We start from the raw sequence: 44,044 nt of genomic DNA, 5'->3' as shown, positions 1-44,044 counted from the left end.
CGATGACCTCAACCTTGGCAAGGTTGCGCTCTACCAACTGAGCTAGTATCGCATTATAAAAGGTCTTTCACCTTTCGATTACCGCTTTCGCCGTAACCTACAAATTGGAGCGATACATCGGGTTCGAACCGATGACCTCAACCTTGGCAAGGTTGCGCTCTACCAACTGAGCTAGTATCGCAATCTGAAAACGTCTTTCTCCGTTCAGGGCTGCGAATTATAAGAGCATTTTTTTGTGATGCAAGTCCTTAATGCAAAATTACGAAACTTTTTACTCAACTGCTGTAAAAGCACACAGATTTACAAAAAAAACGGCTCTTATGTCCCTGAAAAGTTAGATAAACGTGATCATTTTATTCGACTAGATGTTAATAATCGTTTTTCGGTAGTACTGCAGCTCGGCGATCGACTCTCGAATATCGTCTAACGCAAGGTGACTTCCCGACTTAGAAAAACCATCTAACACTTCAGGTTTCCAACGACGAGTCAGCTCTTTCAGAGTGCTTACGTCAACATAGCGGTAGTGGAAGTACTCTTCTAACTCTGGCATGTGCTTGTATAGGAAACGACGGTCTTGACCAATGCTGTTGCCACAAATTGGTGACTTACCTTTTGGTACCCATTTTTCAAGAAACTCAATGGTTTGTTGGATGGCATCTTGCTCTGAAACCGTGCTTTCTTGAATTCGCTTCACGAGGCCGCTGCCAGTGTGAGTCGTTGTACACCACTCGTCCATCTTGTCCAATTCACTCTGAGGTTGGTGAATAGCCAAAACAGGTCCTTCAGCCAGGATGTTAAGCTCACTATCAGTAACGATAGTAGCAATTTCAATGATTTTATGAGTTTCAGGATCAAGTCCTGTCATCTCTAGATCAACCCAAATAAGGTTCTGATCGCTAAAGGACATAAGGCGTCGCCTATTTGTTTATGTGTAAAAGAGGTACTATACCCAAATAACTATACTCAAACTAGCTTTAGGACCATCGAAATCACGTGGTACCAGCAACATCCTGTTTGAGTCCCCAATCATCAAGTTAGATGTGTTAAGTGAAAAATTGTGGCTAAAAAAAAGAAGTTAACCAAAGGTCAAGTACGTCGTGTACGTAGCAACCAGAACAAGCGACTCAAGAAAGAAGATTCTATCCAATGGGATGAGAACATGCTTGGCGGAACCAAAAGCGGACTCGTGATTACGCGCTTTGGCCAACATGCTGATATCGAAGATCTTGAAACTAACGAAGTTCATCGTTGTAACTTACGCCGTAGTATCGAGACTTTAGTTTCTGGTGACCGAGTGACTTGGCGCGCAGGCTTAGAATCAATGGCCGGTATTTCTGGCGTTGTGGAAGCGGTTGAGCCGAGAACTTCAATGCTGACTCGCCCTGATTACTACGATGGCCTAAAGCCAGTAGCTGCGAACGTCGACCAAATGGTTATCGTATCGGCTGTGCTACCAGAGCTATCACTTAATATTATCGACCGTTACCTAATTGCTTCAGAAACGGTAAACATCGCGCCGCTTGTTGTACTGAACAAGGTCGATCTACTGACTGATGAGCAGATTGCTGAATACCGTGAAACACTTAAAGAGTACGAGAAGATCGGCTATAAAGTGATGTTCGTGAGTAAAGAGTCTGGCTACGGCATCAAAGAGCTGGAAGCTGAACTCAAAGACCGTATCAACATCTTTGTTGGTCAATCGGGTGTGGGTAAATCAAGCCTAGTGAATGCATTAATGCCTACGCTAGACATTGAAGAAGGCGAAGTCTCTGAGAACTCAGGTCTTGGTCAGCACACAACCACGGCAGCTCGTTTATACCACTTCCCTTCTGGTGGTGATCTGATTGATTCACCAGGAGTGCGTGAATTCGGCCTATGGCACCTAGAGGCCGACGAAATCACTGAAGCCTTTATCGAGTTCAAGCCTTACCTTGGCGGTTGTAAGTTCCGTGACTGTAAACACATTGATGACCCAGGCTGCATCCTGCGCGAAGCGGTAGAAAACGGAAAGATCAGTCGATTACGTTTCGACAACTACCACCGCATCATTGAAAGCATGGCGAGTAACAAAGATAACCGTCAGTATTCACGCAACAAAAAAGCCGATCTCTAATCGCGTTTTTGTGAACAAATGTGTGCATTTACTGACAATTGGCGCGAATTTAAGTAACATCTCGCGCCCTAAACCGTCATCGACAGATTTAATTGAAAAACAATTAGCATTGGAAAATTAATACAATGGATAAGATTAAAGTTGGATTGCAGTACTGGATTCCACAACATGGATTAACTCGCCTAGTCGGCAAACTTGCGTCTGCTAAAGCGGGCGGCTTAACGACAGCGATCATCAACTGGTTCATCAAGCAATACAAAGTGAACATGGATGAAGCTCTGCATAGCGATCCAAAACACTTTAAAACATTCAATGAATTCTTCGTGCGTGAATTGAAAGAAGGCATGCGTCCTATCGCTGAAGGTGAGTCTGTTATTGTTCACCCTGCAGATGCACGTGTGAGCCAATTTGGCCCAATTACTGACGGTCAACTGATTCAAGCGAAAGGCCATAACTACTCAGCTCGCGAGCTATTGGGTGGTGATGCTGCGCTAGCGGATGAATTTAAAGACGGTGAATTCGCAACGCTTTACCTGTCTCCAAGTGATTACCACCGCGTGCACATGCCATGCGACGGCACACTGCGCCAGATGATCTACGTTCCAGGTGACCTTTTCTCAGTTAACCCGTTAACGGCAGAAAACGTTCCAAACCTATTCGCACGTAATGAGCGTGTCGTTTGTATCTTCGATACGGAATTTGGCCCAATGGCACAAGTGCTGGTTGGCGCAACGATCGTAGGTAGCATCGAGCAAGTATGGGCAGGTACCATCACCCCACCTCGTGGTAACTCGGTTTACAAATGGGATTACCCTGCACAAGGTGACAAAGCAATCATCTTGAAGAAAGGCGAAGAAATGGGCCGCTTTAAGCTTGGTTCAACCGTTATCAACCTATTCGCTAAAGATGCGATCAAGTTTGACGACACTATGCAAAATGGCGAGAAAACGGTTCTTGGTACACCTTTCGCGCACATTGCTGGCAAAGAAGCGCAAGCAAATGACGATGTTGTTACCGATTCTGCTGAGAACACTGACCAAGCTTAACAATTTGAGTTAACTCATTTAAGCTTTCAAGGCGCGTTACTTTTTCTATTTCAGAGAAGAACGCGCCTTTTTCTTAACTCTACCGATTCATTTGCTACTCAAGCTCTAACAACTCAATCTTTCAAACCCTGCCCAGCCACCTGATGCTTCTCACTCTTGTCTCTAATTGCCCAGATAAAAGATTGACCAAAAACAAAACAACTGTCGAAACCTTAAACAACTTTTTGATTTTCCAACCCGTCTCCAAGTACCAGAAATCCAGATAACTTACTCTATTTGAAGATATTTTATTTATAGGGTCTTTGTACATGCCTAAACTCAATGTTGGCGTTCTGGTCAAGCTGTTGATTTGTTTTGCGATTCCCTTAGGCGTGTTATTCATGCCGATAGATTCAATACCAATCGATGATCTCACGCTGATTCAACACCGCCTGTTGGCGATATTCTTATTAGCAGCCCTGCTGTGGGTGCTTGAACCTGTTCCGGTATTCGCCACTTCCATTTTGATCATTGCGCTTGAACTGGTGATGATATCTGACAAAGGTTTACACCTATTTAGAAATCCACCAGCGGGGCACGATCTCGGTAAGTTAATCAAATATACCGACATATTCGGTGCATTTTCGTCACCAATCATCATCCTCTTTATGGGTGGTTTCGCTCTCGCGATATCGGCATCTAAGTACGAACTCGACAACAACCTAGCGCGAGTATTACTCAAACCATTTGGTACAGAACCACGCTTCATTATGCTCGGCTTAATGCTGATCACCGCCGTGTTCTCAATGTTCATGTCAAATACCGCCACAACGGTAATGATGCTCGCGCTGCTAGGCCCAATCGTGGCGTCAGCACCAAAAGGCGATATGGGCATCAAGGCGTTGGTGTTGTGTATTCCAATTGCTGCTAACACCGGTGGTATCGCGACACCAATCGGTACACCGCCCAATGCCATCGCACTGCAATACCTGACGGGTGAGAACAGTATCGACTTCCTTAGCTGGATGATGATGGGCTTACCCTTTGTGATCATCCAACTCACCATCGCTTGGTTTCTTCTACAAAAACTCTTCCCTTCTAAAGAAAGAAACATGGTACTCAAGCTTGATGGCCAATTTAGAAAAAGTTGGCGAGCGATTGTGGTTTACATCACCTTCGCTGCGACAATCTTATTGTGGATGACCACCAAACTGCACGGCATGAACACTTATGTGGTCTCGATTATTCCATTGGCGGTGTTCACTCTCACCGGCATCATGGGCAAAGAAGAGCTCAAGCTGATTAACTGGGATGTATTGTGGCTAGTAGCCGGTGGTATTGCGATTGGTATAGGACTAGATAAAACAGGCTTAGCCGTGGCACTCGCACACGCGATTGATTATGAGTCGCTCTCACCAACGGCGGTAGTGCTAACGTTATCCATCGTATGTTGGTTAATGGCGAACTTCATGTCAAACACTGCGACGGCCAACTTGCTGATGCCGATAGCCGCTGCAATTGGTGCTTCCATGGAAAGCCTAGTTGCGATTGGTGGTCTGCAAGGCTTGCTGGTTGTGGTCGCCTTCTCTGCGTCACTTGGCATGATTCTGCCAGTATCGACACCACCAAACTCACTGGCCTACTCGACCGGGCTTATCGAAAGCAAAGACATGGCGAAGATGGGCATCATCTTAGGTATTGTGGGCTTGCTGATGGTTTACCTCGCCCTGTTTATCATCACCTAGTACGTTAATCCCTACTAATGCCCTTCCAGATAGTAATCACGTCTTTGCTATCTGGAAGGTTTAGTGCATATTGAATCCCCCACTTCTACATTTTGACACGGACGTACACTTCAATGGGATTCGAATGGCTGGCTCTTGCTGCCGCTTTTCTTTGGGCTATCGCGAGCCTGATGTCAGTAAAGCCTGCTCAACACTTAGGTTCTTTCGCCTATAGCCGTTGGCGCATGGGTTGCACTGCTATCATCTTATCGAGCATGGCTTGGTTTACTGGTGGCTGGTCAACGGTCGAAGCAGACCTAGTCACGCCGATGATGCTGTCTGGGCTAATTGGCATCTTCATTGGTGATACCGCCCTATTTGCTTGTTTGAACAGAATGGGACCGCGCCAAGCAGGTTTGCTGTTCTCTTGTCACGCCGTGTTCTCGGCAATTCTTGGTTACTTCCTATTTAGCGAAAGCATGACTTCGGTGGAGCTGATTGGCTCGGCTTTGGTGTTCAGTGGTGTATTAACCGCGATATTCTTTGGTCGTCGAGGACAAGCCAACAACCAACTCGAAACCATCAAGGGCACCGTGTGGATTGGTGTAGCTCTCGGAATCACAGCGGCTATCTGCCAAGCCTTGGGCGGTATTATTGCAAAACCCGTGATGCAAACCAGCATAGACCCTGTTGCCGCTTCAGCGATTCGTATGATCACCGCTTTTGTTGCTCACTCCGCATTTCGCTTAACGGGCGCTAAGCTCTCACGCGCAATCAACCCAATGAATGGTCAAATATTTGCGATTACCGCAGTTAACGGGTTTTTAGCGATGGCGGTGGGAATGACGCTGATTTTGTATGCGCTGCAGGAAGGTAATGTCGGCATGGTCGCTCTGTTATCTTCAACCACGCCAATCATGTTGTTACCGATACTCTGGCTGTACACCAAGCAGAGACCGAACGCCTACGCTTGGATCGGGGCTATTGTTGCCGTATTGGGTACAGGTATTCTAGTAAGATAGTGGTACTGGGATTCAAGTCAGTTAGTCAAACAGTAAGTAAGACTAACTGAACAGAGAGCTAAGAGCGCGGGAACGGAAAAGCGGTCACGTCATCGATGTGGTCATAACCTAACGCCAGCATGATCAGACGATCAATACCTAAAGCAACACCCGCACAGTCTGGTAAGCCCGCTTTTAATGCCTCAATCAAGTGATGGTCAATCGGTTGAGGCGATAAGCCCATCTCAATACGTTTGGCATTGTCATCTTCAAAGCGCTTGAGCTGCTCTTGTGGTTTATCTAGCTCATGGAAGCCGTTTGCTAACTCGATGCCTTTGAAATACACCTCAAAGCGATCCGCCACTCGCGAATCCTCAGGATTAATCTTAGCCAATGCCGCTTGTGAAGCCGGAAAGTCATAAACAAACGCAGGGACTTGTTGGCCTATTTTGGCTTCAACCCCAATACTAAACAGCAACTGCAGCAAGGTATCACGATCTTCTTCAGGGTCAGCTATATCGCTGAGCCCAAGTTTTGCTGCGGCTTGCTTTAGCGTAGCCATCGAATCTTCCAGGGGACACACACCTAACACGTCAATAAAGGCTTGTTGGTAAGTCATTCGCTCTGCTGAGCCCGATTTAAGTACCTGCTGTAACAGCAAATCCATTTCATCCATCAGGTCATGGTGATCAAAGCCAACGCGATACCACTCCAACATGGTGAACTCAGGGTTGTGGTAACGGCCATTTTCTTCATTCCGGAAAGACTTACAAATTTGATAAATACAGCCACTGCCGGCCGCTAATAGACGTTTCATATGAAACTCAGGGCTAGTCATAAAGAATAGAGGCTGACCGTGCGCATAACCCGGCCCTACGAATTCAGTTTTGAAAGTATGCAAATGCACGTCCGTCACCGTGGCGTGGCTCATCGCAGGCGTATCCACTTCCATCACGTTTCGCTCAGCAAAGAACTGACGGATTTGATTAAGGATATCAGCACGTTGCTTTAACTGCTTAATGGTTGCGGCTGGTTGCCATGTTGAGTGCATTATTAAGTTCCATATTACTGAATTCTAGGCGACGGAAATTACCACCTTTCGCCTCTTTTGTAAGCTTCTATCTTTCTATAGATGGAAGCAAAATGTTGCTTTAATGAAGCCAGAAAATTACGTTCTACAATACAATTATCAATACAGCTTTCACATCCACATTGATAACAAAAATCATACTCAACAAGCCGTTAACACAAGTCTTGTGGGTTAATCGTTATCAACAATTCATTGCCGTGATTGCAGTCACATAACCTATAATTTCTATGCCTCCATATGCACTACCGACCTAAAAACCCAAATGCATCAACTTTTCGAATACCTTCCTCTCTTACACTGAACCTACCACTTAAGGCTTAGGGGTGATAAACGGTTGATGCCGTTTAAGTACTCTCTAAATGCTTTTTATAATAACAAGCGGAATACTCCGCATCACACTGGAGAATAACTGTGAAGACAATTACCACAGATATCGCAGTCATCGGCGCAGGCGGCGCTGGTCTTCGTACAGCTATTGCTGCGGCTGAAGCTAATCCTGAACTGGAAGTAGCACTGATTTCTAAAGTTTACCCAATGCGTTCGCACACGGTAGCGGCAGAAGGCGGTTCAGCAGCAGTAATTAAAGACGAAGATAGCTTAGATAACCACTTCAACGATACTGTTGGTGGTGGCGACTGGCTATGTGAACAGGATGTTGTTGAATACTTTGTTGAAAACTCGACTCGCGAAATGATCCAAATGGAACAATGGGGCTGCCCATGGAGTCGTAAAGAAAACGGTGAAGTAAACGTACGCCGATTCGGCGGTATGAAGGTAGAGAGAACGTGGTTCGCAGCGGATAAAACCGGCTTCCACATGCTTCATACTCTGTTCCAGACTTCGATGAAGTACGACACAATCAAACGATTTGATGAGTACTTTGTGGTGGACCTTCTCGTAGAAAACCAGAGCGGCGTTGAAGATGGCGAAGTACAAGGCCTAATCGCGATTCACATGTCTGAAGGTGAGCTTGTTACGATCAAAGCAAAATCTGTTGTTCTAGCAACCGGCGGCGCAGGTCGTGTTTACCACTGTAATACCAACGGCGGCATCGTAACTGGCGACGGTATGGCAATGGCTTATCGCCACGGTGTACCACTGCGTGATATGGAGTTCGTTCAATACCACCCAACAGGCCTACCGGGCACTGGCATCTTGATGACCGAAGGTTGTCGTGGTGAAGGCGGTATCATCGTCAACAAGAACGGCTACCGTTACCTGCAAGATTACGGCATGGGCCCTGAAACTCCAGTGGGCGAGCCGAAAAACAAATACATGGAACTGGGTCCACGTGACAAAGTTTCTCAAGCATTCTGGCACGAGCAGCAGAAAGGCAACACCATCAAGCACCCACTTGGTGATGTCGTGCACCTTGACCTTCGCCACCTTGGTGAAGAGTACCTGCAAGAGCGTCTACCGTTCATCTGTGAGCTTGCAAAAGCGTACGTAAACGTAGACCCAGCAAAAGAGCCAATCCCAATTCGTCCAACCGTTCACTACACCATGGGTGGTATTGAAACTAACGGCACGTGTGAGACTCGCATTAAAGGCCTATTCGCTGTTGGTGAATGTGCTTCAGTTGGCCTACACGGTGCAAACCGCCTAGGTTCTAACTCTCTGGCTGAGTTCGTGGTATTTGGCCGCGTTGCTGGTGAAGAAGCAGTGAAACGCGCTGCTGAATTCAAAGGCTGGAACGAAGAGTCTATCGCTAAGCAAGTGAAAGCGGTTGAAGATCGCATCGCAGGCATCTTGGCTCAAGAAGGCGACGAGAACTGGGCTGATATCCGTACTGAAATGGGTCACACCATGGAAGCGGGTTGTGGTATCTACCGTCAAGAAGACTTGATGCAAAAGACCATCGACAAACTCACTGAACTGAAAGCTCGCTACAAGAAGATCAGCATTAAAGACAAAGGCAAAGTATTCAACACTGACCTACTTTACGCTATCGAAGTGGGTTACGGTCTTGAAGTTGCAGAAGCGATGGTTCACTCAGCGATCCTTCGTAAAGAGTCTCGCGGTGCACACCAACGTCTAGACGACAACTGCACAGAACGTGATGACGTGAACTTCCTGAAACACTCTCTATCTTTCTACAACGAAGATGCAGCACCAACCATCGACTACAGCGGCGTTAAGATCACCAAATCTCAACCTAAAGCTCGTCTGTACGGTGAAGCTGCAGAGAAAGCCGCTGCCGCTGAAAAAGCAGCAGAAGAGAATGCGAAGAAGAGCGAAGAGGAGCAAGCATAATGTCAGCGAATCGAATCCAAAAAATTGAAATCCTGCGTTATGACCCTGAGCACGACGCAGAACCTCACTTTCAAACCTTTGAAGTTCCGTTTGATGAAACCATGTCAGTACTTGATGCGATCGGTTACATCAAAGACAACCTAGATAAAGACCTGTCTTACCGTTGGTCTTGTCGTATGGCGATTTGTGGTTCTTGCGGCATCATGGTTGATGGCGTGCCAAAACTGGCGTGTAAGAGCTTCTTACGTGACTACCCGAATGGCTTCAAGATTGAGCCTTTAGCTAACTTCCCAATCGAAAAAGATTTGATTGTCGACATGACGCCGTTCATCGAGCGCCTTGAAGCGATCAAGCCTTACATCATTGGTAACGACCGTAAGCCAGAAGACGGCACGAACATCCAAACTCCAGAGCAAATGGCGAAATACAAACAGTTCGCTGGCTGCATCAACTGTGGTTTGTGTTACGCAGCATGTCCTCAGTTTGGTCTAAACCCTGAGTTCATCGGCCCTGCGGCACTTGCTCTTGCTCACCGATACAACCTAGATAGCCGTGACAATGGTAAAGCTGAACGTATGAAGCTTATCAATGGCGACAATGGCGCTTGGGGCTGTACGTTTGTAGGTTACTGTTCTGACGTATGTCCGAAGAAAGTAGACCCAGCGGCTGCAGTAAACCAAGGTAAAGTTGAGTCTTCAATGGACTTCGTTATCTCGATGTTCAAGCCAGACGGATCGCAAGTAAAAACAGCAGAGGAGGCATAATATGAGCAATCGTAAGCCTTATGTTCGTGAGATGAAGAGAACGTGGTGGAGCAACCATCCGTTCTACCGCTTCTACATGCTACGTGAAGCGACTGTACTGCCTTTGATTCTATTCACTCTGTTCCTAACCTTCGGTTTGGGTGCACTAGTGAAAGGGCCTGAAGCTTGGGCTGGTTGGTTGAGCTTTATGGCTAACCCTATCGTCGTTGGTATCAACATCGTGGCACTGCTAGGCAGCTTGCTGCACGCTCAAACCTTCTTCAGCATGATGCCTCAAGTAATGCCAATCCGTCTTAAAGGCAAATTGGTTGATAAAAAAATCATCGTACTGACCCAGTGGGCAGCGGTGGCTTTTATTTCTTTAATCGTTCTTGTTGTGGTGTAAGGAGCTTTCGTTATGAACACAAATTACAAAGTAAAACCTGTTAACCACAACCCACAACGCTCTGATGAGCCAATCTGGTGGGGCCTATTTGGCGCTGGCGGTACTTGGTTTGCGATGATCACACCAATCACGGTTCTAGTGTTAGGTATCTTAGTGCCAATGGGCATCATCGATGCGGACGCAATGAGCTACGAGCGTGTGTCTGAATTCGCCACCAGCATTATCGGTGCGCTATTCATCATCGGTACGCTAGCACTGCCAATGTGGCATGCAATGCACCGTCTTCACCACGGCATGCACGACCTTAAGTTCCACGTCGGCGTTGCGGGTAAAGTGGGTTGCTACTTCATTGCAGGCCTAATCAGCGCACTGTCTGTTATTTTCATCTTTATGATCTAAAAGCAGATACGGGATTCGAGTAATCGAGTATCGAAGAGCTTAAGAGCAGAAAAACGAAAGCAGAGCTAGGTTATCCAGCTCTGCTTTTTTGTTATTTGTTGAATATCTTATCTCTCTGACTCGGCTCTGATCTTCCTGCTTTTCGTATCTCGCATCTCGTTCACACATATCTGCTCTTCCAGCTCTTCGTATCTCGCATCCCGCATCCCGCATCTCGTTTACGCGAATCTGCCCCTCAAGCTCTTCGAATCCCGCATCTCGTTTACGCGAATCTGATCTTGGGATACAAAAAAAGGCCGCCTAAGCGACCTTTTTCAGATACTTGAAGTCAATTACTTCACACGACCAACGTATTCGCCAGTACGAGTATCAACTTTAACAACTTCACCGATAGCGATGAATAGAGGTACGCGAACTACCGCGCCTGTTGCTAGAGTTGCAGGCTTACCGCCAGTACCTTGTGTGTCGCCTTTAAGGCCAGGATCGGTTTCTGTTACTGCGATCTCAACAAAGTTTGGTGGAGTTACTGTGATAGGGTTATCATTCCACAACGTTAGAGTACATACGTCGTTTTCAACTAACCATTTAGAAGTCTCGCCTACTGCTTTTGCATCAGCAGCGATTTGCTCGAATGTTTCGTTGTTCATGAAGTGGTAGAATTCGCCATCGCTGTATAGGTAGCCTAGTTCAACGTCTACAACGTCCGCTAGTTCTACTGTATCGCCTGACTTAAATGTTTTCTCTAACACTTTGCCTGACAGCAGTTTACGAAGTTTAACACGGTTAAACGCTTGGCCTTTACCTGGCTTAACGTATTCATTTTCGATAATTGAGCAAGGCTCGTTATCCATCATGAATTTTAAACCGCCTTTGAATTCATTGGTGCTTACTGACGCCATGATTTTCTCTTCCACATCTTTGAGTTAATTTCAATGCCGCATATCATAACCCGAAAAGTCGAATCTGTTGAGCAAAACTGGCTCAAACAACTATCGAATGCGATCTCTGACCCGACAAAACTGCTTGAGGCATTGGAAATAGACCCAACACCATGGCAAGCAGGCTTCGCTGCTCGTGAGTTATTTGCACTTCGGGTACCTCTTAGCTTTGTCGAACGAATGGAAAAAGGCAACCCACACGATCCATTGCTACGACAGGTTTTACCGCTAAGCGAAGAGTTTGAGGTACACCAAGGCTATTCCGCTGATCCACTGGAAGAGCAAGACAACGCCATTCCTGGGCTACTGCACAAATACAAGAACCGTGCACTGATGATTGTGAAAGGCGGTTGTGCGATTAACTGCCGCTACTGCTTCCGTCGTCACTTCCCTTACCAAGATAACAAGGGCTCGAAGTCTGTTTGGCAAACCAGTCTCGACTATGTGGCTGCTCACCCAGAGATCAACGAAGTTATCTTGTCGGGTGGCGATCCACTGATGGCAAAAGACAGCGAACTAGAGTGGCTAATTCATGCTATCGCACAAATTCCACATGTGAAAACAGTTCGAATTCATAGCCGATTACCGGTTGTGATTCCCGCTCGAGTAACGGATGAACTGTGCCAATTGTTAGCTCAAACTCGCCTCAATGTGGTGATGGTGAGCCATATTAATCATGCCAACGAGATTAACTTAGAACTCAAGCAAGCCTTTCATAAGCTAAAGCAAACTGGGGCTACTCTGCTCAATCAAGGCGTGATGCTAAAAGGTGTAAATAACAACGCTAACTCATTGAAAGAATTAAGCGAAAAGCTATTCGACGCCGGTGTTTTACCTTACTATATGCATGTACTTGATAAGGTTCAGGGCGCCGCTCATTTCTATATTTCAGATGAAGAAGCCAAGCGTCACTTTAAGGGATTAATCTCTGAGGTTTCTGGCTACCTCGTACCTAAGTTAACTCGTGAAATTGGCGGCCGCACTAGTAAGACACTACTCGACCTACATATTGAATAACTCTATCTAGAGCAATGGTCGCTTCTTATCGTATTGAGTACCAAGAAGCGACAGAGACCACGACACCAGTCTTCACCTTAACAACAGACGGCTGCTAGACTTTAAGTAATCTTTATCAATCGTTAAGACAAAAAGTTTTTGTTCGATCGTCCGGTCTATTATTAGCATACTCGGCTCTATTCTAAATTTTTAGGAGGGGTGATATGTCACAATTTATAGAACAAACTCTCAACCTTGCCCCCTTTAGCTGGGCAGGCCTCGCTGCATGCATGCTGTGTGGTTCTTTAATCGGAATCGAAAGGCAAACACGCGGTAAACCCGTCGGAATCCGAACGTCGATTCTGATCATCAGTGGTACCTATTTCTTCCTTACGATGGCGATTAGCCTTTCCCCTAACACACTCGATCAAGCTCGTGTGCTTGGTCAGATAATTACGGGTGTTGGATTTCTTGGGGCTGGTGTAATGATGACACTGGATGGCAAGATTCATGGCGTGACTTCAGCCGCAATTATCTGGGTACTCGCAGCATTAGGTATGATGATCGCACTAGGGCATCTTTCCCAATCGGTCATCATCACGCTAATGGCGCTAGTGATTCTGCTTGGTGTCGATAAAGTGGAAAACAGCTTCCAAAGCTTACGTCGTGGTGTGCATCAGAAGTGGATGAGAAAAGGCCGCGTGAAGAAATAACCTCAACCTGAAACAGACATTAAAAAGGCCTAGTCACACGACTAGGCCTTTGTGTATCCAACTAATTAATACACCTGAATACACACCTGGTTCTTACCTGCAGCCTTGGCCTTATAAAGCAGCTCATCAGACGAACGAATGCTCTGGTTTTCCCACAAGTGCCCGACACTGTCGAACTTATACAGAGAGTAGAGCGTCGCGCCACCAGAAACAGAAATGTTCACCTTGTCACCTGTTGGGCATCGATAACTTTGCAAGCTAATATCGTTTTGAATTCGCTCAAAGATCGACGAAAGCAACTCCGAAGACTCACCCGTGATCGCGACAACAAACTCTTCGCCACCAAATCGCGCCACGATATCTTGCTGTCTAACGCTGTTCAGCATCAACCGAGCAACATGGCAAATCACCTCGTCCCCCACTTTATGGCCATGCTGATCATTAACGACTTTGAAATCATCGATATCAAACACGCCAACACCAATAATCGGCTCTTCATCTTGCGCCAGTAATCGAGCCTCAAAACCACATCGATTCAGCAAGTCCGTTAATGGGTCGCGCATTGCTAGCTCATTTAAACGCTGGTGCTCTTGTCTTGTATAGAAGCGCCATAGCCATAAAACCGAGAGCAGATACAAAACCAACAGTATCGAAAGCTGAATCTTCTCCATCTCCAATACATGCAGAAAGTGCTCGCTCTTATCTTCTTCAATACTCAGATATAGCTGGGTGTTAATGTCATCAACATACAGAGGCTTGGAATACGTAAAATCCATAAACCCGTATTTGTTTGCGCCTCGAGTACTGGTGACTTTATAGCCATGGGTAGGGTTCGATACTAGGTTCGAGACATAACCATCGACACCCAATACCCCTTTAAACTCACCATTAACGTAGATTCCTTTGGTTAAGGTCACCACTTTCTGACCTGTTAAGTGATCATCATATTGGCCGGTATACACCACTTGGTCTTGCCCTTGAGCTAAGCCAAAGCGAATCGTGTTCACCCAATAAGGCCTGCTATTCACAACCGAATCAAAGGTGTCGCCCTTAATGTAACTGGCAAAATCAGAAGGCGAAGAGATAATGAATTTCTCTTTTGAAATGAAATAAATCGCAGAAATGGTATCTATGGTATTGGCAAAATAAGCCATGGTCGGCGCGATGAACAGGCGCTTACCCGCTTCGGTATAAAGGTCCGATTCCGGGTTGCACATCTCGCGAGGGCCAGAGAACATAAAATAAAAACGAGGGGCATGTTGCTCCTCACTGGTGAAGTAACACGTCTCACCCTCGATCTTTTTGTCATGCGAGAATACGTAGGTATCCCCATGCAGTGGATAAAGCGCAGTGATGTTGTACTCAAGCGCATTTATGATCTGTGTGAGCTCCGCTAAAGAGCGTGTTACGCCTTGGTTTTCCATTCCATACTGTTTATCTGATTCTTCCGCTGAATCAACGAGCAACAAGCTCAAAACTACTAAAAAACTGGCGGTCAGGCCTAAGAAAGCCTTTTTAAAATCGACGGTATGGTGGTTAATCAAAGCATATAAATCATCATTGGGAGTTTATCGCACATTGTACCTATAAATTCAAACATCGCAACAACAAATATAAAACAACATGCTTATTGGGTAATTTGAGAAGTTTATCGTGGAAGTAGAATTGAATGTAATAACGCCCAAACAAGGGTTTAGGCGTTGATAGGCTTAGCGCTTAAAAGCTAATGCACTAACTGAACGTTGCTCGCCAATGGGAGAACCAAAGGCTAAACGACAGCGTTATTTAGCAAAGTTTACAATCGGGAAGCACGGGAAGAAACCGTTGTCAGCACAGTTGATCAGACCAACTTGTACGCCTTCGATTTTGTTGGTTTTGTTGAAGATACCAACCTGAACCGTAGACACTTCTGAAAGGTTCGCAGCGCCAACATCAACCATAGTGTTACCTTCTGAGTAGTTGACGAAACTCACGTTCGCGCCTTTCACATCATTAGTAATGTTCACAGCACCAAGGTTAACACCCGTTGTTTTACCCGTGTTCCAGTTGAAGAAACCTAGAGATGCACCGGTCATTTCTTGGTTCACTTTTGATGCACCCAAAATACCCAGGTTCACACCTGTGGTCGTTTGCGTCTCAGACATACCAACAACAGCAAGATCAAGACCTTTAAGGTCGTTCACTTGTCCGTGAAGTAAAGCCAAGCGCACACCGCCAACAGCGTCTGAGTCAGGTGCGTTGAAGCCATTGATCGTTGAAAACATAACAGGCGAAGAAGCAAATGCCGCCGGTGCCATTACTGCTGCAGACACAGCAAGTACTGAAAGTAGTTTTTTCATTGGGGAGTCTCCACTGACTTATTGTTCACTTGATTAATCCATTTTTAATCAAGCATTTATTGTCCTTTATTCAACAGCTACCCATGTTAAATCAATGTAATAACTGTACTGTTGAATATAAGCCGCTAAATCATAAAGAGCAATGGTTAAGAGCAGATGCGGGATTCGAGTGAACGAGATGCGAAAGCAAAAAAAACAGAGACCGAAACCTCCGCTCTAACGCTTATTATTCCAAACAAAAATCTAGGCGAGAAAATCAACATGTTTCACAAGCTTATAGCCCACACACTTATTGCCGCATCTAAAGCGATGTCATCCTAAAAAATTTATTGATAAAAGCTCAACAGACCTCAGGTATTCAAAAACTAATGTTCGTAAAATTCTGAAAATAAACTAAATTCTAATATAGGAATAGAACGATATGAAACAGTGGGAATATCATGATTAAGGAACCTACGAATAAACAGACCATTAAAGCGATTATTTCGCGTGGTTTTTTGGCTATCGTGTTATTTTTAGGCCTCTATATCTATGTTAGCCATGCTCTGAAGAACAAAGAGCAGGACATGATTAATCTCCAGCTCAGTCTTTCTGAAGCTTATAGCGTTATGCTCTCTGTCAGACGACAAGAGCAGCAGTTTGTTTCCACAAGGCAACCAGAGATTCAAGAACAACTCAATATAAAGCGAAGTCAGCTGATCGAAAAGCTGGCTGAGATCGATGGGAAAATCGTACGAAGCGACCTCAATATTTCTTTTAATTATGCCAAAGTTGTCGAGTATCTCGACGAGTACCACACCGCCTTTACATTATTAGCCCTTGAGTTAGTCAGCATACATGGCAAGAGGGACCAAATTGGGCTCATTGAGAAACTAAAAAATGCAGCGTTGACACTTGAGCGCTTCGTACATGAATCCAATAATGTGCAGCTTGAAGAATTGACTTTAGAAACACAAGATCTCATGTATCAGTTCTTTACCGATTTTGATCAGACAACATTAGATAAGATTGTCGATTCATTGTTCAAAATCCAAGATGAAATAGAACAGAATTCCCGAACGATCAGTGCATTAGCTTCGTTTAATAATTTTAAACGCCACTTTTGGCGATTGCAGCGAGGGTTAAAGAGTGTCGGGTACAGCTCTGATAGCGGCCTCAAAGGAGAACTCACCAGCAGTATTTATCATGTTGAAGATGAGCTCAACTTACTTTTCACCGAAACACCCAAGCAGATCGCAGAGAGCCTGACGCAGATAAAGTCGTACAGCTACTTATCGACAGCCGCATTAGGAGGGGTGACGTTACTGGTGCTGCTTTATGTTGTGTGGCGTGCCAGTCAACTTGAAACTCAATTGATTGTTTCACAAGAGAAAGCACGACAAGCAAACCGCGCAAAAAGTGCCTTTCTTGCCAATATGTCTCATGAGATACGGACACCGCTTAATGGCGTGATTGGTATGTCAGAAATACTGGCAGAAACCAAACTATCCGCAGAACAGAAAGACTGCCTTGGGACTATCTATACCTCTTCTCAAACCTTACTTATGTTGATCAACGATGTTCTCGATCTGTCCAAAATTGAATCGGGTAAACTGGAAATTAATCCACATACGACAGACTTAAGAGAGCTGCTGTTTGATAGCGTGACTCTGATTTCTTCTAAAGCTTATCAAAAGCAGATTAAGTTGGAAGTTGAAATTGATGGCGAGCTCCCAGAGTACATTCATGTTGATGGGAATAAAATTCGCCAAGTGTTGATGAATTTAGCCTCAAATGCGATCAAATTTACAGAACAAGGCTCTATCGTATTCACCGCTAAACGGCTTCCATCATTGGAAACAGAGTGTGTGGTCGAGTTTTTTGTTCGAGATACGGGTATTGGTATCGCAGCAGACCAACAAGAGCACATTTTCAAAGCGTTTTGCCAAGAAGATACCAACATCACCTCCAATATTGCGGGGACCGGATTAGGGCTTAGTATTTCGTCACGTATGGTGGAAATGATGGGAGGCTCGATAAACGTTGAGTCAGAGAAAGACGTGGGCAGTTGCTTTCATTTCCAATTAACCGTAGTGCCATCAGATCATTCTGAACATAAAAATCGTAAACAAACCGTTGTCTATTATTCAGATGCGCCATCGAAACTTTTACTCGATGACTTGTTCCGCCTTGGTTACTCACCACAACTAAAATCAATCGAAACAAACTTGGCGGCAACTGACCTCCCAGAGATCGCTTTGATGGAAGATATTAACCAAGCCAAAACACTGCATCGCTTAGCACCAGAGGTGAAAATCATCATAGTGAAAGATAATCTTAGTGATCCTATGAGTGAGTGTCATTTTATCTCAGGCTATGTGACTCTTCCTATGCTCGGTTCCCGCTTAAGTAGCATGTTGAACTCCGTGCTTGAAAGGTCACAGCCACAACCCCCTCAACATCAACCTGAGCCGATAGAAGCGACTGTACGTCAAAAAGTCCTCGTAGTTGAAGATAACCGCGTAAACCAGAAGGTGGTATGTATCAATTTAGATAAGTTAGGGATTGAATATTGGGTTGCCAATGATGGACAAGAAGCGATTGATTTATATAAAGGGCATCATCAAGACATCGGCCTTATCTTGATGGACTGCATGATGCCGAATGTAGATGGCTTTGAGGCAACAGAGCGAATCAGGCGCTATGAAGAAAACCTGCAACTTCAGGCAACACATATCCTCGCTTTAACGGCATCCGTACTCGATGATGATATTAAACGTTGCTTCGAGTGTGGAATGAACGATTATCTTCCAAAACCATTTAAGCGTGACATGATGCTGCAAAAAATTGATGAACAACAGTTTACGCACAAGGCAGGCTGACCAAGGAGCTTTGGGAAAAAGGGTGATGGTGAAGCTGAAATACAGATACGGGATGCGAATAAATAAGGCTTAAGAGCAAAAAAACGGAGACCGAAGTCTCCGTTTTCTAAAGCTTATGTGTGACTTTCTCTGCTATAGAGAAAGGGGGATGATTACATCATGCCGCCCATGCCACCCATACCGCCCATGCCACCCATATCAGGCATTGCAGGGCCAGAATCTTGTGGCTTATCAGTGATCATCGCTTCTGTTGTGATCATAAGACCAGCAACTGACGCTGCGAACTGAAGTGCAGAGCGAGTTACCTTAGTTGGATCTAGGATACCCATTGCAATCATGTCGCCGTATTCGCCAGTCGCCGCGTTGTAACCGTAGTTACCTTCGCCAGCACGAACGTTGTTAGCAACAACAGATTCTTCATCACCTGCGTTCTTCGTGATTTGACGGATAGGCGCTTCCATTGCACGTAGTGCAACACGGATACCGACGTTTTGCTCTTCGTTGTCGCCTTCAAGGCCAGCAACTTTAGATGCAGCGCGGATAAGTGCAACACCACCACCAGCAACCACACCCTCTTCAACGGCAGCGCGAGTTGCGTGAAGTGCATCTTCAACGCGGTCTTTCTTCTCTTTCATCTCAACTTCAGTTGCAGCGCCCACTTTGATTACTGCAACACCGCCAGCTAGCTTAGCTACGCGCTCTTGAAGTTTCTCTTTGTCGTAGTCAGACGTTGCATCTTCGATTTGTTGACGGATTTGAGAAACACGACCTTGGATCATTGTTTCTTCGCCCGCGCCATCGATGATGGTTGAGTTTTCTTTAGTGATAGTTACACGCTTAGCTTGACCTAGGTCTTCTAGCGTTACTTTCTCTAGGTCTAGGCCGATCTCTTCAGAGATAACCGTACCGCCAGTTAGGATAGCGATGTCTTGCAGCATAGACTTACGACGGTCACCGAAACCAGGCGCTTTAACAGCAGCCACTTTAACGATGCCACGCATGTTGTTCACAACTAGAGTTGCAAGCGCTTCGCCTTCTACATCTTCAGCGATGATAAGAAGTGGACGAGATGCCTTAGCAACCGCTTCTAGAGTCGGAAGAAGTTCACGGATGTTCGAAACTTTCTTGTCGATAAGAAGAATGAATGGGCTTTCTAGATCAACAGAACCCGCTTCTTGGTTGTTGATGAAGTAAGGAGATAGGTAACCACGGTCGAACTGCATACCTTCAACTACGTCTAGCTCGTCTTGTAGAGCCTGACCTTCTTCAACCGTGATTACGCCATCACGACCTACTTTTTCCATCGCTTCAGCAATGATGTTACCTACTGTCGAATCAGAGTTCGCAGAGATAGTACCTACTTGCGCGATAGCTTTTGTATCTGCGCATGGAACAGAAAGGCCTTTTAGCTCTTCAACTGCAGCGATAACTGCTTTGTCGATACCGCGCTTAAGATCCATTGGATTCATGCCAGCAGCAACGGCTTTTAAGCCTTCAGTGATGATTGCTTGAGCAAGAACTGTTGCTGTAGTCGTACCGTCGCCCGCCGCGTCATTCGCTTGCGAAGCCACTTCTTTAACCATTTGCGCGCCCATGTTTTGGAACTTGTCTTCAAGTTCGATTTCACGTGCAACTGAAACACCATCTTTAGTGATAGTCGGTGCGCCAAATGATTTGTCTAAAACAACGTTACGGCCTTTAGGACCTAGTGTTACTTTTACTGCGTCAGCCAGAACGTTTACACCTTCTAGCATTTTAATACGTGCGTCATTACCAAATTTAACGTCTTTAGCAGCCATCTTAATTTCCTTTCAAATTCTTTGTTTCGGGGCGTCTCAGCGTTATCGCGTCATTCTGAACAGTGAGGGACGAACGTGATTCAGAATCTACTCAAATCGCACTCTGTTTAGATTCCAGATAATTCGTTCCTCATTTCTGGAATGACGATATGAATCATCCAATACTGGCTCTGATAACTTTTACTGAGAGTTAAATGAAAAATAGATTACTCGACGATCGCCATGATGTCGTTTTCAGACATAATCAGAACTTCTTTGCCGTCGATTTTTTCAGTTTTCGTGCCGTAACCTTCAGCAAAGATAACGGTATCGCCAACTTTTACGTCCAACGGTTGCACTGAACCGTTTTCTAGAATGCGGCCTTTGCCGACAGCTAGAATGATACCGCGAGTCGATTTTTCTGCGGCAGAACCAGTTAGAACGATGCCACCAGCAGATTTAGATTCAACTTCTTGGCGCTCAACGATAACTCGGTCATGTAGAGGACGGATATTCATCGGTCTTATCTCCTGATAATTTCCATTTAAATTTTGATAGTTGCCACGATTAGCGTGGGTCAAACAATATGTTGGGGGCGATGTGAAAGATCCCAAGGGGGGAACGAAAAAATTGTGAGCTAAAGTGCAGATTCTCACCCCTCATCTTTCCCTGCTTTTCGTTTACTCGTATCCCGCATCTGTTTATCCTACGCTTTTGGTTTCTATCGGCGTTTTGCATGCAAGATAAGCACGGGCTATTAACTGCCCCAATTGAGAGTACATTGCGTACCATGACCATACCGACCATATTCGGTATGGTCGCGATCTTGATGTTTAACCTCGTCGATACTTTCTTCATCTCATTGCTTGGCACCCAAGCCTTAGCCGCGGTGAGTTTTACCTTTCCAGTCACCTTTGCCATCAACTGCATCACCATGGGGATTGGTATTGGCTTATCGACATGTATCGGTCGATTACTTGGCCAAGGCAGCGCACAAAATGCAGCACGCTTTACCTGTCATGGCTTATTGCTGGCTCTGCTTCTGGTCGGCTGCGCGTCTACATTAGGTATTATCGCCTTAGAACCTATGTTTACCCTGCTAGGAGCAAAGCAAGAGTTGTTGCCGCTGATATCGGAATACATGTCGGTGTGGTATCTCGCGATCCCATTGTTGGTCATCCCCATGGCAGGCAACAGCGCGATTCGAGCGACCGGTGATACGAAAACACCCGCCAAGATCATGCTACTGGCTGGCCTTATCAATGGCGTTTTAGATCCGCTACTCATCTTCGGGTATGGGCCTTTTCCTGAACTGGGGATTCAAGGCGCTGCGATTGCCAGTGGTTTCAGTTGGTTTGGTGCGTTGTGTGGCTCACTCTACGTATTGATGGTGCGAGAAAAACTGCTTGCGCCGCCTAAGCTGACAAACATCGCCAGTGACTGGCGACAGATCTTAAAAATAGGCACCCCAGCGGCTTTGTCTAACGCTCTGAACCCACTTGCCGGCGCTATCATCATGATGATGCTGGCCAAACAAGGGACTGAAGCCGTGGCGGCGTATGGCGCAGCGCAACGTATCGAGTCCATTCTTATCCTTGTGTTGATGTCTCTTACTTCGGCGCTTACGCCTTTCATGGCGCAGAACTTTGGCGCAAACAACCCACAACGCAGTTTTAAGGCACTGTTTCTGAGTATGCGTTTTGCTGTGATGTTCCAAGGTTTGATTTTCTTAATGATGGTGCCGTTGAGCATTCCTTTGGCTGCCCTGTTCTCTCAAGAAGAATCCGTCCGAGGCATATTGTGGCATTACCTGTTAGTCGTGCCCTTTAGCTATGGATTCCAAGGCATTGTGATGATGCTGATCAGTGGGATGAATGCCATGCATCAACCACTCAAAGCCTTTCAATGGAGCTTCATGCGTTTGTTTGTCTTTACCTTGCCATTCGCTTGGATAGGCAGCCAAATTGATGGTGTCGAAGGGCTATTTATAGGCTTAGCCTTGGGGAACATTGTCGGCGGTATTTCAGGGTACTTGTTTGCGCTTCGTGTAAGGGGTAAAGCAGATGCGGGATGCGAAAAGATATAAGAGCAGATACGAGATGCGAGTAACCGGGATGCGAAAAGATTTAAGAGCTTAAGAGCAGTTACGAGATTCGAAGAGCTTGAGAGCAGAAAAAGACTAAAAAAAGGAAGATGACATGGAAGACACCACTTACAAAATGTTCTATGACGCACCAATTGGCAAGATGATCATTGTTAGCAATGGTGTGTCGCTTATTGAAATTGACCATGTAAATCACGAAGAGCTAATGATTAGCAATCCAGATGACCTTTGCCAACTGGCAGCGAAACAGTTAGATGAGTACTTCGCAGGTCATCGAATAGAATTCGATTTGCCATTAAGAGCGATAAAAGGCACTGACTTTCAAAAAGTAGCTTGGCAAGCTTTAACAACCATTCCTTATGGCGAAACCATCAGTTACGGTGAACAAGCAAAGAGAATGGACAACCCAAAAGCCGTAAGAGCAGTGGGTGGTGCGAACGGCAAGAACCCATTTAGTATTGTTGTGCCTTGCCATAGAGTCATCGGCGCGAATGGAACATTAACCGGCTACACCGGCGGTATGAATCGCAAAGAGTGGTTGTTAGATTTTGAGCGTTCGATCTTAAATAAAAAGAAGTAAACCTTATCTCACTAGATCAATAATATAAAATTTCGCCATCAAGAAGCGCCATTATCACCAGACAACATATAGTCTATATTTAAAATTTCATACAAAGAGGTGATGGTAATGTCCACTGATACGATTGAATCTTATGAAGATCGAAAGCGTAGAGATGGAGCTATAGCGCTAATGAAACTATTATCGTTTTCTATTGATGATAAAAAACATGACCGAGTCAATTCAGGTACTCAGATTCGAGATAAACTGGCAAAACGTAAACAATCGGTTCAAGAATCAACATCACCGTTACGCTGATAATAATACGTTCGGTTACTTTAGTTTAATCCCATAAGTGTCAATATGGGCAAGTAACTCGCTTGATGTAATTCTATGCTTAACGAGCAAGTCAACCTTGAATGGAAGCGACGACTGTTCTAAACGATCTTGCAAGCCTGCGACGACACTTAACGAAATCCCATGCCCCTCGATAACAATATCGATGTCGGAGTTATCTTTATAAGTTCCAAGGGCTCTAGAACCGAATACCCAGGCATGAATGACTGCGGCATGACTCAAAACAATATCCTCAATCAACTGATACTGATGAGGCTTAAGGCCGACCGAGTCTGGTTTAACCAAATAACTATCGATCACATTTAACCTCTTGTTCGCATTGACCCTCTTGATCACATTTAAGCTTTAAATAGAGTGTGACTTGCCCTATCACTGGTGAAAATGACTCTAAGATCAGTGACTGAGCTTCAAGGACATTTTCCTCATCATAGGTGTGGGACAATAAATTTCGTTTTATGAGTGCTTCAAGCATAATCTCACACTGCTCCGAAGACAGGTGCTTAGCTTCTAAGGCCGTACGAAAAACGCTCCTCGGCGAAGCCACATCAAACCCTTCAAACTCAAGTAAGTCTTTAAGGGTCTTCCATGTCAGTTCGAAAGAAAATTCAAAAGTTTGTACTAACCCAGCGAGCTCTAACTCATTGTAGCTATCTTGTGAGCACGCTCTCTCAAGCCTTTGCTGCGCTTTCATTAAGTTTTGCAGTCGTTGCTTCCAACGGTCTGGGTTTGAGTTCATATAAACAGCCTAAATATAAGGTAAAAGACAAGTATAGTATGAGCCTTAAGCTACCTAATCATTCAAGAAATGTCACTCTTTCGATATTCATCAAGACTGTTCTTTTCGTCTTTTGTTTAAGGTCGTGCCCTTATATTCTCCCCTGCATGTTTTTCTTACCCAATACCTGTCCTTAAGCTCTTCGCTACTCGTTTACCCGTATCTCACATCACGCATCCGTTCTTAAGCTCTTCTCATCTCGCTTACTCGTATCTCACATCTATAAAAAAGCCCGCACTTTGAAGTGCGGGCTTTCAAAATCGTTAAAGCTCAACGTGAGCCGCTGAGCCAAACAACTATTTAACTACTGACTATTTAACGATCACATCGCCTGACATCTCAGCCGGAATTGCGATACCAGACAGAGAAAGCATCGTTGGTGCTAAGTCAGACAGCTTACCGCCCTCTTTGAACTCAACGTCTTTGCTGCCCACGTAGATAAGCGGCACTGGTAAGTTAGTATGCGCAGTGTGGATGCCACCCGTTTCTGGGTTTACCATCATTTCCGCGTTACCGTGGTCTGCAGTGATAAGCAGTTGGCCATCGGCTTCTTTGATTGCTTCAACCACTTTGCCAAGACATTCGTCTAGAGACTCTACCGCTTTAACTGCTGCATCGTAAACGCCAGTGTGGCCAACCATGTCACAGTTAGGGAAGTTACAAACGATAGCGTCGTATTTACCGCCTTTGATTGCGGCAACAAGCTTTTCAGTTAGCTCTGGCGCGCTCATTTCTGGCTGTAGGTCGTACGTTGCTACTTTTGGAGAAGCAACAAGTTGACGCTCTTCGCCTTCGAACTCGTCTTCGATACCGCCATTGAAGAAGAACGTCACGTGTGCGTATTTCTCTGTTTCAGAGATACGTAGCTGCGTCTTACCTTCCTTCGATAGCCATTCACCGTAAGTGTTCTCTAGAGAAGCCGGTGGGAATGCACATAGAAGTGGAATGTCTGCCGCGTATTGAGTCAGCATTACGAAATCGATCGCTGGGAATACGTTACGAGCAAAACCGTCGAAATCAGGAACGAATGCACGTGTAATTTCACGAGCACGGTCAGCACGGTAGTTCATGAAGATAACTGCATCACCATCAACGATAGCGGCAGACTCTTCGCCTTCAGCTTTGATTTCAGTCGCTTTAACGAACTCATCGTTTTCGTCACGAGCGTAAGCCGCTTCTAGGCCAGCTACTGCAGTGTCGAATGTGAACTCTGCTTTTGCTTGAGTCAGCAGGTCGTAAGATTCTTGAACGCGATCCCAGTTGTTATCACGGTCCATTGCGTAGTAACGACCAATAAGCGAAGCCACACGGCCTTTGCCTAGCTTAGCGAACAACGCTTGGAAACGTGCCAGTGTGTTTTCTGCGCTACGTGGCGGCGTATCACGGCCGTCTAGGAATGCGTGTAGGTAGATTTTCTCTGCGCCACGTTCTGCTGCCATTTCAACAGCTGCGTAGATGTGATCTTCATGAGAGTGAACGCCACCTGGAGACATAAGGCCCATGATGTGAACCGCTTTCTCAGCTTTCACCGCTTTATCGATAGCGTTCACTAGCGTTTCAGTTTGGCCGAACTCACCATCTGAAATTGACTTAGTAATACGAGTAAGATCTTGGTATACCACGCGACCCGCACCAATGTTGGTGTGACCCACTTCAGAGTTACCCATTTGGCCATCAGGTAGGCCTACATCTAAGCCAGAAGCCGAGATTAGCGTGTTAGGTTGGTTAGCAATAAGACCGTCTAATACTGGTGTCTTAGCGTTCGCGATAGCGTTGTCTTGGTTGTCTTCACGGTAACCGTAACCGTCAAGGATCACTAGAGCCATTGGCTTCTTAGCTGACATAGGACTGACCTCGTTCAATTCAAAATAAATCGGTATAAAAACAAATTAGCGTAATTTTACTACAGTTTACAGTCAAAACTGTAGCGGAAGATCAAGAAAGGGCGCAGGTAGGATGATCGAATGTGAAAAAAAGCGTCATTTTAGAAGGGAGTAAAGTAGGGATATGAATACTTATATCCCCACCATCCATATTGAAAAAGCGGAACAACGGTAGCCTCACGGCTCTTCAGTTTAGAAGATTAATCTCAGTGTCATGCTCTTCATCATCGTCCTGTGATTTTAGATCATGCACTGCTGGTTGCTCTATCACTGTGGTTTTGTTGGTAACATATTGAAAGCTAAAATCATCCCACAATATTTGATCCAAACTTTCTTCAATTTCTTGATTAGATGAAATATCTATTATCATGATTACTGCCTCATATCGCTATTAAAGCTCATAGTAATTATGGACAATAAACAGAACACCTTCGAAAGAATTGTGTAAAAAACACGCTAACGGAAGGTCATAATTCAAATAACCGAACCCAATATCGGTTCTAGGCTCTAGGCTCTAGGCTCTAGAAGGAGCTCTTCTTGGTTCTGAGCAGCATTCCAAACCAAATCCCCTATCCCATCTGTCGGCTTAAACCCGGTTGGTGCATCGAGAAGAAGCTGGCGAATCGCATCATGTTGTAGGTTATGACAAGCAAAATCCAAAGATTCAAGTAGCGTGTCATATTCATTAATCGGTAAGAACACTTCTTGTGCCGTCATGATTCGCTCATGAGCGGTTGGGGATACATTATCGCCAATCAATAACTCTTCATAGAGCTTCTCACCAGGGCGCAGGCCGGAGAACTGGATTTCAATATCACCATGAGGGTTCTCTTCATTCTTAACAGAAAGGCCTGAAAGGTTGATCAAGTTTGCTGCAAGGTCTGTGATTTTGACCGATTCGCCCATATCAAGAACAAACACATCACCGCCTTTACCCATAGCGCCCGCCTGAATAACCAGCTGCGCCGCTTCAGGGATGGTCATAAAGAAACGGGTAATATCGCGGTGGGTAACAGTAAGTGGGCCACCGGCTTTAATCTGCCTTTTAAACAGAGGAATAACCGAGCCAGAAGAGCCAAGTACATTACCAAAGCGAACCATACAGAAACGTGTGCCGTGCTCTTTTTGATTCTCTTGCTCAGCCAAAGCTTGTAGACCTAATTCCGCCATACGCTTGGTTGTCCCCATCACGTTAGTTGGGCGTACCGCTTTGTCTGTCGAGATAAGCACAAATGATTCAACACCTGCTTCAATCGCAGCTTTGGCGGTATAGTAAGTTCCGTAAACATTATTACGCACGCCTTCGACAACGTTGTACTCGACGAGAGGAACGTGTTTATAAGCCGCGGCATGATAAACCGTTTGGACACCAAAAGACTGCATTGAGGTTAACAAGCGATGCGAACGCTGCACCGAGCCTAACAGTGGAACGATTTCAACATCATAACCTTTGGTTTCTTTAACTAAAGAAAGCTCACGATCAATTTGGTACAAGCCAAACTCAGAGACTTCAAACAACACTAATGTTTTAGGTTGTTGTTTGAGGATTTGACGACAAAGTTCAGAACCAATAGAGCCGCCCGCACCGGTCACCATCACCACTTTATCTTTGATGTCAGCTTCCATCAGAGCTTGCTGAGGCGCAACCGCATCACGACCGAGCAAATCTTCAATAGGTACATCGGTAAGCTCATCAATCTTTGCTTTACCTGACACAATATCCGCCATTTCAGGAACGGTTTGAATCTCAACGGGCAGCTGCGCCAGCAAATCCAATACTTGCTTACGGCGAGCACGAGAAGCGCTGGGTATCGCGAGTAGGACTTTAGAAACGTCGTGCTTTTCAATCAACCTTTCCGCTTTGCCTAATACAATAACGGGCAAACCCAAAATCATCGTATTGGTGAGCGTTTTATCTTCATCAATAAACGCACGTACTCGATAATCTTCGGAAGCACGAAGTGCGACCGCAAGCTGCCGACCACCAGAGCCTGCACCATAAATCAACACTTCTTGACGTGAGTCTTTCGAAGGTGACGTAGTGGCAACAAGGTTACGAACAACAAGACGAGAGCCACCACACAATAGCGCTAAGTAAGCACCATAGATGATAGGCACAGTACGAGGGATAGGCTCTTGCAAGTAATAGGCAAACAGAGCCAAAGAGATGGCCGATAATATTGCGCCTGCCGTTACCACAAACAGTGCTTGAAAGGTGAGGTACCTAAGAACAGCGCGATAAAGTCCTATTTTGGTGAAAATAATGACCGTTGTTATTACTGTTAAGCCTGTCAGTAATAAATTATCACCATCTGTCAAAAACTGAAAATCACCTAACCTTGTCCACAAAGCAATATGCAGAGCAAAGAGAATAAGCAAAGTATCGATAGAAACACTGATAACCCGCTTTTTAAAACGAGAAAGGTGCCATATGAAGTTTAGACGTTGCATAAAGTTATTCTTATTTATTGGTATTTAATAGACCACAAAGACTGCATGAGTGGGGGTGTATTGAACATGATTTGAGTTTGCAAGGAGAGGTTACAAACTCCAATCCAAACATTCACTTTGAGCTTAAATTTGTTACTGACCTAAACACCCCAACAGTTCGACAATTTTAACTTATTGGGGTATTTGTGACTTATCTAAAAAAGGATCTTACACAAACAGTCATCTCATACTTGAGACTCTAAAACCACTAAGCCAATAATTATGAGTAGCGAACTAGAAGGGGAAAAATACTTTTTAATAACGCGTACTATTTTACTTGCTGTAAAACTCACGATACCACTGGATAAACTCAGCAACACCTTCTTTGACTGTTACTTTTGGTGTGTAGCCCGTTACGGTAAACAAGTCTTGCGTATCTGCATACGTTTGGTATACGTCACCAAGTTGCATTTCTCGGAAGTTTTTCTTCGCTTCAATGCCCAGTTCATCTTCAATTGCTTTAACAAAGTCCATTAATTTTATTGGTGAGCCATGACCAATGTTAAACACCGCGTAAGGGGCAGAGCTAGTTGCAGGAGAACCCGCTTCGACCGTCCAGTAGTTATCACGTGTTGGTATTACATCCGCGATACGTACTACACCCTCGACAATATCGTTTACGTGAGTAAAATCACGCCACATATCACCATTGTTGTTGATATCAATAGTATCGCCATCAAGGATCTTCTTAGTGAAGATAAACGGTGCCATATCTGGGCGGCCCCACGAACCATACACGGTAAAGAAGCGTAAGCCTGTGGTAGGAATGTCGTATAAGTGAGAATAGCTGTGCGCCATTAGCTCATTCGACTTCTTGGTCGCTGCGTACAATGAAACTGGGTGATCGACCGAATCTGACGTTGCAAACGGTGTTTTAGCATTCAACCCGTATACAGAACTTGAAGAGGCATAAACCAAGTGCTTCACTTTATTGTGACGACAACCTTCAAGAATGTTTAAGTGACCAACAAGGTTTGAATCCGCATACGCGTGTGGGTTTTCAATAGAATAGCGAACACCCGCTTGTGCAGCCAAGTGAATCACTTGGTCAAATTGCTCCGCTTCAAATAAGCTAGCTACACCATCGCGATCGGCAATGTCCAACTGGACCAATTTAAAATTTGCATGTTGAATACGCGCTAGGCGTGCTTCTTTCAAAGCGACATCGTAGTAATCATTCAGGTTATCTACGCCAACCACTTGATGGCCTTTCGCCGTTAGCTGTTCTACTACTGCACTGCCGATAAACCCTGCTGAGCCCGTTACCAAATACTTCATTTTTTATTCCTTAGTCTGAACCGAATAGATCGCGCGTATACACTTTGTCTTTCACATCCGCTAACTCTTGAGCCATGCGGTTTGAAACAATCACGTCACAGCCTGACTTAAACTGTTCGAAATCCGTTAATACTAATGAATGGAAGAACTCTTTTTCTTTAAGCTCTGGTTCAAACACCACAACTTCAATGCCTTTTGCTTTAAGGCGTTTCATAATGCCTTGAATGCTTGAAGCGCGGAAATTGTCAGAGCCTGACTTCATCACTAATCGGTAAATACCAACGCGTCTTGGATTTCTTTTAATAATAGAGTCGGCAATAAAATCTTTACGCGTGGTGTTCGAGTCGACAATGGCACCGATAATATTGTTCGGCACATCAGAGTAGTTAGCACGCAGTTGCTTGGTATCTTTTGGCAAGCAGTAACCACCATAACCAAATGAAGGGTTGTTGTAATGCGAACCAATGCGAGGGTCTAAACTAACCCCATCGATAATCTGGCGTGTATCTAATCCGTGAGATTCGGCGTAAGTGTCGAGCTCATTAAAGTAAGCAACGCGCAGTGCTAAGTAGGTATTAGAGAACAGCTTTACTGCCTCAGCTTCTGTTGAATCGGTGTACAGGATTTCAACGTCTTTTTTAACCGCGCCTTCTAACAACAAATTTGCGAATACTGTCGCGCGCTCAGAGCGCTCACCTACTACAATACGAGATGGATGCAGATTGTCGTATAAAGCTTTACCTTCACGCAGGAACTCTGGTGAAAACACCAGGTTTTCACATTCAAGCTCCTCTTTAATACGCGCAGTATAACCTACAGGCACGGTAGACTTAATCACCATCACCGCATTTGGGTTAATCGCCATCACGTCTTTAATTACCGCTTCAACGGAAGAGGTATTAAAGTAGTTCGTCTCTACGTCATAATCAGTAGGGGTAGCAATAACCACATAATCGGCATTTGAATACGCTAACTCTTTATCGAGTGTCGCAGTGAAGTTTAATCGTTTATTCGCCAAAAAATCTTCAATTTCAGCATCAACGATTGGAGATAATTTATCGTTCAGCAACCTTACTTTCTCTTCGAGAATATCGACCGCGATAACGTCATGATGCTGTGACAACAGCATCGCATTTGATAAGCCTACATAGCCTGTACCGGCAATTGCAATTTTCATTTTATTTTTCTTCGCTGACGTTGTAATTTGTATAATTAAAAATTTGATATGAAAATAATTAGGGAAAGCTCTAACCTTCCCTATCATAATATTTGATTAGACTTGAGCTTCTAATAAAACCGCACGCAGCACTTCAGCCGTTTTGCCGATCTCATCCTGAGTTAAGGTTGGGTGCACTAAAAACATTAAGCTGGTTTCACCTAGCTCAACCGCGTTCTTTAGCGGTACTTTAGGTCTAAAACTTGTGTCATCAAATGCTTTTTCTAAATAAACTTCAGAACAACTGCCTTGAAATGCCGGTACACCTAGAGCGTTAATTTCGTCAACGATTCTATCGCGGTTCCAGTCCGAAGCCAGTTGGTCTGGGTTTACAAACAGATAATGCTTATATTCGGCATGCTCTATGTAGTCGGGTACATCAACGCGACGTACTACGCTTAACTCTGAAACCGCATCATCAATCGCTTTACCATTCACTTGGCGCTTTTGAGTCCACTCAGTCATGCGAGTTAGTTGAATACGACCAATCACCGCTTGCATTTCAGTCATACGCCAGTTTGTCCCGAAGCTTTCATGTAACCATCGAAAGCCTGGCGGGTGTTCGCGGTTGTATATTGCATCAAAACTTTTACCGTGGTCTTTGTAGGACCACATTTTAGACCACAATTCATTGTCATTGGTGGTCACCATGCCACCTTCACCACCGGTGGTCATTATCTTATCTTGGCAGAAGGACCATGCGCCAATATGCCCTATTGTACCAACGCTTCTACCTTTGTATTTCGCGCCGTGAGCTTGAGCACAATCTTCAATTACGTAAAAGCCGTGCTTTTCAGAAAGAGCCATTATGGCATCCATTTCCGCTGGCATACCCGCTAGATGCACCACTATAACCGCTTTTGTTTTAGGGGTGAGTACCGCTTCAATGGAATCAGCGGTGATGTTTTGGCTGTTTAAATCTACATCGGCAAACACAGGATTAGCACCTGTAGTAACGATAGATGACGCTGAAGCTAAAAATGTACGCGGCGTTGTAATTACTTCGTCACCACCTCCGATATCGAGCGCTTTCAACGCCAAATCCAGAGCTAGCGTACCATTAGCTAAGGCGACCGCATGTTTACAATCGCACCAGTTAGCAAATTCCTTCTCGAATTCGCGGCACTCCGTACCAGTCCAGTAATTAACTTTATTGGACAGTAAAACCTGTTGAACTTTTTCACATTCTTCTAACGTGTACTGAGGCCAATCTGAAAAGCATGTGTTTAGCATTTAACGCACCACTGTTTCTATAATATATTTTATATCATCCACAAAATTATAAGTCTTCGCATATTTTTTATTGATGCTGACCTTATCGGGCCAGATTACACTATCATTATATTTCTGAGGATTTCCTTTAGTCGAAAGTATATACTCTTCATCATTATACTTAATCGAAGCTGGGCCGGTAATACCTGGTCTTATTGATAATATTATTCTATCCTCACCCCGGAGTTTATCAGCGTACCCCGGAACGTCAGGTCTCGGCCCTACAAAACTCATCTGTCCAATTACCACATTAATCAACTGCGGTAACTCGTCTATCTTATACTTTCTAAACAATTTGCCACTCACAGTAATACGGGAGTCCAAAGCACTTGTAACAGTCGTTCTAGAACTAAAATCAGACTTTTCTGTCATTGTTTTTATTTTTATGACTTTAAAAGTGTGTCCGTCTTTACCTACACGATCCTGCAGGAAAAACCCGTTACTTTTAGTTTCAATTGTTGCGACAAGCCAAGAGAAAAATATAATGGGAATGAACAATGTTAACGAAAGCAAGCCCACAACTAAATCGAAAACTCTTTTAAAAACGATCCGATACAAGATAATAACCTCAGACTATAATTTGTGTTTTATTTTTTAAACTGTTCTGCAACTTTATATTCAGAACAGTGACTAGGATACTGAGCCTTCACGCTCTCGCTAGGAAGTTCCATATAAGAATTCCCAAATCTTAAGCTTAGATACTTTTCGTTATCAGTCATTATGGAAAACTCTGCACTTGAAAACTTAACTCTACGCCCAAATTTTGCCCATTTAGACTTTATACTTGTATTGTTAAACTTAGCTCTTCCAAAAAAATGGCTCAACAAGTAAGAATCATCTTGTTTCCGATTCAAAATCTGTACATAACCTAACAAAACCTTTCTAACCGGTGAAACCACTAATGGCCCAACAAATTTCATCACGATTTTTTTCATCTTGGAGTCTGTAATAAATCCTCTTCTATGCAGCGCAGAAGCCGATAGTAATTTTGCGGATAAATATTGTGTATATCTCAAAAACTTATTACTAAATGTGTTGTTTAAACACATAATATCAATGTAAATACCGTGATGCATTTCCCTTCCTCTTACATCCTCTTCGATATAAGTCGTGTTATTCATCCTTATCTTTGAGAAATATAAAGGCCACTCTTTGGTATTACCCTCTTGAAAATAAAAAACTTCAGTATCTAGTTTATTTTTCGCTATCTCACAAAATCTTACATAATCTTTATGTTTCATACAGACGTCGAAATCATCGTCCCACGGAATAAAGCCACCATGTCTTGCTGCACCTAAAGCAGTACCGCCTAACAGAAAGTACTGAATATCATTCTCACGGCAGAGTTGATCGAAGTACTTTGCAATATAAAGAATATTATCTTGTAATTCAACTAAATCACTTTTCATCAAAAACGTCTCGCAATAAAGTAAAATTTCGACATTAGTGTATTGATGAAAGTAATTTTCGTTAAAATTCTCGCCAAGTATCTAACTGTTACAAATAAATATTTTTTTGAGAAAGCCCTTATCGGACTGCGCATCCACCTATGTGGATGATTACTCAAAATAATTATCTCTGAATTAGATGACTCAATATCCTTTATTAAATCAATAATATCTATATCGGGGATTTGTTCACGATCGTTCTCATCAATAGAAGTTACTTTTTTCCAAGAATATCCGGCATCTGTATAATATGTGAAAGTTTCACCAAAGACCTTTCTTGCATCAACGACTATATCAAAAATACCTGGGAACAAGTCCCTAACGTTTTTATTTCGAAAGAAGTCCTTATTAGAATTCCAGCCATCTCTTACTAATACAGGATTACCATGAGGACATACAGTTTCAATAGCGAACCCATACTCATGAAATTTGTTTATTGATTTTTGAAAATCTAGTATGGCTAATTCAAAGCAACCATTATTGGCATCAAGAACGTCATAATGATAGCCAATCTCATGTCCCAAATTTTGTATTTGACTCGCGATAGATATTGATTCAACAAAAACATCAAACTGAAAATAGAATACAGACTGAATACCATGCTCTGCCTCGATACGAGCAATATCTAATGCTCTTTCGGGATTAGCCTCTACATCATGTTTAAAAAACACCCTCTTCGTTGAACTATTAGCTATCTTGCTTTTGGAGTCCAGGCTACCATCAAGTCGGTTTAACGATACAAATCGACATATCTCATTCCAGCGTTTTAATGTTTGCACTATACCATACCCTAAAGTGACTTTCTGTCATCGTCGTAAATTCCCTGTAGAATCTCTGTAAATTTAGTTGATGAGACCTGATCTGTATAACGAAAATATTCGACACGAGCATCATATTTTCTCAACTCATTATCTAATTCAATAAATATTGGTGTATCTTTCCAATCATCACCTACAAACATTACGTTAAAACCAATTTCGTGGAAAGATTTTAATTTATCTCGATGGGTTTGAATTATGACTTCATCAACAAACTTAAGAGAACTTATTATCTCCATTCTATGAGCAAGCGGTATTATTGGTAACTTATTTTTATAGCTTTGTACCAATTCGTCTGAACTAACTCCAACAATCAAGTAGTCACAATGAAGCTTCGCTTTTTTTAGCAATCTTAAATGACCAATATGAAACATATCAAAAACGCCAGTGGTGTAACCTAATATTTTTTTATTCATTATTTTTCTCTTAAAAATCTGTTAAAGATTAACTTCCTAAACTTGTCTGTAATAACTATCTGCAAGATAAAGCGAACAATAGAATTGAAACCAAAACGAACTACGCTTATCATACCATTTCGTAACATAAACAATTGTATTTTCATTTCACTTACAAAATAACTTTTCCCACCTCTGCGCTCATAAGTTGCACTAGAAACTGCAGCCTTTACTAACACCTCCGGTATATTGGCCATATTTTTTCCCGCAAGAAGTAAACGGCACCACAAATAATAATCCTCATTGTGATAAAAATCCCGATATCCTCCAACAGCTTGGATATCCTCTTTCTTAAACATCACTGACATCTGATTCATAGGGCAACGGGTCTTACTGTATTCAGCTATCTGTTCAGATTCAGTTGGAACGGTTCTTTTAAGGGGCTTCACAAGTGGCGAACTGAAATCACTATATTCTTCAATATAACCACCTACAACACTTATGACTGGATTATTTTCCATGAACCTCATTTGTTTTTCAAATCTAATATCTACATTCAAATCATCTGCATCACAAATAGCAACATAATCGTTCAAACATAAATCAAGTGATTTCCGTCTAGCAGAACCATGACCGACATTATTCTCGAAACGAAACAAAGTAAATGTAATTCCCAATATGGTTGCTTCATCTTCGAAGCAAGATATTTTACTGTTTAGTTCATCGTCAACTTCACCATCCACAACTAGTACAATCTGATTAGGTAAGAGACTTTGTGATAGTATAGAATTAGAAGCAATTGTGAAGAGTTCTGTGTCGTCTCCTTTCCAAACGCACATTGCCACCGAAAATAACATAACCTTAACCCTTTAATAAAAAACAGTAGTAAACAAAAAAATAGATTATATTTCTTTGCTAGTAACGTTGAGTGACTGATTGTAAGCTAATCCAAGCACTAAAAATAGTGTTTCATATAAGACCTCTAAATAGGAGAATCCGATAAAGAAGAACATAGTGAAGATTGCATAGTAAACGCCATTGAATCTCAAAGGTATCGCAATTAAAAACAGATATATAAGTGAACCAAATATGCCAAAGAAACCAAGTAATAGTGGGATACCTGAGTGAGCATAACGAACCTGAGACTCAAACGAATAATATAAGCCACCATCATGTAAGCCACGTCCAAAGAAATCCAAAAGTAAGTTGCTACCAAAAAGCTCGTAGATTGTGTAGAAAGTTTTTATTTTACTTGCTCCACTTGCGTCATAATCTACTGCATGAATTATATTAGAAAGCGCTACGGACAAAAAAACAAGTGACGCTGAGGCCATCAGCACTATTATGCCTAATTTTATATAACCATTAAATTTATTTAATAGCCAGTATGCAAGTAATAAAAAATGGCACAAACTTATAGAAAATATAGCTGAACGACTCATAGTTAGCATCGTTAAAATAAAAAGAACACACTGCACAGCAATCCAAATATTATTATTTATAGCCTTCTTAAAAAATATATTTAATGACATAACACAAGCTATATAAAAACCTACACCATTAGTGTCTGACAATATAATAGAATCTTTCTTTGCAATATAGAAATTGTCAGATAAAATTGCAAGGCTAAAACCCACTCTTGAAAATCGTACATAAGCATCTATGAGGAGCAATGTTATTGAAATAACGTTTACTAGTACGTAAACATTTTTTCTGTCTCCAACTTTGCTAAAATCTATTTTTTGCGCTACAAAAAATGCCAAATAAATTAACATTACTTTCATAAATGCATTAGTGTACTCTATAAAATCATTATTAGACTGACCAGTTATAAGACAAGCCAAAACTAAAAAGCATACAAAATAACAAATGTCATTCTTATTTAATTTGCATGTTCTTATTATTAAAATAAAAGCTATTGGTAAAAATATTAATGGTAAAAGAAATCTACCAATGGGTAAGAAATTCAGTTGAAAAAATGACAACGAAAAACACAATAATATTATATTGTTAACATTAACTACAGTCATTTAAATTATCGATTCCCATTTTCTAAATATCTTTCTCTGCTCAAACGCTTCGATTATTTCGTTAGAGAATGTAGTGCAATAATTGAATCTTTTATCAAATACCTTTGAAATTGCATCAACATAACTAACTATTTCAGCGTTACTATTATCACCAGTAGGCACAGGTAATAGAAATCCGACAGGTGTTTCATGAACATAAGAATCGTTGGGTTTAATATTTTTACCAAACCCTATAATGGAACTCGGACCAGACGCACAATTTGAGCTAACCACAGGTAATTTGAAGTCAAGAGCCTCTAATAAAGATACAGGAAATCCTTCAATAGAAGAGGCTAAACACATAACATCTGCACATGAATAAATATCTTTCATATCCGGACAGTAGCCTAGAAAATCGACAAAGTTACCGTGTTTCATTTTATTTTTTATTTCTATCAACTCTGCTTTTAAAGGCCCGTCACCTGCAATTAATAATTTCATATGTTCATTTGGATATTTATTCTTTAACGACTCAAATACAGAAAGAATAAAGTCAATGTTTTTTTCTTTAGACAACCTACCTGCAAAAAGAATATTAAAGCAATGTTCAGCATAGTCTTTCTTTTCTATACAACAGATACGTTCATAACAATTTGGTATGGTTACAGCTTTCCCTAAACCGGTCTTTTTATTAAACTCATTGGTTACATCTTCAGTTAGAAATACAACAGAATCACCGATTTGACTTACCCAAATAAACTTTTCATAAAGAAACGAAACTAACTTACTCTTACCCTGTGAATAAGTAAAAACGTTTGTATGGTAAACAAATAAACAATTCAGACTAGGTTTGAAAAACTTTAATAGGATACCTATGAATATTGGTAAAAAATGAACACATATTATCGTCTTTTCATTTCGTCTAGTAAGCTTTCCAACACTCAAAGGTAGCAAGAGAATGTTCCTAAATAGGTCGAAAAAATTCTTTTTGTAATACTTACTTGTCTTGAAGCCAAGTGTTGTAATTTTTGATAATGGTATATTCTCAGATCTGTCCGTCAAGATATTATCAGTTAACACAATATTACATTCGACTTTATTATTACAAAACATTCTGTAATAAGAGTTGATAACCTTAGAAATACCTCCAGTATTGAGGCTAGGTGCCAAAATCACAATCTTATTCTCATTACTCAATTGATTCACCTTTTTGCCATACGGCTAACTTTGTTTTTAACAACTTTAAATAAAACATAAATATAACCTATAAAGAATCGGACGCTGAATCTATTTTTTTCAGCACTTTCTGAATATATAACTTTATATTTATCGATAGCTTTATCAATGAGAAAGTTATCCTCATAGGTTCGTGCCAATGATAGGTTTGACTTATAATATTCTAATTTGAAGCTTCTCAACTTATCAACTTCATATTTTTCATCAACCTCTTGTCTACCCGAAAAATTTTTTGAAAATAAACTAGCAAAATTTTCTTCTGTAACAATTACCGGATAATCTAACTGCTGAGAAGGGCAAAGCATAACCTTCCCCAACAGAGCACCTTCCATGAACCCCCTACCAGTACCTATTACAACATCAGATTGTTTAATATGTCTGGTAGCATTATTTGTGTAGTCTTGAGTAGTATAGAAATTCACATAGGATGGGTTACTAGTTTCGAGCAATTCGTTATAAACATCTTTATTTTCAATATAGCCCACTATGGCCAACTCAACTTCTACACCTCTATCATGAAGTAATTTTGAAAAGTTTATCGCCTGTCGGATCTTAGATCTAAATGAATATCCTATTCGGTTTATTGCTATAATTTTTACACTTTTATCATGGAAAAATAATTCACGTTCATTTGAATGAAGTAGAGGACTATTCTTTAAAGATACTCTATTGGGAATCAATAATAAACGATCAAACTTGAATCCAGATCTCTCAAAATACTCTATATTTTCTTGTGATAAACAAATTTGATTTTGACTAATTAAATGATATGGTCTTTTAGGGTCTGGTCCACCACACAAAGTATTAATCAACAACTTATTCTTGAGACGTAGAGAGGTAACAAATATATTTGATAGGTTGTCAAAAGAATGTAAAACATCGAACTGTTCGAATATATTATCAAGTTTTTTCCTTTTGAAGAAAAAATCAAGTTCTGATAATAAAGTAACATTAAAATCGTTTGATTCGTATATATTTGGTATGCTTTTCCCTATAACGAACAACTCACAATCAATGCCCGATGAGACAAAGCTTTCAGTCAACGTTTTAACAGTATAAAAATGTCCCCCAACATGGCCTTCAAAATAGTATATTACAATTGCAATCTTTTTATCGAAATGATTATTTTTCATTGAATTTTCCTTACGGGATATCCATAGCATCCTATTATTTGTCTTTCACCATTCTTAATACAATAGCAATCGTAATGATGTAGTTAATTACCATTATTAAACTAAAGTTTTTGAGTGTAGATAACGGATCAGATCTAAAATAATAAGAAAAAGAAAAAACCAAACAAATCATTATCAGTCTCAGGAAATTAACTAACAGGAACATCTTTTGGTTAGAAACCACATTTATGATTGATGTTATAGGGTTAGATATAAACTGAAACAACATATAGAATGATAAGATTGAAGTGTAAATTCCTGCTAATTCCCACTTCTGACCAAAAACAATAATAAAAAGTTCTTTGCTAAAGAAGAACAAGATGAAACTAGGGAACACACCAACTATTAATAATTTCTTTATCAGGTTTTTTGTGAGTGAATAAATGTTAGACAAACCGCTATTTATCTGTTTCGCCGCTTCACTATAAACTACTTGACCTATATTTTGAGATACTAATGCGATTGGTATTGCCATACATGTGAAAGACAAAGCCAGTTGTCCAGTTTCTTCCGTCCCATATATGTAACCAAAATACAAGAGGGGAATCTTGCTAGACAAGATGAGCATAAACTGTGAAGGCAACCTATAGATCGGAAATTCTATGTATTGTCTTGCGATATAAATCATATCACAGCTATAGTGTAAAAATTTTAATATCTTATTTTTAAAATACACCACAAAAACTAATAGCCCACCCATTAGTGTTAAGGAGTGCCCTATTACTAACCCTATTGCTCCAACATTCAAAACCCCCAATATAACCTTTGTTAAGTTACCTAAGAGAGATTGAGAAATTTTACTTTTTGAAATAACTTTGAAATTTCTATTTCTAACTAAATAACTTTCAATAGTTTCGTATATGCCAACCAAAAAAGCAACACTAGGCATTAGCAAAATATAGTATTTGTTCACCCCAAAGATTTCTGAATATTCAAATTTGAAAAAGGATATACTGGCCAGTATCATAGTCAAAATAAACCAAATACAACAACTAACAAAACATAATTTCAACAAAGAGTACGATTCCTCTTCTTTTTCTGGAAGAGGAATTGCTATATTGTACCGAAGCGTAAACAATGGTATTAGTAGCGAAACTATTGCTAAAAAGATTGATAGTTCACCTAATTCTTGAGGTCCGTAAACTCTTGTTATAATAGGAATTGAAATAAGACCAATTAGCTTCGCACTTGATGAACCGAAAACTAATGTTCGAATATCTCTAAAAAGTTGCTTATTATTTCTTTTCGACATTGGTACTTTTATGAGTTAATGTATAAATTGTCAGTGATACACTCATGAAATGCAATTTACTAGACTTACAAATAGAAAAGTCTAATCTTTCACTTTTTATTAATATACTTGTAAAGCATTTAATTTATACCGATTTATAACGGTTGATTTTCAATATATTTTAATTTTCATAGATATGCGCATTTATTATTCATGATATTACTCTCTTAAAAAAGAGAATTTCATTAGAAGGCAGAACTTTTTTGCAAGTAAACACTAAAGGTGTTCAATTTAGCGAACATAAAATTTAGCATCTCTATAAATGTAACTAAAGAAGCTACTAAATTAAATGCTTTAAATATAGCTTGAGAAAAAGAAATGTAATAAAAACTTACTATAATCAATATATTAAAACATAAAACACTAGCATTAAATGCATAGGCTAGAGTTCTTGGTAAAGGAATTACAACACTATAACGTAAAGAAGTAAAAGCAAGTCAGACTACCGTAAGAGAAACAAAAAGCCTCCCCATATCTGCAGGAGAGTAAATCCGCGTGATAATTGGAATACTTACTATACCAATCATTCTTTCGACAATAGAACCTGAAGCTAAAACTAGTATATTTTTATAAATACTACTCATTTACCTTTCACTTAAATAACTCAAGCTACCAAAGTCAAAGCTGCAGTATCAGCGTCAATAAAGACACATTTTTCAGAAACATATTTTGCTTCTGACTTAAGTTGATAACCCGTTTCAGCTTTTACTTTTTCGATTGCAATAGCAATTAGGCTTAATATATCAGAAGCTTTGGCATCACCATCATTTACAATGAAATTTGCATGTTTAGAAGATATCGATGCGCCACCAATTTTAAATCCTTTCAATCCAACATCTTCGAGAATTTTACCTGGAGGACCATAGCTATCATACATTGAAGGGTTGCTTATAAAAACAGAACCACAACTAGGCTTTTTTCTTGGGAATTTTTGATTTCTAGATTTAAGTATATCTAAACACTCTCGCCTAATTAATGATCTATCTTTATCTTCCAAGTTTATTGTTGCACTTAATATTAACTCTGAGTTAGATTGAAAAATACTATTACGGTAGGAAAAAAAACAATCATCTTTATTTCTTGTAATTAACATCCCATTTTCGTCTATAGACTCAATACTTATTAAACGTTCAGAAATAGACTTCCTTTGACTTCCAGCATTCATATAGATGGCTCCCCCTAGGGTAGCAGGAACACCAATAAGATGTTCTATTCCAGAAAGTCCTTGATTCGCACACAAACGCACTAGATTAGGTAAATAAATACCGCTACCTACAGTTATCGACCTTAGTTCAAACTGACAGTAAGAGAATTCAGGTCCAAGTTTTATTAGCCCACCACGAACTCCTGAGTCAGAAAACAACAGATTTGAAGTATTACCAATTATAACAAAAGGAAGATTCAATTTATCTAAAAATTCGAGAGCCTCTTTTAATTCTAAAATCGAATTAACTATAAATAAGAAATCAGCAGTTCCACCAACTCGCCAATACGAAAAATCTTTTAAAGATATATTTTTATATAACTTCATAATTAATCAATTTCTTTTACATTAGCTCCAAGAGCCTGTAATTTATCTAGGATTTGGTTATAGCCTCGTTTTATTTGCCAAGAATCAGTTATAGTTGTTTTTCCATTACTTACCATACCCAACATAAGAAGAGCAATACCCGCACGTAAATCTAGGGCTTTAACTTCAGCTCCTTTTATCTCGTTACTACCTTCAACAACGAATAGATCACCGTTAACAGCTGTGTCAATGTTCATCTTGTTCATTTCTTCCCCATATGCATAGCGCCCAGGAAATCTCAAATCAATAATATGACTAGTGCCATTACACATAGATGCAAAAGCTGCAAATAATGGTTGCATATCTGAGTTAATTCCTGGGTATGGACCAGTACTAATCTCAATAGGGTAACATGCACCTTCACCTACAATTGCACTATCATCACATCTGTATAGGTTAACTCCACTTTCTCGCAAATGAATTAATGGGATTTCTAGGTCTTGAAAGGGGAAGTTTTCAATTTTAATTTCACTCTTGGTCATAGTAGCCAAGATAACCCATGTTAATGCTTCCATGTTGTCTGGCATTACGCTATGACGAATTGAGGATAATGATTTAACGCCTTTAATCTCAATTCTTTCCTGTCCATAAGCTTTAATATTTGCTCCTGATTTATTTAAAAAATCGATTAAATCTATAATTTCAGGACGAATATGTGGGTTATATATTCTTGTTGTACCATCAGCTAAACAACCTGCAAGAATTGCATTCTCAGTTGCACCAGTAGAGCGCATTCGAAGATGAATATCACACCCTTTCAGTCTTTCGTTTGATTCCGCTACTAAGTAATCACCATCTTCGAATATTTTTGCCCCTAGCGATTCAAGTACATGAACATGAATATCATATTTACGCTCGCCAAGCTTGCACCCTCCAGGTAAAGGTACACGGCCGTAACCATACTTAGCAACAGAAGCACCTAGAATTAGGAGAGTGTTTCGAATCGAACGTTCGTGCCACTCAAGGTTCGTGCTCATTTTACCATCCTGTGAAATGACGACGTGATCACCGTTGACTTCGACAGTTTTACCTAAATAACGGAGCATGTCCTCATGGATTTGAACATCAAGCAAATCGCTTGGGTAGTTTATCAACTCAACATCTTTATCAAATAAAATAGATGCGGCTAGTAAACGTAAAACACTATTCTTTGCGCCACTGACTTTAACACTGCCTTTAAGCTGACTTTTTTCGACTAAAAATTTCTTATCATACATTTTCTTAAATCTCATTATGTTTAATTGTACTAATAATATCTATTTGCTAATGTTTTGAGAGCAAGGCAAGATTACGAAGGTCTTGCTCTACCATGCATCCCCGTCAATAAAGGCTTGCCAGCACCTTCAGAAGGTACTCAGAATCCATCGCACACATCGCTCTTTTGTGCTTAATACTCGCTTTCAAAGTCACCTCACTCCTCAGCATGTTCAAACTCATCTGTCTGATCCTTGCAAAGTTCTCTGCACTTTCTTCCGCTCGTTTTCGACAATCGTCTTCACTAAATGTCGTATCGAGAGACCAATTCATCGACTCGACCAACCAATGTGAACGCGTTGCGTTTAACAATTCCTTAGCATTTAAATCTTTCGAGCTAATGTAGTAGCTCAACGTGATTTCTGACTCTTTCATCACGGATTCTTCTTTTCTTACAAAAACAGCGGTACCCATTGAGTAAAGAACGGGTACCGCAAGATTTGAAAAGTAGTGCGTTGGGATTGTCAAGGTTTTATCACAGTGCAGGGCAAGATTACGAAGCCCCTTGCCCTGCAAGGACTTGCGAAAGGTAAGCGTT

41 protein-coding genes and 1 tRNA gene are annotated in these 44,044 nt (G+C 41.9%); 14 read left to right on the top strand and 28 right to left on the bottom strand.

Going from position 1 to position 44,044, the window contains the following annotated elements:
- Nucleotides 1-105: 105 nt before the first annotated feature.
- Nucleotides 106-181 (bottom strand) — tRNA-Gly (locus AB6E51_RS20975).
- A 180-nt stretch (nucleotides 182-361) separates the two neighbouring features.
- Nucleotides 362-907: an oligoribonuclease gene (gene orn, locus AB6E51_RS20970; protein ID WP_010434065.1), complete on the bottom strand. Its 546-nt coding sequence runs from the start codon at nucleotides 905-907 to the stop codon at nucleotides 362-364.
- A gap of 150 nt (nucleotides 908-1,057) precedes the next feature.
- Here orn and rsgA point away from each other — a divergent pair, with 150 nt between their 5' ends.
- The 4 genes from rsgA to AB6E51_RS20950 all read left to right on the top strand — a co-directional run bounded on the left by rsgA (nucleotide 1,058) and on the right by AB6E51_RS20950 (nucleotide 5,884).
- Entirely contained in the window at nucleotides 1,058-2,113 is a 1,056-nt protein-coding gene (gene rsgA / locus AB6E51_RS20965) for a small ribosomal subunit biogenesis GTPase RsgA (RefSeq protein WP_017061306.1), read from the top strand.
- 125 nt (nucleotides 2,114-2,238) lie between these two features.
- Nucleotides 2,239-3,159, top strand: a complete 921-nt coding sequence (gene asd, locus AB6E51_RS20960; RefSeq protein WP_017063172.1) for an archaetidylserine decarboxylase — start codon at nucleotides 2,239-2,241, stop codon at nucleotides 3,157-3,159.
- Between the two features lie 308 nt (nucleotides 3,160-3,467).
- Complete coding sequence (locus AB6E51_RS20955; protein ID WP_372057587.1) at nucleotides 3,468-4,883, top strand: DASS family sodium-coupled anion symporter; 1,416 nt, start codon at nucleotides 3,468-3,470, stop codon at nucleotides 4,881-4,883.
- Between the two features lie 113 nt (nucleotides 4,884-4,996).
- Nucleotides 4,997-5,884 (top strand): DMT family transporter, encoded by an 888-nt coding sequence (locus tag AB6E51_RS20950; RefSeq protein ID WP_017070291.1) that lies wholly within the window; start codon nucleotides 4,997-4,999, stop codon nucleotides 5,882-5,884.
- Nucleotides 5,885-5,942: 58 nt separating this feature from the next.
- On the opposite strand, the gene epmA is transcribed toward AB6E51_RS20950, so the two are convergent.
- Nucleotides 5,943-6,914: an elongation factor P--(R)-beta-lysine ligase gene (gene epmA / locus AB6E51_RS20945; RefSeq protein WP_017071212.1), complete on the bottom strand. Its 972-nt coding sequence runs from the start codon at nucleotides 6,912-6,914 to the stop codon at nucleotides 5,943-5,945.
- 450 nt (nucleotides 6,915-7,364) lie between these two features.
- Between epmA and frdA the strand changes: the two genes are divergently transcribed.
- Genes frdA through frdD form a run of 4 tightly spaced genes read left to right on the top strand, consistent with a single transcriptional unit; the run spans nucleotide 7,365 to nucleotide 10,754 of the window.
- Entirely contained in the window at nucleotides 7,365-9,206 is a 1,842-nt protein-coding gene (gene frdA / locus AB6E51_RS20940) for a fumarate reductase (quinol) flavoprotein subunit (protein ID WP_102332660.1), read from the top strand.
- Nucleotides 9,206-9,970 (top strand): succinate dehydrogenase/fumarate reductase iron-sulfur subunit, encoded by a 765-nt coding sequence (locus tag AB6E51_RS20935; RefSeq protein WP_009847917.1) that lies wholly within the window; start codon nucleotides 9,206-9,208, stop codon nucleotides 9,968-9,970. The genes frdA and AB6E51_RS20935 overlap by 1 nt, the downstream gene beginning before the upstream one ends.
- 1 nt (nucleotide 9,971) lies before the next feature.
- Entirely contained in the window at nucleotides 9,972-10,355 is a 384-nt protein-coding gene (gene frdC / locus AB6E51_RS20930) for a fumarate reductase subunit FrdC (protein WP_017061300.1), read from the top strand.
- 12 nt (nucleotides 10,356-10,367) lie between these two features.
- Complete coding sequence (gene frdD / locus AB6E51_RS20925) at nucleotides 10,368-10,754, top strand: fumarate reductase subunit FrdD (RefSeq protein WP_372057586.1); 387 nt, start codon at nucleotides 10,368-10,370, stop codon at nucleotides 10,752-10,754.
- Between the two features lie 332 nt (nucleotides 10,755-11,086).
- On the opposite strand, the gene efp is transcribed toward frdD, so the two are convergent.
- Nucleotides 11,087-11,653, bottom strand: a complete 567-nt coding sequence (efp, locus tag AB6E51_RS20920) for an elongation factor P (protein WP_017067165.1) — start codon at nucleotides 11,651-11,653, stop codon at nucleotides 11,087-11,089.
- 33 nt (nucleotides 11,654-11,686) lie between these two features.
- Here efp and epmB point away from each other — a divergent pair, with 33 nt between their 5' ends.
- Nucleotides 11,687-12,709, top strand: coding sequence for an EF-P beta-lysylation protein EpmB (epmB, locus tag AB6E51_RS20915; protein ID WP_372057585.1), 1,023 nt, complete (start codon nucleotides 11,687-11,689; stop codon nucleotides 12,707-12,709).
- 203 nt (nucleotides 12,710-12,912) lie between these two features.
- Nucleotides 12,913-13,401 carry an MgtC/SapB family protein gene (locus AB6E51_RS20910; protein ID WP_004733333.1) on the top strand — a complete coding sequence of 163 codons (489 nt, stop codon included), beginning with the start codon at nucleotides 12,913-12,915 and terminating at the stop codon, nucleotides 13,399-13,401.
- Nucleotides 13,402-13,466: 65 nt separating this feature from the next.
- On the opposite strand, the gene AB6E51_RS20905 is transcribed toward AB6E51_RS20910, so the two are convergent.
- Both AB6E51_RS20905 and AB6E51_RS20900 read right to left on the bottom strand, forming a co-directional pair.
- Complete coding sequence (locus AB6E51_RS20905) at nucleotides 13,467-14,945, bottom strand: diguanylate cyclase (RefSeq protein ID WP_372057584.1); 1,479 nt, start codon at nucleotides 14,943-14,945, stop codon at nucleotides 13,467-13,469.
- A 237-nt stretch (nucleotides 14,946-15,182) separates the two neighbouring features.
- Nucleotides 15,183-15,740: a VC2662 family protein gene (locus tag AB6E51_RS20900; protein WP_017061293.1), complete on the bottom strand. Its 558-nt coding sequence runs from the start codon at nucleotides 15,738-15,740 to the stop codon at nucleotides 15,183-15,185.
- A gap of 440 nt (nucleotides 15,741-16,180) precedes the next feature.
- Here AB6E51_RS20900 and AB6E51_RS20895 point away from each other — a divergent pair, with 440 nt between their 5' ends.
- Nucleotides 16,181-18,601, top strand: a complete 2,421-nt coding sequence (locus tag AB6E51_RS20895; protein ID WP_372057583.1) for an ATP-binding protein — start codon at nucleotides 16,181-16,183, stop codon at nucleotides 18,599-18,601.
- A 152-nt stretch (nucleotides 18,602-18,753) separates the two neighbouring features.
- On the opposite strand, the gene groL is transcribed toward AB6E51_RS20895, so the two are convergent.
- Together groL and AB6E51_RS20885 are read right to left on the bottom strand one after the other, a co-directional pair.
- Nucleotides 18,754-20,400 (bottom strand): chaperonin GroEL, encoded by a 1,647-nt coding sequence (gene groL, locus AB6E51_RS20890; RefSeq protein WP_017061290.1) that lies wholly within the window; start codon nucleotides 20,398-20,400, stop codon nucleotides 18,754-18,756.
- 206 nt (nucleotides 20,401-20,606) lie between these two features.
- The gene (locus tag AB6E51_RS20885; RefSeq protein ID WP_010433998.1) at nucleotides 20,607-20,897 is read right to left on the bottom strand and encodes a co-chaperone GroES; all 291 of its coding nucleotides are present in this window, start codon (nucleotides 20,895-20,897) and stop codon (nucleotides 20,607-20,609) included.
- Nucleotides 20,898-21,115: 218 nt separating this feature from the next.
- Between AB6E51_RS20885 and AB6E51_RS20880 the strand changes: the two genes are divergently transcribed.
- The 3 genes from AB6E51_RS20880 to AB6E51_RS20870 all read left to right on the top strand — a co-directional run bounded on the left by AB6E51_RS20880 (nucleotide 21,116) and on the right by AB6E51_RS20870 (nucleotide 23,360).
- Nucleotides 21,116-22,465, top strand: a complete 1,350-nt coding sequence (locus AB6E51_RS20880; RefSeq protein WP_372057581.1) for an MATE family efflux transporter — start codon at nucleotides 21,116-21,118, stop codon at nucleotides 22,463-22,465.
- 112 nt (nucleotides 22,466-22,577) lie between these two features.
- Nucleotides 22,578-23,063 carry a methylated-DNA--[protein]-cysteine S-methyltransferase gene (locus AB6E51_RS20875; protein WP_371725423.1) on the top strand — a complete coding sequence of 162 codons (486 nt, stop codon included), beginning with the start codon at nucleotides 22,578-22,580 and terminating at the stop codon, nucleotides 23,061-23,063.
- 108 nt (nucleotides 23,064-23,171) lie between these two features.
- Nucleotides 23,172-23,360 (top strand): hypothetical protein, encoded by a 189-nt coding sequence (locus tag AB6E51_RS20870; RefSeq protein WP_017063158.1) that lies wholly within the window; start codon nucleotides 23,172-23,174, stop codon nucleotides 23,358-23,360.
- Nucleotides 23,361-23,375: 15 nt separating this feature from the next.
- Here AB6E51_RS20870 and AB6E51_RS20865 read toward each other — a convergent pair whose 3' ends face one another.
- The 20 genes from AB6E51_RS20865 to AB6E51_RS20770 all read right to left on the bottom strand — a co-directional run.
- Nucleotides 23,376-23,699 (bottom strand): nucleotidyltransferase family protein, encoded by a 324-nt coding sequence (locus tag AB6E51_RS20865; RefSeq protein WP_017063157.1) that lies wholly within the window; start codon nucleotides 23,697-23,699, stop codon nucleotides 23,376-23,378.
- Complete coding sequence (locus AB6E51_RS20860; RefSeq protein ID WP_017093683.1) at nucleotides 23,689-24,135, bottom strand: HI0074 family nucleotidyltransferase substrate-binding subunit; 447 nt, start codon at nucleotides 24,133-24,135, stop codon at nucleotides 23,689-23,691. Before AB6E51_RS20860 ends, AB6E51_RS20865 begins: the two co-directional genes overlap by 11 nt.
- 350 nt (nucleotides 24,136-24,485) lie before the next feature.
- On the bottom strand, nucleotides 24,486-26,018 hold the full coding sequence (gpmM, locus tag AB6E51_RS20855; protein WP_102332651.1) for a 2,3-bisphosphoglycerate-independent phosphoglycerate mutase: 1,533 nt from the start codon (nucleotides 26,016-26,018) through the stop codon (nucleotides 24,486-24,488).
- A gap of 226 nt (nucleotides 26,019-26,244) precedes the next feature.
- Nucleotides 26,245-26,427, bottom strand: a complete 183-nt coding sequence (locus AB6E51_RS20850) for a hypothetical protein (RefSeq protein WP_017063154.1) — start codon at nucleotides 26,425-26,427, stop codon at nucleotides 26,245-26,247.
- 137 nt (nucleotides 26,428-26,564) lie between these two features.
- Nucleotides 26,565-28,508, bottom strand: a complete 1,944-nt coding sequence (locus AB6E51_RS20845) for a polysaccharide biosynthesis protein (protein WP_372057579.1) — start codon at nucleotides 28,506-28,508, stop codon at nucleotides 26,565-26,567.
- A 312-nt stretch (nucleotides 28,509-28,820) separates the two neighbouring features.
- The gene (locus tag AB6E51_RS20840; protein ID WP_372057578.1) at nucleotides 28,821-29,825 is read right to left on the bottom strand and encodes an NAD-dependent epimerase; all 1,005 of its coding nucleotides are present in this window, start codon (nucleotides 29,823-29,825) and stop codon (nucleotides 28,821-28,823) included.
- 10 nt (nucleotides 29,826-29,835) lie between these two features.
- A complete protein-coding gene (locus tag AB6E51_RS20835; RefSeq protein ID WP_372057577.1) occupies nucleotides 29,836-31,002 on the bottom strand; it encodes a nucleotide sugar dehydrogenase in 1,167 nt (388 codons plus the stop codon).
- 96 nt (nucleotides 31,003-31,098) lie between these two features.
- A complete protein-coding gene (locus AB6E51_RS20830) occupies nucleotides 31,099-32,274 on the bottom strand; it encodes a DegT/DnrJ/EryC1/StrS family aminotransferase (RefSeq protein WP_372057576.1) in 1,176 nt (391 codons plus the stop codon).
- Complete coding sequence (locus tag AB6E51_RS20825) at nucleotides 32,275-32,871, bottom strand: sugar transferase (protein WP_372057575.1); 597 nt, start codon at nucleotides 32,869-32,871, stop codon at nucleotides 32,275-32,277. It abuts the gene before it with no gap.
- A gap of 29 nt (nucleotides 32,872-32,900) precedes the next feature.
- The gene (locus tag AB6E51_RS20820; RefSeq protein ID WP_372057574.1) at nucleotides 32,901-33,722 is read right to left on the bottom strand and encodes a phosphorylcholine transferase LicD; all 822 of its coding nucleotides are present in this window, start codon (nucleotides 33,720-33,722) and stop codon (nucleotides 32,901-32,903) included.
- Complete coding sequence (locus AB6E51_RS20815) at nucleotides 33,722-34,540, bottom strand: hypothetical protein (protein ID WP_372057573.1); 819 nt, start codon at nucleotides 34,538-34,540, stop codon at nucleotides 33,722-33,724. The genes AB6E51_RS20820 and AB6E51_RS20815 overlap by 1 nt, the downstream gene beginning before the upstream one ends.
- An 11-nt stretch (nucleotides 34,541-34,551) precedes the next feature.
- On the bottom strand, nucleotides 34,552-34,995 hold the full coding sequence (locus AB6E51_RS20810; protein WP_372057572.1) for an adenylyltransferase/cytidyltransferase family protein: 444 nt from the start codon (nucleotides 34,993-34,995) through the stop codon (nucleotides 34,552-34,554).
- Nucleotides 34,995-35,831, bottom strand: coding sequence for a glycosyltransferase (locus AB6E51_RS20805; protein ID WP_372057570.1), 837 nt, complete (start codon nucleotides 35,829-35,831; stop codon nucleotides 34,995-34,997). Before AB6E51_RS20805 ends, AB6E51_RS20810 begins: the two co-directional genes overlap by 1 nt.
- Before the next feature lie 45 nt (nucleotides 35,832-35,876).
- Nucleotides 35,877-37,004, bottom strand: coding sequence for a hypothetical protein (locus AB6E51_RS20800; protein ID WP_372057569.1), 1,128 nt, complete (start codon nucleotides 37,002-37,004; stop codon nucleotides 35,877-35,879).
- Complete coding sequence (locus AB6E51_RS20795; RefSeq protein WP_372057568.1) at nucleotides 37,005-38,180, bottom strand: glycosyltransferase; 1,176 nt, start codon at nucleotides 38,178-38,180, stop codon at nucleotides 37,005-37,007.
- Between the two features lie 5 nt (nucleotides 38,181-38,185).
- Nucleotides 38,186-39,352: a hypothetical protein gene (locus AB6E51_RS20790; RefSeq protein ID WP_372057567.1), complete on the bottom strand. Its 1,167-nt coding sequence runs from the start codon at nucleotides 39,350-39,352 to the stop codon at nucleotides 38,186-38,188.
- Nucleotides 39,353-39,386: 34 nt separating this feature from the next.
- Entirely contained in the window at nucleotides 39,387-40,643 is a 1,257-nt protein-coding gene (locus AB6E51_RS20785) for a lipopolysaccharide biosynthesis protein (RefSeq protein WP_372057566.1), read from the bottom strand.
- A gap of 643 nt (nucleotides 40,644-41,286) precedes the next feature.
- The gene (gene murB, locus AB6E51_RS20780; protein ID WP_372057564.1) at nucleotides 41,287-42,213 is read right to left on the bottom strand and encodes a UDP-N-acetylmuramate dehydrogenase; all 927 of its coding nucleotides are present in this window, start codon (nucleotides 42,211-42,213) and stop codon (nucleotides 41,287-41,289) included.
- 2 nt (nucleotides 42,214-42,215) lie between these two features.
- Nucleotides 42,216-43,469 (bottom strand): UDP-N-acetylglucosamine 1-carboxyvinyltransferase, encoded by a 1,254-nt coding sequence (locus AB6E51_RS20775; RefSeq protein WP_372057563.1) that lies wholly within the window; start codon nucleotides 43,467-43,469, stop codon nucleotides 42,216-42,218.
- Between the two features lie 103 nt (nucleotides 43,470-43,572).
- Nucleotides 43,573-44,044 (bottom strand): ISAs1 family transposase (locus AB6E51_RS20770; RefSeq protein ID WP_372140106.1); only part of this gene is annotated, 472 nt, incomplete at its 5' end.

Origin of the sequence: Vibrio sp. 10N.247.311.47 (genome assembly GCF_041467535.1) — a bacterium.
GTDB classification, from domain to species: Bacteria; Pseudomonadota; Gammaproteobacteria; order Enterobacterales; family Vibrionaceae; genus Vibrio; species Vibrio crassostreae_C.
Note: the sequence above shows the minus strand (reverse complement) of the source record. Positions and strands in the feature narration are given on the sequence as shown.

Bases quoted from the DNA above. Each gene is read 5' to 3' on its own strand.
- orn (WP_010434065.1), bottom strand. From the start codon at position 907: ATGTCCTTTAGCGATCAGAACCTTATTTGGGTTGATCTAGAGATGACA.
- asd (WP_017063172.1), top strand. From the start codon at position 2,239: ATGGATAAGATTAAAGTTGGATTGCAGTACTGGATTCCACAACATGGA.
- AB6E51_RS20955 (WP_372057587.1), top strand. From the start codon at position 3,468: ATGCCTAAACTCAATGTTGGCGTTCTGGTCAAGCTGTTGATTTGTTTT.
- AB6E51_RS20950 (WP_017070291.1), top strand. From the start codon at position 4,997: ATGGGATTCGAATGGCTGGCTCTTGCTGCCGCTTTTCTTTGGGCTATC.
- epmA (WP_017071212.1), bottom strand. From the start codon at position 6,914: ATGCACTCAACATGGCAACCAGCCGCAACCATTAAGCAGTTAAAGCAA.
- AB6E51_RS20935 (WP_009847917.1), top strand. From the start codon at position 9,206: ATGTCAGCGAATCGAATCCAAAAAATTGAAATCCTGCGTTATGACCCT.
- frdC (WP_017061300.1), top strand. From the start codon at position 9,972: ATGAGCAATCGTAAGCCTTATGTTCGTGAGATGAAGAGAACGTGGTGG.
- frdD (WP_372057586.1), top strand. From the start codon at position 10,368: ATGAACACAAATTACAAAGTAAAACCTGTTAACCACAACCCACAACGC.
- efp (WP_017067165.1), bottom strand. From the start codon at position 11,653: ATGGCGTCAGTAAGCACCAATGAATTCAAAGGCGGTTTAAAATTCATG.
- epmB (WP_372057585.1), top strand. From the start codon at position 11,687: ATGCCGCATATCATAACCCGAAAAGTCGAATCTGTTGAGCAAAACTGG.
- AB6E51_RS20910 (WP_004733333.1), top strand. From the start codon at position 12,913: ATGTCACAATTTATAGAACAAACTCTCAACCTTGCCCCCTTTAGCTGG.
- AB6E51_RS20900 (WP_017061293.1), bottom strand. From the start codon at position 15,740: ATGAAAAAACTACTTTCAGTACTTGCTGTGTCTGCAGCAGTAATGGCA.
- AB6E51_RS20895 (WP_372057583.1), top strand. From the start codon at position 16,181: ATGATTAAGGAACCTACGAATAAACAGACCATTAAAGCGATTATTTCG.
- groL (WP_017061290.1), bottom strand. From the start codon at position 20,400: ATGGCTGCTAAAGACGTTAAATTTGGTAATGACGCACGTATTAAAATG.
- AB6E51_RS20885 (WP_010433998.1), bottom strand. From the start codon at position 20,897: ATGAATATCCGTCCTCTACATGACCGAGTTATCGTTGAGCGCCAAGAA.
- AB6E51_RS20880 (WP_372057581.1), top strand. From the start codon at position 21,116: ATGCAAGATAAGCACGGGCTATTAACTGCCCCAATTGAGAGTACATTG.
- AB6E51_RS20875 (WP_371725423.1), top strand. From the start codon at position 22,578: ATGGAAGACACCACTTACAAAATGTTCTATGACGCACCAATTGGCAAG.
- AB6E51_RS20870 (WP_017063158.1), top strand. From the start codon at position 23,172: ATGTCCACTGATACGATTGAATCTTATGAAGATCGAAAGCGTAGAGAT.
- AB6E51_RS20860 (WP_017093683.1), bottom strand. From the start codon at position 24,135: ATGAACTCAAACCCAGACCGTTGGAAGCAACGACTGCAAAACTTAATG.
- gpmM (WP_102332651.1), bottom strand. From the start codon at position 26,018: ATGTCAGCTAAGAAGCCAATGGCTCTAGTGATCCTTGACGGTTACGGT.
- AB6E51_RS20850 (WP_017063154.1), bottom strand. From the start codon at position 26,427: ATGATAATAGATATTTCATCTAATCAAGAAATTGAAGAAAGTTTGGAT.
- AB6E51_RS20845 (WP_372057579.1), bottom strand. From the start codon at position 28,508: ATGCAACGTCTAAACTTCATATGGCACCTTTCTCGTTTTAAAAAGCGG.
- AB6E51_RS20840 (WP_372057578.1), bottom strand. From the start codon at position 29,825: ATGAAGTATTTGGTAACGGGCTCAGCAGGGTTTATCGGCAGTGCAGTA.
- AB6E51_RS20835 (WP_372057577.1), bottom strand. From the start codon at position 31,002: ATGAAAATTGCAATTGCCGGTACAGGCTATGTAGGCTTATCAAATGCG.
- AB6E51_RS20830 (WP_372057576.1), bottom strand. From the start codon at position 32,274: ATGCTAAACACATGCTTTTCAGATTGGCCTCAGTACACGTTAGAAGAA.
- AB6E51_RS20820 (WP_372057574.1), bottom strand. From the start codon at position 33,722: ATGAAAAGTGATTTAGTTGAATTACAAGATAATATTCTTTATATTGCA.
- AB6E51_RS20810 (WP_372057572.1), bottom strand. From the start codon at position 34,995: ATGAATAAAAAAATATTAGGTTACACCACTGGCGTTTTTGATATGTTT.
- AB6E51_RS20805 (WP_372057570.1), bottom strand. From the start codon at position 35,831: ATGTTATTTTCGGTGGCAATGTGCGTTTGGAAAGGAGACGACACAGAA.
- AB6E51_RS20800 (WP_372057569.1), bottom strand. From the start codon at position 37,004: ATGACTGTAGTTAATGTTAACAATATAATATTATTGTGTTTTTCGTTG.
- AB6E51_RS20790 (WP_372057567.1), bottom strand. From the start codon at position 39,352: ATGAAAAATAATCATTTCGATAAAAAGATTGCAATTGTAATATACTAT.
- AB6E51_RS20785 (WP_372057566.1), bottom strand. From the start codon at position 40,643: ATGTCGAAAAGAAATAATAAGCAACTTTTTAGAGATATTCGAACATTA.
- murB (WP_372057564.1), bottom strand. From the start codon at position 42,213: ATGAAGTTATATAAAAATATATCTTTAAAAGATTTTTCGTATTGGCGA.
- AB6E51_RS20775 (WP_372057563.1), bottom strand. From the start codon at position 43,469: ATGTATGATAAGAAATTTTTAGTCGAAAAAAGTCAGCTTAAAGGCAGT.